The sequence below is a fragment of the Achromobacter sp. JD-1 genome (genome assembly GCF_038594925.1).
Classification (GTDB): Bacteria; Pseudomonadota; Gammaproteobacteria; order Burkholderiales; family Burkholderiaceae_B; genus Achromobacter; species Achromobacter spanius_C.
Window position 1 is genome coordinate 56,020 of record NZ_JBCGCS010000014.1, and the last position, 56,139, is coordinate 112,158.

At 64.9% G+C, this 56,139-nt stretch carries 52 protein-coding genes (2 of these 52 cut by a window edge); 21 read left to right on the forward strand and 31 right to left on the reverse strand.

Annotated features, from left to right (window positions below; genetic code table 11):
- The 3 genes from WBR68_RS20645 to WBR68_RS20655 all read right to left on the reverse strand — a co-directional run.
- A protein-coding gene (locus WBR68_RS20645) for a DUF445 domain-containing protein (protein ID WP_050446739.1) crosses the window boundary here: on the reverse strand, positions 1-537 show its 5' portion. It extends 708 nt beyond the left edge of the window; 537 of the gene's 1,245 nt are visible here — the first part of the coding sequence; its start codon is at positions 535-537; its stop codon lies off the left edge, out of view.
- Between the two features lie 190 nt (positions 538-727).
- The gene (locus WBR68_RS20650) at positions 728-1,972 is read right to left on the reverse strand and encodes an AI-2E family transporter (RefSeq protein ID WP_230695119.1); all 1,245 of its coding nucleotides are present in this window, start codon (positions 1,970-1,972) and stop codon (positions 728-730) included.
- Between the two features lie 85 nt (positions 1,973-2,057).
- Entirely contained in the window at positions 2,058-2,987 is a 930-nt protein-coding gene (locus WBR68_RS20655; RefSeq protein WP_050446665.1) for a LysR family transcriptional regulator, read from the reverse strand.
- 182 nt (positions 2,988-3,169) lie between these two features.
- On the opposite strand from WBR68_RS20655, the gene WBR68_RS20660 reads away from it, so the two are divergent.
- From WBR68_RS20660 to WBR68_RS20690, 7 genes are all read left to right on the forward strand, one after another.
- On the forward strand, positions 3,170-5,293 hold the full coding sequence (locus WBR68_RS20660; RefSeq protein WP_230695120.1) for a 3-hydroxyacyl-CoA dehydrogenase NAD-binding domain-containing protein: 2,124 nt from the start codon (positions 3,170-3,172) through the stop codon (positions 5,291-5,293).
- A gap of 75 nt (positions 5,294-5,368) precedes the next feature.
- Positions 5,369-6,553: an acetyl-CoA C-acyltransferase gene (locus WBR68_RS20665; protein WP_230695121.1), complete on the forward strand. Its 1,185-nt coding sequence runs from the start codon at positions 5,369-5,371 to the stop codon at positions 6,551-6,553.
- An 18-nt stretch (positions 6,554-6,571) separates the two neighbouring features.
- On the forward strand, positions 6,572-7,768 hold the full coding sequence (locus tag WBR68_RS20670; protein ID WP_230695122.1) for an acyl-CoA dehydrogenase family protein: 1,197 nt from the start codon (positions 6,572-6,574) through the stop codon (positions 7,766-7,768).
- 9 nt (positions 7,769-7,777) lie between these two features.
- Entirely contained in the window at positions 7,778-8,911 is a 1,134-nt protein-coding gene (locus WBR68_RS20675) for an acyl-CoA dehydrogenase family protein (RefSeq protein WP_050446669.1), read from the forward strand.
- A gap of 17 nt (positions 8,912-8,928) precedes the next feature.
- The gene (locus WBR68_RS20680) at positions 8,929-10,863 is read left to right on the forward strand and encodes an acyl-CoA synthetase (protein WP_050446670.1); all 1,935 of its coding nucleotides are present in this window, start codon (positions 8,929-8,931) and stop codon (positions 10,861-10,863) included.
- A 75-nt stretch (positions 10,864-10,938) separates the two neighbouring features.
- Positions 10,939-11,925 (forward strand): tripartite tricarboxylate transporter substrate binding protein, encoded by a 987-nt coding sequence (locus tag WBR68_RS20685; protein ID WP_050446671.1) that lies wholly within the window; start codon positions 10,939-10,941, stop codon positions 11,923-11,925.
- Positions 11,926-12,093: 168 nt separating this feature from the next.
- Positions 12,094-12,780, forward strand: a complete 687-nt coding sequence (locus WBR68_RS20690) for a GntR family transcriptional regulator (RefSeq protein ID WP_050446672.1) — start codon at positions 12,094-12,096, stop codon at positions 12,778-12,780.
- A gap of 13 nt (positions 12,781-12,793) precedes the next feature.
- On the opposite strand, the gene WBR68_RS20695 is transcribed toward WBR68_RS20690, so the two are convergent.
- The gene (locus WBR68_RS20695) at positions 12,794-13,675 is read right to left on the reverse strand and encodes a LysR family transcriptional regulator (protein WP_127184789.1); all 882 of its coding nucleotides are present in this window, start codon (positions 13,673-13,675) and stop codon (positions 12,794-12,796) included.
- A gap of 138 nt (positions 13,676-13,813) precedes the next feature.
- Here WBR68_RS20695 and WBR68_RS20700 point away from each other — a divergent pair, with 138 nt between their 5' ends.
- Positions 13,814-15,334: an MFS transporter gene (locus tag WBR68_RS20700; RefSeq protein ID WP_230695123.1), complete on the forward strand. Its 1,521-nt coding sequence runs from the start codon at positions 13,814-13,816 to the stop codon at positions 15,332-15,334.
- A 14-nt stretch (positions 15,335-15,348) separates the two neighbouring features.
- Here the strand turns inward: WBR68_RS20700 and WBR68_RS20705 are convergent, their stop codons facing one another.
- The 10 genes from WBR68_RS20705 to WBR68_RS20750 form a co-directional block, all read right to left on the reverse strand.
- Entirely contained in the window at positions 15,349-16,632 is a 1,284-nt protein-coding gene (locus tag WBR68_RS20705; RefSeq protein ID WP_230695124.1) for a cystathionine gamma-synthase family protein, read from the reverse strand.
- 68 nt (positions 16,633-16,700) lie between these two features.
- Positions 16,701-17,726, reverse strand: coding sequence for a response regulator (locus WBR68_RS20710; protein WP_230695125.1), 1,026 nt, complete (start codon positions 17,724-17,726; stop codon positions 16,701-16,703).
- Positions 17,727-17,759: 33 nt separating this feature from the next.
- On the reverse strand, positions 17,760-18,770 hold the full coding sequence (gene cheB / locus WBR68_RS20715; RefSeq protein WP_050446677.1) for a chemotaxis response regulator protein-glutamate methylesterase: 1,011 nt from the start codon (positions 18,768-18,770) through the stop codon (positions 17,760-17,762).
- Positions 18,767-21,085 carry a hybrid sensor histidine kinase/response regulator gene (locus tag WBR68_RS20720; RefSeq protein ID WP_230695126.1) on the reverse strand — a complete coding sequence of 773 codons (2,319 nt, stop codon included), beginning with the start codon at positions 21,083-21,085 and terminating at the stop codon, positions 18,767-18,769. Before WBR68_RS20720 ends, cheB begins: the two co-directional genes overlap by 4 nt.
- Positions 21,082-21,747 carry a chemotaxis protein CheW gene (locus WBR68_RS20725; protein WP_230695127.1) on the reverse strand — a complete coding sequence of 222 codons (666 nt, stop codon included), beginning with the start codon at positions 21,745-21,747 and terminating at the stop codon, positions 21,082-21,084. The genes WBR68_RS20720 and WBR68_RS20725 overlap by 4 nt, the downstream gene beginning before the upstream one ends.
- On the reverse strand, positions 21,740-23,080 hold the full coding sequence (locus WBR68_RS20730) for a CheR family methyltransferase (RefSeq protein WP_083447350.1): 1,341 nt from the start codon (positions 23,078-23,080) through the stop codon (positions 21,740-21,742). The genes WBR68_RS20725 and WBR68_RS20730 overlap by 8 nt, the downstream gene beginning before the upstream one ends.
- Entirely contained in the window at positions 23,077-23,607 is a 531-nt protein-coding gene (locus WBR68_RS20735) for a chemotaxis protein CheW (protein WP_230695128.1), read from the reverse strand. The genes WBR68_RS20730 and WBR68_RS20735 overlap by 4 nt, the downstream gene beginning before the upstream one ends.
- A gap of 7 nt (positions 23,608-23,614) precedes the next feature.
- Positions 23,615-25,234, reverse strand: coding sequence for a methyl-accepting chemotaxis protein (locus tag WBR68_RS20740; protein WP_050446681.1), 1,620 nt, complete (start codon positions 25,232-25,234; stop codon positions 23,615-23,617).
- A gap of 222 nt (positions 25,235-25,456) precedes the next feature.
- Positions 25,457-26,947 (reverse strand): amidase, encoded by a 1,491-nt coding sequence (locus tag WBR68_RS20745; protein ID WP_230695129.1) that lies wholly within the window; start codon positions 26,945-26,947, stop codon positions 25,457-25,459.
- Positions 26,948-27,082: 135 nt separating this feature from the next.
- A complete protein-coding gene (locus tag WBR68_RS20750) occupies positions 27,083-27,967 on the reverse strand; it encodes a LysR family transcriptional regulator (protein WP_083447351.1) in 885 nt (294 codons plus the stop codon).
- A 115-nt stretch (positions 27,968-28,082) separates the two neighbouring features.
- On the opposite strand from WBR68_RS20750, the gene WBR68_RS20755 reads away from it, so the two are divergent.
- Complete coding sequence (locus tag WBR68_RS20755) at positions 28,083-29,651, forward strand: MFS transporter (protein ID WP_230695130.1); 1,569 nt, start codon at positions 28,083-28,085, stop codon at positions 29,649-29,651.
- On the opposite strand, the gene WBR68_RS20760 is transcribed toward WBR68_RS20755, so the two are convergent.
- From WBR68_RS20760 to WBR68_RS20785, 6 genes are all read right to left on the reverse strand, one after another.
- On the reverse strand, positions 29,629-31,899 hold the full coding sequence (locus tag WBR68_RS20760) for an ATP-dependent DNA helicase (RefSeq protein ID WP_230695131.1): 2,271 nt from the start codon (positions 31,897-31,899) through the stop codon (positions 29,629-29,631). The two genes, WBR68_RS20755 and WBR68_RS20760, sit on opposite strands and share 23 nt — an antisense overlap.
- Positions 31,896-33,539 (reverse strand): VRR-NUC domain-containing protein, encoded by a 1,644-nt coding sequence (locus WBR68_RS20765; RefSeq protein WP_230695132.1) that lies wholly within the window; start codon positions 33,537-33,539, stop codon positions 31,896-31,898. Before WBR68_RS20765 ends, WBR68_RS20760 begins: the two co-directional genes overlap by 4 nt.
- An 83-nt stretch (positions 33,540-33,622) precedes the next feature.
- A complete protein-coding gene (locus tag WBR68_RS20770; protein ID WP_230695133.1) occupies positions 33,623-34,126 on the reverse strand; it encodes an AAA family ATPase in 504 nt (167 codons plus the stop codon).
- A 205-nt stretch (positions 34,127-34,331) separates the two neighbouring features.
- The gene (locus WBR68_RS20775; RefSeq protein WP_050446687.1) at positions 34,332-35,648 is read right to left on the reverse strand and encodes a c-type cytochrome; all 1,317 of its coding nucleotides are present in this window, start codon (positions 35,646-35,648) and stop codon (positions 34,332-34,334) included.
- 12 nt (positions 35,649-35,660) lie between these two features.
- Complete coding sequence (locus WBR68_RS20780; RefSeq protein WP_230695134.1) at positions 35,661-37,436, reverse strand: GMC family oxidoreductase; 1,776 nt, start codon at positions 37,434-37,436, stop codon at positions 35,661-35,663.
- Between the two features lie 6 nt (positions 37,437-37,442).
- Complete coding sequence (locus WBR68_RS20785; RefSeq protein WP_230695135.1) at positions 37,443-38,156, reverse strand: gluconate 2-dehydrogenase subunit 3 family protein; 714 nt, start codon at positions 38,154-38,156, stop codon at positions 37,443-37,445.
- A gap of 327 nt (positions 38,157-38,483) precedes the next feature.
- Here WBR68_RS20785 and WBR68_RS20790 point away from each other — a divergent pair, with 327 nt between their 5' ends.
- Complete coding sequence (locus WBR68_RS20790) at positions 38,484-39,116, forward strand: hypothetical protein (RefSeq protein WP_230695136.1); 633 nt, start codon at positions 38,484-38,486, stop codon at positions 39,114-39,116.
- Between the two features lie 62 nt (positions 39,117-39,178).
- On the opposite strand, the gene WBR68_RS20795 is transcribed toward WBR68_RS20790, so the two are convergent.
- The 3 genes from WBR68_RS20795 to WBR68_RS20805 form a co-directional block, all read right to left on the reverse strand.
- Positions 39,179-39,574, reverse strand: a complete 396-nt coding sequence (locus tag WBR68_RS20795; RefSeq protein WP_050446691.1) for a PIN domain-containing protein — start codon at positions 39,572-39,574, stop codon at positions 39,179-39,181.
- Entirely contained in the window at positions 39,571-39,816 is a 246-nt protein-coding gene (locus WBR68_RS20800; protein ID WP_050446692.1) for an AbrB/MazE/SpoVT family DNA-binding domain-containing protein, read from the reverse strand. Before WBR68_RS20800 ends, WBR68_RS20795 begins: the two co-directional genes overlap by 4 nt.
- Before the next feature lie 94 nt (positions 39,817-39,910).
- On the reverse strand, positions 39,911-40,528 hold the full coding sequence (locus WBR68_RS20805) for a TetR/AcrR family transcriptional regulator (protein ID WP_230695137.1): 618 nt from the start codon (positions 40,526-40,528) through the stop codon (positions 39,911-39,913).
- Between the two features lie 212 nt (positions 40,529-40,740).
- Between WBR68_RS20805 and WBR68_RS20810 the strand changes: the two genes are divergently transcribed.
- Positions 40,741-41,778, forward strand: a complete 1,038-nt coding sequence (locus WBR68_RS20810; RefSeq protein ID WP_230695138.1) for an MBL fold metallo-hydrolase — start codon at positions 40,741-40,743, stop codon at positions 41,776-41,778.
- A gap of 60 nt (positions 41,779-41,838) precedes the next feature.
- A complete protein-coding gene (locus WBR68_RS20815) occupies positions 41,839-43,452 on the forward strand; it encodes an NAD(P)/FAD-dependent oxidoreductase (protein WP_127184804.1) in 1,614 nt (537 codons plus the stop codon).
- Between the two features lie 148 nt (positions 43,453-43,600).
- Here WBR68_RS20815 and groL read toward each other — a convergent pair whose 3' ends face one another.
- The 5 genes from groL to WBR68_RS20840 form a co-directional block, all read right to left on the reverse strand.
- Positions 43,601-45,223, reverse strand: a complete 1,623-nt coding sequence (groL, locus tag WBR68_RS20820) for a chaperonin GroEL (RefSeq protein ID WP_230695139.1) — start codon at positions 45,221-45,223, stop codon at positions 43,601-43,603.
- A gap of 63 nt (positions 45,224-45,286) precedes the next feature.
- Positions 45,287-45,604 (reverse strand): co-chaperone GroES, encoded by a 318-nt coding sequence (gene groES, locus WBR68_RS20825; protein WP_050446697.1) that lies wholly within the window; start codon positions 45,602-45,604, stop codon positions 45,287-45,289.
- A gap of 113 nt (positions 45,605-45,717) precedes the next feature.
- Positions 45,718-46,353 carry a diguanylate cyclase gene (locus tag WBR68_RS20830; protein ID WP_127184806.1) on the reverse strand — a complete coding sequence of 212 codons (636 nt, stop codon included), beginning with the start codon at positions 46,351-46,353 and terminating at the stop codon, positions 45,718-45,720.
- A gap of 139 nt (positions 46,354-46,492) precedes the next feature.
- Positions 46,493-46,729 (reverse strand): tautomerase family protein, encoded by a 237-nt coding sequence (locus WBR68_RS20835; RefSeq protein WP_050446699.1) that lies wholly within the window; start codon positions 46,727-46,729, stop codon positions 46,493-46,495.
- 61 nt (positions 46,730-46,790) lie between these two features.
- The gene (locus tag WBR68_RS20840) at positions 46,791-46,952 is read right to left on the reverse strand and encodes an SDR family oxidoreductase (protein WP_230695140.1); all 162 of its coding nucleotides are present in this window, start codon (positions 46,950-46,952) and stop codon (positions 46,791-46,793) included.
- A gap of 50 nt (positions 46,953-47,002) precedes the next feature.
- Between WBR68_RS20840 and WBR68_RS20845 the strand changes: the two genes are divergently transcribed.
- The 4 genes from WBR68_RS20845 (at position 47,003) to WBR68_RS20860 (ending at position 48,618) form a co-directional block, all read left to right on the forward strand.
- The gene (locus WBR68_RS20845; RefSeq protein ID WP_255696172.1) at positions 47,003-47,137 is read left to right on the forward strand and encodes a hypothetical protein; all 135 of its coding nucleotides are present in this window, start codon (positions 47,003-47,005) and stop codon (positions 47,135-47,137) included.
- 207 nt (positions 47,138-47,344) lie between these two features.
- Positions 47,345-47,785: an Hsp20/alpha crystallin family protein gene (locus WBR68_RS20850; protein WP_050446701.1), complete on the forward strand. Its 441-nt coding sequence runs from the start codon at positions 47,345-47,347 to the stop codon at positions 47,783-47,785.
- A gap of 29 nt (positions 47,786-47,814) precedes the next feature.
- Positions 47,815-48,219 carry an Hsp20/alpha crystallin family protein gene (locus WBR68_RS20855; RefSeq protein WP_230695141.1) on the forward strand — a complete coding sequence of 135 codons (405 nt, stop codon included), beginning with the start codon at positions 47,815-47,817 and terminating at the stop codon, positions 48,217-48,219.
- A 126-nt stretch (positions 48,220-48,345) separates the two neighbouring features.
- Entirely contained in the window at positions 48,346-48,618 is a 273-nt protein-coding gene (locus WBR68_RS20860; RefSeq protein ID WP_230695142.1) for a hypothetical protein, read from the forward strand.
- A gap of 15 nt (positions 48,619-48,633) precedes the next feature.
- On the opposite strand, the gene WBR68_RS20865 is transcribed toward WBR68_RS20860, so the two are convergent.
- Together WBR68_RS20865 and WBR68_RS20870 are read right to left on the reverse strand one after the other, a co-directional pair.
- The gene (locus tag WBR68_RS20865) at positions 48,634-49,416 is read right to left on the reverse strand and encodes an SDR family NAD(P)-dependent oxidoreductase (protein WP_230695143.1); all 783 of its coding nucleotides are present in this window, start codon (positions 49,414-49,416) and stop codon (positions 48,634-48,636) included.
- Positions 49,417-49,498: 82 nt separating this feature from the next.
- Positions 49,499-50,587, reverse strand: a complete 1,089-nt coding sequence (locus WBR68_RS20870) for an alkene reductase (protein WP_050446742.1) — start codon at positions 50,585-50,587, stop codon at positions 49,499-49,501.
- A 229-nt stretch (positions 50,588-50,816) separates the two neighbouring features.
- On the opposite strand from WBR68_RS20870, the gene WBR68_RS20875 reads away from it, so the two are divergent.
- Complete coding sequence (locus WBR68_RS20875; RefSeq protein WP_050446705.1) at positions 50,817-51,398, forward strand: TetR family transcriptional regulator; 582 nt, start codon at positions 50,817-50,819, stop codon at positions 51,396-51,398.
- Between the two features lie 62 nt (positions 51,399-51,460).
- A complete protein-coding gene (locus WBR68_RS20880) occupies positions 51,461-51,913 on the forward strand; it encodes a MaoC family dehydratase (protein WP_050446743.1) in 453 nt (150 codons plus the stop codon).
- On the opposite strand, the gene WBR68_RS20885 is transcribed toward WBR68_RS20880, so the two are convergent.
- A complete protein-coding gene (locus WBR68_RS20885) occupies positions 51,879-52,892 on the reverse strand; it encodes a PAS domain-containing protein (protein WP_050446706.1) in 1,014 nt (337 codons plus the stop codon). The genes WBR68_RS20880 and WBR68_RS20885 overlap by 35 nt on opposite strands.
- A 193-nt stretch (positions 52,893-53,085) precedes the next feature.
- Here WBR68_RS20885 and WBR68_RS20890 point away from each other — a divergent pair, with 193 nt between their 5' ends.
- The 3 genes in view from WBR68_RS20890 to WBR68_RS20900 are tightly spaced (each overlapping or abutting the next) and all read left to right on the forward strand, a layout consistent with a single transcriptional unit that may run on beyond the window.
- On the forward strand, positions 53,086-54,654 hold the full coding sequence (locus tag WBR68_RS20890) for a BCCT family transporter (RefSeq protein WP_127184811.1): 1,569 nt from the start codon (positions 53,086-53,088) through the stop codon (positions 54,652-54,654).
- Entirely contained in the window at positions 54,651-55,823 is a 1,173-nt protein-coding gene (locus WBR68_RS20895; protein WP_230695144.1) for an aromatic ring-hydroxylating oxygenase subunit alpha, read from the forward strand. Before WBR68_RS20890 ends, WBR68_RS20895 begins: the two co-directional genes overlap by 4 nt.
- Positions 55,820-56,139, forward strand: partial view of a PDR/VanB family oxidoreductase gene (locus WBR68_RS20900; RefSeq protein WP_230695145.1) — the 5' end (the start) only. It continues 643 nt past the right edge of the window; the window shows 320 of its 963 coding nt (coding positions 1-320); its start codon is at positions 55,820-55,822; its stop codon lies off the right edge, out of view. The genes WBR68_RS20895 and WBR68_RS20900 overlap by 4 nt, the downstream gene beginning before the upstream one ends.

A 56,139-nucleotide genomic window follows, 5' to 3' on the forward strand; every position in this document is an offset into this window, starting at 1 on the left:
GGCCGCATCCAGCAATTCCTGGTGGCGCCCGTCGCGCGTCAACAGGCCCAGCACTTCGCCGACGGTGCCCGCCGCGTCCCAGCCGCGCAGGTTCTTCACCACGAATTCCTGGATCACGCCGCGCACGGCGTGGTCGTCCAGCATGTCCAGCGTTTGCAGCGCCACGCGGCGCGCGCCGTCGCTCAAGGCATGCGCCTGCTTGGGCCGTACCAGCCAACGCGACAGCCGCGTGGCGGGATCGAACACGCGCAGCTTTTCCATCAGCGTGTCCGGGTCCAGGAAGTGGTCGCGCACGAACACGGCCAGGTTGTCGCCAATGCGGTCTTTGTTGCTGGGAATGATGGCGGTGTGCGGAATTGGCAGCCCCATCGGACGGCGAAACAGCGCCACCACCGCGAACCAGTCCGCCAGCGCGCCCACCGTGGCCGCTTCGCAAAACGCCCGCACCCAGGCCCATGCCCCCTGCCCGCCCATGACATGGCTGGTGATGAAGCCACAGACCATAGCCACCAACAGCGCCAGCGCGGCGATTTTCATGCGCCGCAACTGCGTGCGGCGCGCGTCGGAGGCCAAGGTGGAATGCGTGGCGAACGCGGCGGAGGCCCGTCCGGGCTGGGGTGGCGAGTCGGGAGTCTTCGGCGTGTCGGCGGGTTCGGGCTTATCAGGCATGGCGGTGTCGGCGTGGCAACTTCGGCGTGGCAAGCGAGGCGTCAGCATACCAACTGCGCTACTCGCCCAGGAACTCCGACACGGCTTCCAGCCCTTCGATGTGATCCGCCACCACCTTGGCGATAAACGCAATGGGCACCGACAGCAGCGTGCCCCAGATGCCCCACAGCCAGGTGAACAAGAGCAGCATCATGAAGACGGCCACCGAGTTCATCCTGGCGATGCGGCCCGACATCCAGGTCGTGACCAGCACGCCGATCAGCAAGGCAATGGCCACCGAGCTGCCCGCCACCTGTAGCGCCGGCCCGATTTCGCCGAATTGAATCAGCGCCGCCACCCCCGTGCCCACCGCCGTCATCAGCGGGCCAAAGTACGGAATGATGTGCAAGGCGCCCGCCACCACCGCCCAGGTGGCGGCGTTTTCCAGGCCCAACAGGCGAAATGCGCCCCACGACAGCACGCCCAGCGCCACGTTCGTGACCAGCATCATCGCCATGTACATGTGAATCGAATTGTTGATCTGGTCCAGCATGTGCACGCTGATCTTCTTCTGCGACAAGGTCGTGCCCGCCACCTTGACGAACTTGCGCTTGAACGCGTTGCCCGACAGCAGCAGGAAGAACACCAGGAACACGCTCATGGTGGCCTGGCCCAGGAAGGTGGCCAGCCCCTTGGAACCCCACAGCAGGAATTCACTGAAGCCCGCGTCGGACTTGGCCACCACCACCTGGCGGCCCGGCTCTACGCCGCCGGTATCCTGCAGCACGCTGGCCGCGCCTTTGATGCGTTCAATGAAGGAACCATCGCCGCTGGAAAAACCGCTTAGCGTGCGCGAGATCTTGCCGGAAATCTCGGGTAGCGCCTCAATGATGGAGCTGACCTGGCTTTGCGTGGCGTACACCAGGCCCGCCAGCCCGAAGGCAATCACGGCCATCAGGATGACAATACCGACCGGGCGCGGCAGGCGCACCCGTTCCATCAGGGTCACGGCAGGGTCCAGCGCATACGCCACGACAATGGACATGACCACGGGCACGATGAATTCCTGCGCCATCTTCAGGGAAAACAGCACGGCCAACACGGTCAGCGTGGTCAGACAGGCGCCGCGCGCCCAGACGTGCGTGACGTTGGGCGCGGGTTCGGGGATGATGCCGGCGTCTTGGACGGTGGCTTTTTCATCCGAAGCGCGGTCGTCCGGCCCGGACTTTTCCGCCGCCCGTTCTTCCGGCGACATGGTTTCCGGCGACGCTTTTTCCAGCGTAGTCTTTCCCGGCGTCACCTTCCCCGGCGTCGCGCTTTCCATCCCGTCCCCTCGCATTTCATTTTGGTGAACGTGGACAGCAAGTATCGTGCCTGGAGATGTTCCGTTTGCTTTTCAGCCCTGCCTTTTACCCCTTCACCGCCAGCAGCCCCGCCTGCCCTTCGTGGTCGCGCTGCGCGCGTTCCAGAATGAATTCGATCAGCATGGAAATCGCGCGCGGATGGTGGCGGTTGGGCATGTACAGCATGTACATGCCGCGCCCAAAGATACTTAGCCGCCACTGCGTCAGCGCCGCCAGCAGCTCGCCGCGCGCAATGTCGTCATGCACCACGTAGTCCGGCACCACGCCCACCCCCAGCCCGGCGCGAATGGCATCCCGTAGAAAGGCGTAGTTGCGCGAAATTACCGTGGGTTCCAGCACCACATGCTGGCGTGGCTGGCCGCCGTAGTAGGCCGACAACCGCAATGGCCGGCCAATGACGGCTGCGCTGATGATGGGCGCCTGGGCCAGATCATCGGGCCGCTGGGGCAGCCCCCGCACGTCGGCATAAGCTTTGGATGCGCAGGCCACGTAGCGCACCAGCCCGAGTTCGCGCGCCACCAGGTTTTGCGGCGGCTCGGACATGATGCGTACCGCGATATCGACCTCGTCGCGCAATAGATCGTCAACGCTGTTCTCGAACAGCACGTCCAGCACGATATCGGGATACGCCTGCTTGAACTCCAGCAGCCAGGGCGTCATCACAAATTGCCCATAGCCGCTGGGCACGCTCAAGCGCACCTTGCCTTGCGGCGTCTTGCCCAGGGTGTCGACCGCCTCGCGCGCGGCGACCAGTTCGTCCTGGATGCTGCGGCCATGTTGATACAGCTTCAGCCCGATCTCGGTGGCTTCCACGTGGCGCGTCGTGCGCCGCACCAGTTGCATGCCCACTGAACGCTCTAGTTGATTCAGGTGGTAGCTGACGTTGGCGCGGGTCATCTTCAGCCGGCGCGCGGCTTCGCTCAAGTTGCCGGCGTCCAGGATATCGACCAGCAAGGTCAGGGATTTGGTGTCCATGGCGTCTCCTTGGGCCGGATTGTCAAATTTTTTTATCCGTCGTGTCAATTCCTGATGGCATTGTCAAGACATCTTTACTGGGAAAGAATAAAGAACTAAGAGACACACGCAAAACAAGACAAGCGGTTTTTCCGGCTTGCCAGGCGCCGCGACAGCGGCCGCCACTAAGGAGACAAGGACCCATGACGGACAGCAGCACTGCCGGCGCCGCCCACGCGCGCCGCGACGAAGACATCCTGGTCATCACCCTGGACCACCCGCCGGTCAACGCGCTTAGCGCGGACGTGCGGCGCGGCCTGGCCGACGCCATCCAGGCCGCGCAGGCCGACCCCGACGTGCGCGCCATTCTGCTGGTGGGCGCGGGCAAGAACTTCATTGCCGGCGCCGACATCCGCGAATTCGGCAAACCGCCCAAGCCACCCGCCCTGCCCGACGTCTGCAACCAGATTGAAGCCAGCACCAAGCCGGTGGTGGCCGCGCTGCATGGCGCGGCGCTGGGCGGCGGACTGGAAGTGGCCTTGGCCGCGCACTATCGCGTGGCGCTTGCCAGCGCCAAGCTGGGCTTGCCCGAAGTAAACCTGGGCCTGCTGCCGGGCGCGGGCGGCACGCAGCGCACGCCCCGCCTGATTGGCGCGGCCGCCGCGCTGGACCTGATGCTGTCGGGCAAGCACCTGTCGGCCGACGCCGCATTGCGCGCCGGGCTGGTGGATGCGCTGGCCGAAGGCAATGACCCACTGACGGCGGGCCTGGCCTACACCCGCCAACTCTTGGCGCAAGACGCGGGCCCCCGCCGCAGCCGCGACGCCACCGCCGCGTTGGCCGACAAGGCCGCCGCCCTGGCCGAAGCCGCCGCGGCCGGCGAGCGCATCGCCAAGACGCTGCGCGGGCTGTATTCGCCCGCCAAAATCGTCGAAGCCGTGCGCGCCGCCATCGAGCAACCCTTTGACGAAGGCCTGCGCACCGAACGCGCGCTATTCCTGCAATGCCTGGACAGCCCGCAGCGCGCCGGCCTGGTGCACGCCTTCTTTGCCGAGCGTGAAACCACCAAGGTCCCCGAACTGAAAGAAGGCAAGCCGCGCGCCCTGAACAAGATCGGCGTGGTGGGCGGCGGTACGATGGGCGCGGGCATCGCGGTGTCGGTGCTGGACGCCGGCTTGCCGGTGGTGATGGTTGAGCAGGACGACGCCGCGCTGGAACGTGGCCGCGCGCGTGTGGCGCAGGTGTACGACCTGCTGCTCAAGAAAGGCCGCATCACGGCAGAAGAACGCGACGCCCGGCTGGCACGCCTGACCGGCGCCACCACCTACGACGCCCTGAGCGATGCCGACCTGATAATCGAGGCCGTGTTCGAGGACATGGACGTGAAGCTGGCCGTGTTTGCCGAACTGGACCGCGTGGCCAAGCCCGGCGCGGTGCTGGCCACCAACACGTCGTACCTGGACGTGAACCGCGTCGCCACCGCCACGCGACATCCGGGCAACGTGCTGGGGCTGCACTTCTTTTCGCCGGCCAACATCATGAAGCTGCTGGAGATCGTGGTGGGCGAGCAGACCGCGCCCGACACGGTGGCCACCGGCTTCGAACTGGCGCGCAAACTGCGCAAGACGCCCGTGCGCGCGGGCGTGTGCGATGGCTTTATCGGTAACCGCATCCTGGCCGTGCACCGGCAGGCGGCGGACATGATGATGGAAGACGGCGCGTCGCCCTACGACATCGACGCCGCCGTGCGCGAGTTTGGCTACCCCATGGGCCCCTACCAGATGGCCGACCTGGCGGGCGGTGACATCGGCTGGGCCACCCGCAAGCGCCGCGCCGCCACCCGCGACCCCGCCTTGCGCTACGTGCAGATTCCCGACCGCCTGTGCGAACGCGGCTGGTTCGGCCAGAAGACGGGCCGTGGCTTTTACCTGTACCCCGATGGCGCGCGCGTGGGCACGCCGGATCCGGACGTGCTGGCCATCATCGACGACGAACGCCGCCGAGCCGGCGTCACCCCGCGCCCGTTCACGCACGAAGACATCCAGCGCCGCTACCTGGCCGCCATGATCAACGAAGCCGCCAACGTGCTGGACCAGGGCATTGCGCTGCGCCCGTCCGACGTGGACGTGGTGTTCCTGTCCGGCTACGGCTTTCCGCGCCACCACGGCGGCCCGATGCACTACGCCGACAGCGTGGGCCTGGACCGCGTGCTGGCCGACATCCGCGCCTATGAGCAGGAAGACCCGGCGTTCTGGAAGCCGTCGCCGCTATTGGTGCGCCTGGCCGAATCCGGCCGCAACTTCGCCAGCCTGAATCAGGCTGCCTGAACGCAGGTTTTTTAGCCGCCGGCCGCCTGAACACCGCCCGCCTGAATACAGAACCCACTTTCGACTGGAACCCTTATGCGCGAAGCCGTCATCGTCTCTACCGCCCGCACCCCCATCACCAAGGCGGGGCGTGGCGAATTCAACCAGATCGCCGGCCCCACGCTGGCGGCGCATGCCGTGCGCGCCGCCGTTGACCGCGCGGGCATCGACCCCGCCCTGATCGAAGACGCCTTCATCGGCTGCGGCTACCCCGAAGGCGCCACGGGCCGCAACATCGGCCGGCAAGCCGTCATCCGGGCCGGCCTGCCGGTCAGCGTGGGCGGCGCCACCATCAACCGCTACTGCGCCTCGGGCCTGCAAGCCATCGCGTCGGCCGCCAGCCGCATCGTGATGGACGGCGCCCCGGCCGTGATCGCGGGCGGCGTGGAACTGGTGTCGCAGATCCGCACGCGCGACGACGGCGTCAGCGGCATGGACCCCTGGATACTGGCGAACAAGCCCGAACTCTATTTGCCCATGATCGAAACCGCCGACATCGTGGCCGCCCGCTACGGCATCAGCCGCGAAGCGCAAGACCGCTTCGCCGCGCAAAGCCAGGCGCGCACCGAAGCCGCGCAAGCCGCCGGCCGCTACCGCGAAGAGATCATCGCCGTTACCACCACCATGTCCGTCACCGACCGCGCCACGGGCGTCGTCAGCGAACGCGAAGTCACGGTGGACAAAGACACCTGCAACCGCCCCGGCACCACCTACGAAGCGCTTGCCGGCCTTGCGCCCGTGCGCGGCGAAGGCCAGTTCGTCACGGCCGGCAATGCCTCGCAACTGTCCGACGGCGCGGCCGCCTGCGTGTTGATGGAAGCCGCCGACGCCCAGCGCGCCGGCATCCGCCCGCTGGGCGCGTTCCGGGGCCTGGCCATTGCCGGCTGCGAGCCCGACGAAATGGGCATCGGGCCCGTCTACGCCGTGCCCAAGTTGCTGGCGCGTCATGGCTTGAAGGTCGATGACATTGACCTGTGGGAATTGAACGAGGCGTTTGCGTCGCAAGCGCTGTATTGCCAGGAAAAGCTGGGCATCCCCATGGACCGCCTGAACGTGGACGGCGGCTCCATCGCGCTGGGCCACCCGTTTGGCGTGACCGGCGCGCGCCTGGCCGGCCATGTGCTGATCGAAGGCCGCCGCCGCGGCGCCCGCTATGCCGTCGTCACGATGTGCATCGGCGGTGGCATGGGCGCGGCGGGCCTGTTTGAAATCTATGCTTGAGATGCATTAAGGACCGACATGGACTTGGAATTCACCCCCGAAGAAAACGCCTTCCGCGACGACGTGCGCGCCTTCCTGGCGGCCAAGCTGCCCCGGCGCCTTTCCGACAAGGTTGGGCTGGGCAAGCTGCTTACCAAAGACGACATGGTTGAATGGCACGCCATCCTGAACCAGCAAGGCTGGCTGGCCAGCCACTGGCCCGTGGAATACGGCGGCACCGGCTGGAGCGCCACGCAAAAATTCATTTTCGATAACGAATGCGCGCTGGCCGCCGCGCCCCGCATCGTGCCCTTCGGCCTGAGCATGCTGGGGCCGGTGCTGATCAAGTACGGCAACGAAGCGCAGCGCCAGTACTGGCTGCCCCGCATCCTGGACGGCAGCGACTGGTGGTGCCAGGGCTATTCCGAACCCGGCGCGGGCTCCGACCTGGCTTCCGTCAAGACCACCGCCGTGCGCGACGGCGACCACTACATCGTCAACGGGCAAAAAACCTGGACCACGCTGGGCCAGTACGCCAACATGATTTTCTGCCTGGTGCGCACCTCGCAGGAAGGCCGGCGCCAGGAGGGCATCAGCTTCCTGCTCATCGACATGAACAGCCCGGGCATCGAAGTGCGCCCCATCATCACGCTGGACGGTGAACACGAAGTCAACGAAGTGTTCTTTTCCGATGTGCGCGTGCCCGTCGAGAACCTGGTGGGCGAAGAAAACCGGGGCTGGACCTGCGCCAAGTACCTGCTGACTTACGAGCGCACCAACATTGCGGGCGTGGGCCAATCCACCGCCGCGCTGGAACGTCTGAAGGCCGTGGCCGCCAAGCAGAAAAAGAACGGCCGCCCCCTGGCCGAAGACCCTGACTTTGCCGCCCGGATGGCGCGCGTGGAAATCGAACTGGCCAATATGCGCACCACCAACCTGCGCGTGGTGGCGGCGGTGGCGGGCGGCGGTGCGCCGGGTGCGGAAAGCTCGATGCTGAAGATACGCGGCACGCAGATCCGCCAGGAAATCACGGCCTTGAACCGCCGCGCCATGGGCCCGTACGCGCGCCCCTTCGTGCCCGAATCGCTGCACGACGGCTACGACGCCGCCCCCATCGGCCCCGAAGGCGCCGACAGCGCGGCGGCGCAGTACTTCAACAACCGCAAGCTGTCGATCTTCGGCGGCTCCAATGAAATTCAGAAAAACATCATCTCGAAGATGATCTTGGGACTGTAAGGGCCGGCCATGAACTTTGAACACACCGAAGACCGGCGCATGCTTTCCGACATGCTGCGCCGCTTTGTCAGCGAGCAGTACGACTTCGCCACCCGCGAACGCCACGCGCAATCGGCCCAGGGCTACAGCGTGGAATTCTGGCGCCGCTATGCGGAACTGGGCGCCATCGGCGCCTTGTTCTCCGAGGCCGATGGCGGCCTGGGCGGCGCGGGCTTTGATATCTCGGTCGTCTTCGAGGCGCTGGGACGCGGCCTGGTCGTGGAACCTTTTTTGGACGCCTTGATGGTGGGCAGCGCCATCGCCGCCGCCGGCACGCCCGCGCAACGCGAAGCCGTGGACGGCCTCATCGCGGGTTCCATCACCGCCGCGCTGGCCCAGGCCGAACCCGATTCCGGCTATGAGCTGGCACGAGTCAGCACGCGCGCCGAACCGTCGGGCGACGGCTGGGTGCTCAACGGCGCCAAGGCCGTGGTCACGGCGGGCGAACACGCGGACCTGTTCCTGGTGTCGGCGCGCACTTCCGGTGCGGAAGATGACGAAGCCGGCATCAGCCTGTTCTTGGTCAGCGCCGGCACGCCCGGGCTGGCGGTGCGCGGCTACGGGCTGATCGACGGTGGACGCGCCGCCGAAGTCACGCTGACCGACGTCAAGCTGGGCCCCGAGGCCTTGCTGGGCGAGGCCGGTGCGGGCTACCCGCTGCTGGAACGCGCCACCGGGCGCGGCATCCTGGCGCTGTGCGCCGAAGCCGTGGGCGCGATGGACTGCGCCCGCGACGCCACCCTGGAATACCTGCGCACGCGCCGCCAGTTCGGCACGCCCATCGGCAGCTTCCAGGCCTTGCAGCACCGCATGGCCGATGTGCTGCTGGAAATTGAACAAGCGCGCTCGGCCGTCATCAACGCCGCCGCCGCGCTGGACAACCCCGACCGCGTCACCCGCGAACGCGCCTTGTCCGCCGCCAAGTTCACCATCGGCCGCATCGGCACACTGGTGGCCGAAGAAAGCATCCAGTTGCATGGCGGCATCGGCATGACCTGGGAATTGCCGTTGGCGCACTACGCCAAGCGCCTGGTCATGATCGACCACCAGTTGGGCGACGAAGACCATCACCTGCGCCGCTACATCGCGCTGGCGCAGGCGTGAACGGAGGCCAGCCCGACATGACGCAGGCCCACGCCGCTCTGCCACCGCTATCACCTCCGTTCTCGGCGCCGTTTCCCGTGCGCAGCGCCGCCGACGTGCAACGGCTGCAAGCCCGCCCGCTGGCGGAAACGTTGACGGTGCAAAGCACCTACGAGATCTTCCGCAACTCGGCCGCGGCCTTTGGCGACAAGACCGCGCTGACCTTCCTGCGCTCGGCGGACCCCGATGACGAGGCCATCCGCTGGAGCTATCGCGAGCTGCTGGCCGGCATCCACCAGACGGCCAACCTGCTGCACGACCTGGGCGTGCGCGCGGGCGACGCCGTGGCCGTCATGCTGCCCGGTTGCCTGGAATACCACCTGGCGCTGTGGGGCGGCGAGGCGGCGGGCATTGTCCAGCCGCTGAACCCGCTGCTGACGGAAGACAAACTGGCGTCTCTGATGACGACGGCGCGCGCCAAGGTGCTGATCGCCTATGGCGCGGACGCCGATTGCGAAATGTGGTCCAAGGCGCTGCGGCTGCGCGAGCGCGTGCCCAGCCTGCAAACCCTGCTGCGCGTGGCGCCGCACACCGAACCGCTGTCGGACCGCCCCGCGCTGCCCGACTACGCGCTGGACTTCAACGCCAATCGCTCGGCGCAACCGGCCGACCGCCTGCTCAGCGAACGGATCATCCGCGCCAGCGACGTGGCCGCTTATTTCCATACGGGGGGCACCACCGGCGCGCCCAAGCTGGCCATCCACACCCACGCCAACCAGGTCTTTACCGCCTGGGCGGCCGTGCAGTTGCAGAACGCGGGGCCGACCGACGTGGTCATCAACGGCTATCCGCTGTTCCACGTGGCGGGTGTGTTGCCGGCCTCGCTGGCGGCCTTGTCGGCCGGCGTGGAAACCGTCATTCCCACCCCTTTGCTGCTGCGCAACCGCGAGGTGCTGCGCAACTACTGGCGGCTGGTCGAAAAGCATCGCGCGACGTCCTTGCAAGGTGTGCCGACCATATTGGCGGCGCTGGCCGACGTGCCGCTGGCGGGCGCCGATATCTCGTCCTTGCGCTATTGCCGCACCGGCGCCGCGCCGCTGCCCGCCGAACTGGCCGCGCGCTTCAAGCGGCTGTTCGGCCTGCAAGTGAATGAAAGCCTGGGCATGACGGAAATGGCCGGCATCTCGTCCATCACGCCGCCGGGCTCGGTATTTCCCGTCAACTGCGTGGGCTACCCGCTGCCCTACGTGCAGGTACGCATCGTCGGCCTGGACATCCCCGCTGGGCAAGCCGCGAAGGACCTGCCCCCCGGCACGCCCGGCATGGTGTTGTTCAAGGCGCCCAACGTGATCCCCGGTTTTCTGGACCCCGCCGACACCGCCCGCGCCTTCACCGAAGACGGCTGGCTGATCAGCGGCGACGTGGGCTTCATGGATGCCGAAGGCCGGCTGCATTTGCAAGGCCGCGCCAAGGACCTGATTATTCGCAGCGGCCACAACATCGACCCCAAGACCATCGAAGACGCGCTGGCCACGCACCCGGCCGTGCACCTGTGCGCCGCCGTCGGCGCGCCGGACGCCTATGCCGGCGAATTGCCGGTGGCCTTCGTCACGCTGATGGAAGGCGCGCAAGCCACCGAAGCTGAACTCGTTGCCTACGCGGCCGCGCACGTGGATGAAGGCCCGGCGCGGCCCAAGCGCGTCATCGTGCTGGACGCCATGCCCATGACCAATGTGGGCAAGATCTACAAACCTGATTTGCGCCACCTGGCCACTGCCGTATCGGTAGAGGCGGTGGTGGCGCGCACCCTGCAAACGGCCGGGCTGGCGGAAGACAGCAATATCTTCCGCGTGCTGGCCGATGCGCAACCGGATGTCGCTGTTGAAGCGGCATCCGGCGTGTCCGCGCCGCTGAAGGAGCAGTTGCGCGAAGCCTTGGCGCGCTTGCCGGTCAAAGTCGTGCTGCGCGACTGAACCCGGAACGCGTCCAAGCACATCTCGACCCATTTCCACACACACAACAAACCACAACACCACTGGAGACAACCCATGCTGAAGATGCCCAAGCGCCGCGCCTGCCTGGCCGCACTGCTGCTTGCCACCACCGGCGCCGCCTTGCCGCTGGCCGCCAACGCGCAAACCGACTTTCCCACCAAGCCCATCACGCTGATCGTGCCCTTCCCGGCCGGCGGCTCCACCGACCGCCACCTGCGCATCGTGGCGCAGGACGCCTCCAAATACCTGGGTCAGCAGGTCATCGTGGAAAACCGGCCCGGCGCGGGCGGCACCCTGGGCCCGGCCACCATGGCGCGCACCGCCAAGCCCGACGGCTACACCATCAGCCTGTACACGCTGGCCATGCTGCGCATGCCGTACATGCAGAAAAGCAGCTGGGATCCCATCAACGACTTCAGCTTCATCATCGGCTTGTCGGGCTACACCTTCGGCTTCACGGTGCGTTCGGACTCGCCGTACAAGACCTTCAACGAATACATCGAGGCCGCTCGCAAGGCGCCGGGCACCATCGACTACGGCTCCACCGGCGTGGGTTCGTCGCCGCACCTGCTGATTGAAGAAATCGCCCTAAATTCCAAGGTCAAGCTGAACCACGTGCCGTTCAAGGGCAACGCCGACATGCAGCAGGCGCTGTTGGGCGGCCACGTCATGGCGCAAAGCGACGCCACCGGCTGGGACCAGTTCGTGGACTCCGGCAAGATGCGCTTGTTGGTCACTTTCGGCGAAAAGCGCACCACGCGCTGGCCCGACGTGCCCACCGCGCAAGAGCTCGGCTACAAGGTGGTGTCGACCTCGCCGTATGGCCTGGCCGGCCCCAAGGGCATGGACCCGGCCGTCGTGAAAACGCTGCATGACGCCTTCAAGAAGGCGCTGTTCGACAAAGCCAGCATGGACGTCATGAAGCAACTGAACCAGGAACCCGCGTACCGCAACAGCGCGGACTACAAGGCCTGGGCGCAAGCCACGTTCGTGAAAGAGAAGGACCTGATCGAATACCTGGGCTTGATGGCGAAGGATTGATCATAGGTCGGCAAGAGCCCTGATACAGGGCCAAAAAAGCCGGACGGGACCGCAGATTTTCTTTGCATGCTACGTTTGTATGCAAAAAATGTCTGCCTTTCCTGTCCGGCTTTTTGATAGACTGGCTGCCCGATTGTTTTACCCTCCGGCCCGCCGCAGCCGCGCCCCATGACCCAGGAAGTTCCGCTAGACCCCAGCGCCGACGATATTGCCCGCGAAGTGGCCGCCGCCATCGTGGCGCACAAGCTTCCGCCGGGTACGCGCTTGCGCGAAGAAGCGCTGGCGCGGGTCTACAAGGTCAGCCGCACCAAGATCCGCGCGGCGTTGCTGATGCTGTCCAAGGACAAGCTGATCAACATCGTTCCCGACAAGGGCGCGTTTGTCAGCAAGCCGGACGCCAACGAAGCGCGCGAAGTCTATGCCGTGCGCCGCATCCTGGAAGCCGCGCTGGCCAAGGAATTCGTGGCGCGCGCCACCGCCGCCGACTACCGCCGTATTGACGCCCACCTGGCCGAGGAACGGCTGGCGGTGCAAGCCGGCGACGTGCAAAAGCGCAACTATCTGCTGGGGCATTTCCACATTCTGCTGGCCGAAGCCGTGGGCAATTCGGTGCTGACGGGCATGCTGCGCGAACTGTCCGCGCGCAGCGCCGTGATCACCGTGCTGTACCAAAGCTCGCATGACGCCAGTTGCTCGTCGCAAGAGCACCACGCTTTCATCGAGGCCGCGCGCGCGGGCGACACCGAACGCGCTTGCGCGCTGATGGACGAACACCTGGAACACGTACAGACCGCGCTGAATTTCACCGAAGACGGCACGGGTGGCGGAGACTTGGTCACGGCGCTGCTTAGCTGAGGCCGTACTCCTTTCACCCCGCAGTCGTCCCACCCAGCATCTGCCCCATGCGCTGCTGTAGCCAAAGCTCGGTCGTGCTTAACGACGCGCCTTGCAGCCACAAGGTACGCACCGACAACATCGGCAAGGACAAGCCTGTGCACGGCACCCGCGTCAGCGTTCTGCGAAAGCTTTCGTATTCGGCGATGTTCAACGGCAGGATCGCCCAGCCCAGTTCGTCGGCCACCATGCCGGCAATGCTGTAGAAGCTGTCCGTGCGCCAAACGGTGGGGCTCAGCACCACCTCTTCCACGCCTTCCATCTGCATGACCAGTTGCCGGTAACGCGCCAGGTCGCTGCGCGTGACCTCGGCCAGGGCCGCCAGCGGATGGCCCGACGCCACGAACACCGCCTGCGCCACATGGCCCAGATAACGGTGCGCGAAGGCGCTGCCGGGGTCGCCCCGGTCGAAGTGGAACGCAATGCTGGCGCGACCCTGCTGCACGTAGTCGGCCACCTCGGTCGCGGTGCCGTTCAACTGCGTGAGTTCCAGGGCGGGAAAGCGCTCAGCCACTTCCACCATCAGCGCGCCCAGCACCTGGTACGGCAGCGCTTCGTCCAGCGCGATCGACAGTCGCGCGTCCTGCCCCGCCGCGAAAGACAAGGCCCGCTGATCCAGCCCGCCCGCCTGCCGCAGCAGTTCACGCGCCTCTTGCAGCATCACTTCGCCAGCGGGCGTCAGCGTAGCGTTGCGCCGCGAGCGGTCGAACAATTCCACGCCCAGGTCGGCCTCCAACAGGCCCACCGAGGTACTGACGGCGGACTGCGCGCGGCCCAGCGCACGCGCCGCGGCAGAAAAGGAACCGGCATCCGCCGCTGCCACGAAATGCCGAAGTTGATCCAAGGTCCATTGCATGTCGCCCTCCGTAATTCATCTATTTTATAGATGGAATCAAACTTTTTACGGCAAATAAACAGATAGATAATGCCGGCCTTGCACTCGTAGCGCCGCCGAAACCGCGCGGCCGGGTGTGGTTTAACCAGGAGTAGAACTATGCAGCGGACTCATTCGAACGCTGTCGCCACGGCCGACCCGCGCCGTTGGCTGGTGCTGGGCATTGTGTCCATTGCCTTGTTGTTGATCGTGGTGGACATGACGGTGCTGTACACCGCCCTGCCCCGGCTCACGCACGAGCTGGGCGTGACCGCGTCTGAAAAATTGTGGATCGTGAACGTGTACGGCTTGGTCGTATCCGGCCTGCTGCTGGGCATGGGCACGCTGGGTGACCGGCTGGGCCACAAGCGCCTGTTCATGATGGGCTTGGTCGTCTTCGGCGTGGCCTCGCTGGCCGCCGCCTATTCGCCGGGCGCGGCGTCCTTGATTGCGGCGCGCGTGCTGCTGGCGGTGGGCGCGGCCATGATGATGCCGGCCACCTTGTCCATCATCCGCCTGACGTTCGCCCAGGAACGCGAGCGCGCCGTGGCCATCGGCATCTGGGCGTCGGTGGCCTCCGGCGGCGCGGCGCTGGGGCCGGTGGTGGGCGGCGTGCTGCTGGAGCATTTCTGGTGGGGCTCGGTGTTCCTGATCAACGTGCCCATCGTGCTGCTTGCGCTGCCGCTGGCCTGGCGGTGCATCCCGGCCAGCCGCCCCGCCGCCGCCCGCCCCTGGGACCTGATGGGCTCCTTGCAAGTCATGGCGGGCTTGATCCTGTGTGCCTATGCGTTGAAAGAACTGGGCCGCGCCAGCACCTCGTGGCTGCATGCCGGCCTGGCTTGCGCGGCCGGGGTCACAATCTTGACCTTGTTCGTGCGCCGCCAGCGTCGCCGCCCGTATCCGCTGATCGACTTCGCCATCTTCCGCAACGCCACCTTCAGTTCGGGCGTAGCCGCCGCCCTGTTCGCGGGCGCCGCGCTGCTGGGGCTGGAACTGGTCTTCAGCCAGCGCCTGCAACTGGTGCTGGGCATGTCTCCGATTCAGGCCGCGCTCTTCATCCTACCGCTGCCGCTTGCCGCCTTCGTGGCGGGGCCGCTGGCGGGCTGGCTCTTGGCCTATATGCGTGGCCCGCGCCTGATGTTCCTGGCGCTGGCCGTGTCGGCCACGGGCATGGGCGCGTATCTGCTGTGCTATGACGGCGCCATCTTGCCGCAGATGCTTAGCCTGAGCGTGCTGGGCCTGGGCATCGGCGCGACCATGACGGCGGCGTCCAGCTCCATCATGCAAAGCGCCACGCCGGAACGCGCCGGCATGGCGGCGTCGATTGAAGAGGTGTCCTACGAATTGGGCGGCGCGCTGGGCGTGACCTTGATGGGGTCCATCCTGTCGGGCGTGTATGCCAACACGCTGGACGTGCCCCCCGCTCTGGCGACGGCGCCCGCGCTGCGTGACAGCTTGGACGAAGCGCTGATCGTGGCGGAAGGCCTGCCGACGGACTTGGCGGCCACGCTGACGCACTTGGCCAAGACCGCGTTCGACACCGGCTATGCCGCCGTGATCGCCACGGCCACCGTCATGCTGCTGGCCACCGCCGCGTTCGTGCTGCTGAACCGCACGCGCCGGCAGGCGGCCCGGGGCTGAGCGAGGCACTCCCGTCACCGAATCCGAAAAGCGTGGTCCATGTCGGCGATCAAATCTTCTTCGTGCTCCAGCCCGATCGAAATCCGGATCAGCCCTTCCGACACGCCCGCCGCCGCGCGTTCCTCGGCCGGCACGCCGGAATGCGTGGTGGATGCCGGGTGGCACACCAGCGATTCCGTGCCGCCCAGGCTGACCGCCGACTTGAACAGATGCAGCGCGTTGATGAAGCGGAACGCCCGTTCGCGGCCACCCTCAAGCACGAAGGCGAAGGTGGAGCCGGGGCCGGTGCACTGGCGCTTATAGACCTCTTGGTAGGCGCGGTCAGAGATCATCTCCGGATGAAAAATGGCGACCTTCTCGTAAGGATTCCCGGCCAGCCATTGCGCCACCTTGGTCGCCGTGCGCGCCGCCTGCTTCATGCGCAGCACCACCGTTTCCATCGACCGCGTGATCATCCAGCACGAATGCGGGTCCAGTTGCGAGCCGAACGCGCTGCGAATGGCGCGCACCTTCTTGATCAGGTCCTTGCTGCCCGTGACGGCGCCCGCCACCAGGTCGCTGTGGCCGCCCACGTACTTCGTCAGCGAATACACGCACAGGTCCACGCCATGGTCGGCCGGCTTTTGAAAAATAGGCCCCAGCAGCGTGTTGTCGCACACTGATACGGGGCGATAGCCGTGGCGCGTTTCAAAGGCATCCAGCTCGTTCTTCATGCCTTCGAAATCGATCAGCGCGTTGGTGGGGTTGGCCGGCGTTTCCACGTAAAGCACGCGCACCGGCCCCTTGGCCGCCGCCTCCTCCAGCGCCGCGCGCATGGCCTGGGGCGACAGGCCGTCGCGGATGGCGTGCGAGCCGATGCCCCATTCCGGAAACACCTTGGCAATCAGCGTCTCGGTGCCGCCATACAGGGGCAGTGACTGCACCAACTGATCGCCGGGGCGCAAGAACGCCATCAGCACGGCGCTGATGGCGGCCATGCCGCTGGCCGTGACCGCCGCCGCCTCGGACCCATCCAGCAAGGCCAGCCGGTCTTCCACGATTTCCAGATTGGGATGATTGAAGCGGCTGTAGACCAGCCCGGCGGATTCGCCCTGCGGCAAGGGCTTGCGGCCCGACACCACATCAAAGAAGGCCGCGCCGTCCTCGGCGGACCGGAACGCGAAGGTGGACGTCAAGAAAACAGGCGGCTTGACCGCGCCTTCGGACAGAAAGGGGTCGTAGCCATAGGACATCATCTGCGTTTCCGCATGCAGCGGGCGTCCAAAAATATCCTTCTTGTGATAAGTCGAATACGTCATGGTGTGCCTCTTACTCTGGGATTCCCGCCGACCGGGCAGGCGCGTCTCGCATGTTGCGACGATAACGCCTATTCGTCCGCCTGCAACTGGCCGGGCACGACGCGGTTGCGGCCGTGGTGCTTGGCTTGGTAGAGGCCGCGGTCGGCCGCCCGGATCAAGTCGGTGCAGGGCTGGTCGTCAGTAGGAATGGCCGTGGCCGTGCCGATGCTGACGGTCAGCCAGGGTCCCGAGCCCAGATCCTTTTGCGGAATCTGCATGGCCTCGACCGCGCGGCGCAGCTTTTCGGCCGCCAAACGCGCGCTGCCACCCGGCGTGCCGGGCAGCACCAGCGCGAACTCTTCGCCACCAAAGCGGGCCGCCAGGTCGGTGGAACGGTCGCAACTGGCGAAGATGGTGTTGGCCACGCGCTTGAGCGCTTCGTCGCCGGCGATGTGGCCGTAGGTGTCGTTGTAGGCCTTGAAGTGGTCCACGTCGATCATCAACATGCTGATCTCGCGGCTGTCGCGGCGCGCACGCTGCCATTCGGCATTGAGGTATTCATCGAAGTAGCGGCGGTTGCCCAGGCCCGTCAAGCCATCGGAATTGGTTAGCCGCCGCAGTTCCATATTGCTTTCCAGCAGTTGCTGCTGGCTTTGGCGCAGCGCCTGGTAGGCCTCGTCGCGCTGCACCAGCGCCAGGTACGAGCGCGAGTGGTAACGGATGCGCGCCACCAGTTCGATGGAATCGGGCAGCTTCACCAGATAATCGTTGGCGCCCGACGAAAACGCCGCGCTCTTGATGGCGGCGTCTTCCTTGGTGGACAGCACGATGATGGGAATGTCGCGCGTGACCGGATGAGTGCGGTATTCCTTTACCAGGCTCAAGCCGTCCACGCCGGGCAGCACCAGGTCTTGCAGGATGACGGTGGGCCGCGTCTGAATGGCCACGGTCAGCGCTTTGTGAGGGTCCGAGCAATAGTGGAAATCGATATTGCCCTCCACCACCAGCGCGCGCCGGATCGCTTCGGCCACCATGACCTGATCGTCAACCAGCAGCACCATGGCCGCGTGGGCGTTCAAATCCGCCGAGCCGGCGCTATCTATGGGAGGGTGCATCGCTATTCCTTGATGTCTTGCAATGTTGGGCGCTCAGGCCAAGGCCTGGATCACGCGCGGCGCGATCTGGTCCAACGGTTTGATTTCCACCGCCGCCTGCAGGGCGGCCGCCGCCTTGGGCATGCCGTATACGGCACTGGTGGCCTGGTCTTGCGCAATGGTGAGACAGCCGCGTTCGCGCATGGCCTTCAGGCCGCGCGCGCCGTCCTGGCCCATGCCGGTCAGCAGCACGCCCACGGCGGTGCCGCGCCAGTGCTGCGCCACGCTATGAAAGAACACGTCGATGGACGGCCGGTACAGGCTTTCCTTGGGATCCGGGGTGTAACGCAGGGTGCCGTCGGCCAGCAGATGCAGGTGGTCGTCGGTGCCCGCCAGCAGGACCTGGCCCGGCAAGGGGCGTTCGCCTTCGCGCACCAAGCGCACGGGCAATAGCACCTGGTCGTTCAACCAGTCGGCCATGCCCGCGGCAAACGACGCATCCACATGCTGCACCAGCACAATGCCGGCGGGAAAATCCAGCGGCACGTCGCGCAGCAACTGGGCCAGCGTGGCCGGGCCGCCCGCCGACGCGCCGATCACCAGCAGCCGTTGCGCATCCGCGCGCGGGGCAGCCTTGGGCACCGGGGTCAAGTTGGGCCGGCTGCCGTAGCGACCGATCAGCCAGCCTATGTTGCGTATCTTGCGCAGCAAGGGCGCGGCGGCGGTGCGTAGATCGCCCCCGCCCACCACGGGCGTATCGACCGCGTCCAGCGCGCCGTGGCCCATGGCGTCGAACACCCGCGCGGTGTGGCGGGCCACGTCCACGGTGACCACCACGATGGCGCACGGCGACTCGGCCATGATGCGGCGCGTGGCTTCCACCCCATCCATGACGGGCATGATCAGGTCCATCAGCACCACATCGGGCCGGTCGCGCGCGCACTGGGCCACGGCCTCTTCACCGTTGGACGCCACCCACGCCACTTCCAGCCCGGGTTCCAGCGCGATGGCGCGCCGCAGGGTTTCAACCGCTATTTGCAGATCGTTGACGATGCCGATTCTCACGTCAGTGCCTTCCCGATCAGGTCTTCGACGGCGTCCAGCAACGCGTCGTCATGGAAACTTCCCTTGGCCAAATAGTAGTCAGCGCCGGCGTCCAGCCCGCGCCGCCGGTCTTCCTCGCGATCTTTGTACGACACCACCATCACCGGCACGCCTTGCAGCTTGGCGTCGGCCTTGATGCGCGACACCAGTTCGATGCCGTCCATGCGCGGCATGTCCACATCAGTCACGACCAAATCAAAATCCTCGCTGCGCAGCATGTTCCAGCCATCCATGCCGTCGACCGCCACGGCCACCTCAAAGCCCCGGTTCACCAGCAGCTTGCGTTCCAGTTCGCGCACGGTCAGCGAATCGTCCACCACCAGCACGCGCTTGCGGCGGCGCGTCTGGGCAACCTGGCCCGCGCCGTCCACCCGCGTCAGGCGGCCGGCTTCGATCAGCTTCTGCACCGACAGCAGCATGTCTTCCACGTCCAGAATCAACAGCGGCGTGCCGTCGTCCATCAAGGCGCCCGCCATCACGTCCTGCACCTTGCCCAGCCGGGGGTCCAGCGGCTGCACCACCAACGTGCGCTCGCCCACATAGCGGTCCACGGCAATGCCGTAGCGCTTGTCGTGATCGCCCACCACCACCACCGCCACGGATTCCGTCGCGGGCGCGGGTTCGCCGCCCCGCAAGATCTGCCGCGCCGACACCAGCCCCACCTGCCGGTCCATGAACCGAAAATGCTGATGGCCTTCCAACTGTTCAATGTCTTCCCTGCGCACCTGCAAGGCATGGCTGACGTAGGCCAGCGGGAACGCATAGATGGCGCCCTGCACCTCAACCAACAAGCTGCGCACCACCGACAGCGACAAAGGCATTTCCAGCACGAAGCGCGTGCCCTGCCCGCTGGTCTGATGAATGCGCACCGCGCCGCGCAACTGGCGCACCATGGTCTGCACCACGTCCAGGCCCACCCCGCGCCCGGATATCTCGGTCACTTCGCCGCGCGTGCTGAAGCCGGACAGGAACAGGAATTCCAGCAGCTCGGCTTCGCTCAGGCGCGCTGCCGTGTCAGCCGTGGTCAGCTTGCGCTGCACGACTTCCCCGCGCAACCGGTCCAAGGAAATGCCCGCGCCGTCGTCGCTCAGTTCCACCACCAGCATGCCGGCGGAATGCCGCGCCGACAGCTTGATCAGGCCTTCTGGGGGCTTGCCGGCGTCTAGCCGATCCATCGGCATTTCAATGCCGTGGTCCACCGCGTTGCGCAGCAGATGCATCAGCGGCGCGTCCAGCTTTTCCAGAATGTCGCGGTCCACTTGCGTGGTGTCGCCCTCGATTTCCAGCCGCACCTGCTTGCCCAGCGATCGGCCCAGGTCGCGCACCATGCGCGGCATGCCGCCCACGCCGTCGGCAAACGGCCGCATGCGGCAAGCCAGCGCGGTGTCGTACAGGCGTTGGGCCAGATGGCTCATGCGCCAGCCAAACTCATCCACTTCATTGGTGCGCTGGGTCAGTTCCTGCTGGCATTGCTCGACGATGCGCTGGGCGTCGTCCAGCGCTGCCTGCACGCGCGCGTCCACATACTGGCCCGCCAGCGCGCCGCGCACGCCATCCAGTGCCTGCGCCGCGCCCGCTTGCAAGCGTCGCAGGCGCAGCATGGACGCGCCGAAGGGGCCAACCCAGTGCGACTCCACCAGCGTCTCGCTGGACAGGCCCAGCAATTTGTTCAGCGTGTCGGCGGTGACGCGCAACACGCGCTCGCCTTCGAAGATGCCTTGATCGGAACTACGGCGTGCGGTCGGCGGAGCGGGAGATGTCGGGGTGGGCGCCGAGGTCGGCGTCGGCGTATCCTCGATGCGCACGATGGGCGGCAGGAAGTCCGACGGCCTGGGCGGTCGCGCCAGCGCAAAGGCTGATGCGGACACGGCGGGCGTGGCGGGTACCTTGGGTGCCGCGCACGCATTGCTCAGGCGCACCACCAGGTCATCGATCTCGCCGCCCAGTTCCGCGCCGGGCGTCGCTACCCGCTGCAGCAGGTCGGTACCCAGCAGCAAGGCGTCGATATCGTCCGCCTGCAAGCGCAGCCGCCCTTCCTGCGCGGCCACCAGGCAGTCTTCCATGGCGTGCGCAATACGCACGGCGGGGTGCAGATCCACAATACGGGCCGCCCCCTTGAGCGAATGCGCCGCGCGCATGCAGGCTTCAAGCTGGGCCGCCGAGGTGGGGTCGTGCTCCAGCGCCAGCAGGCCGTTGTTCAGCACCTGCACCTGCGTGCGAGTTTCAAGCTGGAACAGCTCTAGCAAAGAGGCGTCGCGCATCTCGTCGGGGTTCACGCCAGGCTCCGTTCCAAAGCTTGCATCAGCAGGGTTTCGTCCAGCACGCCCACGCTGCGGCCGCCGCACTGCGCCACGCCGCGCGAATACTTCAGGCTGGCGCCCTCTACGGTGGACGGCAGCGGTTCCAGTTGGTCCAGGTTGATGGCATGGATGCCTTCAACCTCGTCCACGGGCAGCACCACGGCCCGGCCCGCGCCACCGAATATCAGCATGCGCGCCGCGCCGGGGCGGTCGCGCGTGTCGTCCGACGCGCCGTGCAAGCCCAGCAGACGCGCCACCGACACACATACGGTCAAGGTGCCGCGCACATTGGTCACGCCCAGCACCGCCGGGTCGCGGCGATGCGGCAGCGCCAGAATCTGGCGGCTGGCGGCCACTTCGTCCAACGCCCGTGTCGGCAGCGCCAGCCATTCGCCGCCGACGCGAAACACCAGCAGCGAAGACAAGCGAACATCTTGCCGGATCTGGGCAATATCGCTGTCAGACGAATCCAGCTGTGGCGGCAGCCGGTCCAGAATGCGTTTGGCGGCGGCCGCATAGACCGGGCAGTTGCGGCAATGCACGTGCGCGGGCAATTGCTCGCAGCTTTTGTCGCCGCGGATACCGATGCGGTTCCAGCAGTCGTCAACGTCGGACAAGCGCGCGGGGGACTCAATCACGTCGTGCCTCCTGTCGCGCGGCACGCGCCTGCAGGCGGCGCGCGCCTTCGATGTCACCGGAGGACGCAATCAAGGCGGCCAGATGCAGCAGCGCCTCGCGGTGGGTGGGGTCCAGATACAGCGCCTTGCGGTACGACGCTTGCGCCTGGCTTGCGTCGCCCGCCGCGTCTTGCAGCAGGCCCAGCAGATGCAGCGCATCGGCGCTGACGCCGTGCAGGTCTATGTGCGCGCGGCATTGCGCCAGCGCATCCTGCACGCGCCCGCGATCCGCCATCTGCGCAATCTGGCGCAGAGATGCCGTGGCGCTGGTGCTGCCCGTGGGCATGGCGCAATCGCCCCTTGCCGCGCTGTGGTCGCCATGGCCAGACGCCGGGGCAATGGCCGCATGCGCCAAGGGCAGGCGCGCTGCCGGCGCCTGCGCCACGGGCCGCCGGGGCGGCGACCAGGCATGCACGATGGGGGCAGCCCCATTGGCCCCCATCGACCCGGCTGTGCCCCAGGCCCGCATGGGGGGTTCGGGCGGCGGTGGCAAGGGCTGCGCGCGAAATGCAAATGCCCGCGCGATTGGCAGCGCGGGCAGACGGCGCTGCGTCAACAAGCTGGTTTCCGCCGGCCCCACAAAGACCAGGCCGTCGTCACGCGCAAAGCGACGCAGCACCTGCACGGCACGTTCCTGGGTCGGCCCGTCAAAGTAGATCAGCAAGTTGCGGCAGAACACAAAGTCATAGGGTGCTGCGCCCGCCAGCAGGTCGCCGTCGAACAGATTGCCGTGTTGAAAACGGACCCGTTCGCGGACCTGCGGGTTCAGTTGATGGCCCTCGGCCGTTTCAACAAAGTGGCGGTCGCGATAGGCCAGGTCGCCGCCACGAAAGGCGTTGCGGCCATACACGGCACGCTGCGCGAACTGCACCATGCGCTCGCTGATGTCCACGGCGTCCACCTGAAAACGCGCGGCCGGCACGCCCGCATCCAGCAAGGCCATGGCGATGGAGTACGGCTCTTCGCCGCTGGCGCACGGCACGCTCAATATCCGCAGCACCCGGCTGTCCGGCACCCCGGGCGCGAACAAGCGTTCACGCGCCAGGCCGGCCATGGCCGTTTGCGATTCCGGATACCGAAAGAACCAGGTCTCGGGCACGATCACGGCTTCGATCAGCTGCTGCATCTCGTCGGCCGCCATGTGCAGCCGACGCAGAAAGTCGTGTTCGTCCGCCACGCCCACGGCGTTCATGCGGTGGCGCACGGCGCGTTCAACGGCGGCCTTGCCGATGGAGCCGCTGTCCAGCCCCATCTTGCGCTTGAGCAAGGCGCTGAACTCATCGATCAGCATCATGGCCGGACCTCGCGCGCGTGGCTCGCCGGGTACAGCATCGCCCGCACGGGCGGCCCCAGCAGGTCGTTCACACCCACGGCCTGCACCATGCCGTGGGCGTCGTTCAGCACCGGCCCCAGGTAGCGCGCATCCGGGTTGTCCAGGCCAGCGGGCTGGAAGGCGGTCGGGTCGTAATGCACGGTTTCCGTCGCCTGTTCCAGAATAAGCCCCAGCACCTGCTCGGCAGCGTCGGCCCGGTAATGCACCAGCGCCAAACGGGTGCTGGTGACCCGGGCGGCGGCATCCTGGCCCGCCAGCGCGCTCATGTCGATCACGGGCACGGGCCTACCGCGCCAATGCAGCATGCCCGCCACCCAAGACGGCGCGCCGGGCACCTGCTTCAGCACGCGCAAGCCCAGCACCTCGATCACCTCGCCCGCGTCCAGCGCATAGCGGTCGCCGCCGATGCGAAACAGCAGGTACAAGCGCCGCGCGGCGGCTGCCGCATTCAGGCCGCCGGGCTGGAGGGATGGGGCAAGTTGCGCCATGAGAAGCTCAGATCTTGAAGCGGGACACGCCGCTGCGCAGGTCGTTGGCCACCACCGTCAGCTCTTCAATCGCCAGGCTGGACTGGCGCAGGGATTCCACCGTTTGCTGGGCGGCGTCGCTCAACTGCTGCAAAGCCTGGTTGATCTGCTCGGCGCCGGTCGCTTGCGCCTGCATGCCTTCGTTGACCATCTGCACGCGTGGCGCCAGCGTCTGCACCTGCTGGATGATCTGCGACAACTGGTCGCCCACCTGCTGCATGTCGGCCATGCCCCGGCGCACTTCCTCCGAAAACTTGTCCATGCCCATCACGCCGGCCGACACCGACGACTGGATCTCGCGCACCATCTGTTCGATGTCATAGGTGGCCACGGCGGTCTGATCCGCAAGCCGGCGAATTTCGGTCGCCACCACCACGAAGCCGCGGCCGTACTCGCCGGCCTTTTCCGCTTCGATGGCGGCGTTGAGCGACAAGAGGTTGGTCTGGTCCGCCACCTTGGTGATCGTAGTAACCACCTGGGTGATATTGCCGGCCTTCTCGTTCAGGATGGCCAGCTTGGCGTTCACCGAGCCCGCCGCGCCCACCACGTTGCGCATCGTGTCTTCCATGCGCGCCAGCCCCACCTGCCCGCTTCCGGCCAGCGACGCGGTCTGCTCGGCGGCACTGGACACTTCGGTCATGGTGCGCACCAGCTCGCGCGAGGTGGCGGAAATTTCACGCGAGGTGGCGCCGATTTCGGTGGTGGTGGCCGCCACTTCGGACGCGGTGGCTTGCTGCTGCTTGGACGTGGCCGCAATCTCGGTCACCGACGTGGCCACCTGCACCGCCGACCGCTGGGTCTTGCCAACCAGCCCGGTCAGTTCGTCCACCATGCCGTTGAAGCCGGTTTCAATGGCGTTGAATTCGTCTTTGCGCGCCAGGGACAAACGGCGGGTCAGGTCGCCGCTGCCGGTGGATTCCAGGGTATTGACGATCTGACGCATGGGGTTGCCGATGGCGCGCATCAGCAAAATGCCGCACACGATCGCCGCCGCGATCGCCAGGCCCAGCGACACCAGCATGTCGTATTCGGCCGCATCCACGGCCTGCTTGATGCTGACGGCGGCTTCGTCGGCCTGCTTCTTGTTTTCAAGCACCATCTTCGCCAGGATGTCGCGGCCCAGGTAGAAGGCGGGCCGCAATTCGTTCTTGACACGGCTTTTCGCCACGACCGGGTCACCCGCCATGGCGGTGCCCAGAATGTCGGCACGAATGCGCTTGTAGTCCTGCAAGGCCTTCTCAAAATCGGCGAACATCGTCCGGTCTTCCGCGCGCGCAATCGTGCGGCGGTAGAACTCGATGTTTTCCTCCAATTGCTGATCGCTATCGGGCAGCCCTTCCAGTACCGTGCGGCGCTCTGCGTCGGAATCGCTGTTGAAGGCGTCCTGCACCACCACGAAGCCGGCAAGCCACGACGCACGTATCGACGTGCTGTAGTAGATGCCCGGCACGGCATCCGTGTTGATCAACACCACTTCGTCTTCTATGTGCAGCAGGCGCCGGTAATCGACCACCACCATCAAGGTCATGATGGCCAGAATGACCATGAAGCTGGCCAGGATGCGTTGGCGGAGAGTCAGATTCTTCATTCAGGGAGACCTTTGTGCAGGTGCAACACGACCACGCCCACGCCATCCATGACGGGATGTGGGGAAATGCACTGATTATTACAAAGGCGGGTTCGGTCAGCCACGAAAAACTAGGGAAACCCCGTAAAAATAGAGGCTTCCGTCAGAAACACGCAAAGGCCGTTTACCAAAACTTGTGTTTTTCCGTGACTGTGCGTACCGCAAGCCCGCGCGGCTAGGTGGCTAGGCGGCCTGCCACAGCGACGCGGGCGGATGGGCGGCCACCCAATCGCAAGCCTGGTCGTAGGCTTGCGCCAAGCGCAACACGTCCAGGTCGGCGTTCGGCGGGCCAATCAACTGCATGCCCATCGGCAGCCCCTGCGGGCTGAAGCCCACCGGCACGCTGATCACCGGGCAGCCCGCCAGCGTCCAGGGCGTCACGGTTTCCATCCAACGGTGATAGGTGTCCATGGCGCGGCCGGCAATGTCTTTGGGCCAGTCCAGCGTGGCGTCAAACGGGAACACCTGCGCCGACGGCACCGCCAGGAAATCGACCTCTTCAAACATGGCGAGCACCGTCTGGTACCAGGCGCTACGTTCCTGCGTGGCGTGATAAACGTCGTGCGCGGTCATGCCTTCCAGGCCTTGCACTTCCCAGATCAGCGCGGGCTTGACCAGCTTGCGCGTTTGCGGGTCTTGGACCAGCGCATGGAACTGGCCGCCCACCATCAGGTGGCGGTGCGTCAGCCACATGCGCCACAGCCGGTCGCCCGCAAACGGCACCTTGTAATCGACGACGTCGCAGCCCACCGTATCCAACGTGGCCAAGCCTTGGGCGCACACGTCCAGAATGCCCGGTTCCAAGGGCAGGTAGCCGCCCCAGTCGCCCAGCCAGCCAACGCGCTTGCCGCGCGGGTCCGCGTCTGAGGGGGCATCCAAGGCCGTGGCGAACTGCGCGGGGTCGTCGCGCAGCGACAAGGGCGAACGCTTGTCATGCCCCGCCATCACCGACAGCAGCAGCGCCACGTCGCGCGGCGTGCGGCCCATCGGCCCTTCATAGGACAGTTGCTTCAGGAACACCTCGGGCGACGGTCCGAACGGCACGCGCCCCGCCGACGGCCGCATGCCGTACACATTGCAGAACGCCGCCGGGTTGCGCAAGGAACCGCCAAAGTCACTGCCGTCGGCCACGGGCAGCATGCGCGCGGCCAGCGCCGCCGCCGCGCCGCCGCTGCTGCCGCCCGCCGTCTTGGACGGGTCGTAGGGGTTGCCCGTCGTGCCGTAGACCTGGTTATAGGTATGCGAGCCCAAGCCGAATTCCGGCACATTGGTGCGGCCAATGAAGATGGCGCCCGACGCCCGCATGCGCTCGACGATGATCGAATCATGCTGCGTGACCTGGTCCTTGTAGACCAGCGAGCCCATCGACGTGACCATGCCGCGCACGGCCGTCAGGTCCTTGGGCGCCTGCGGCATGCCATGCATCCAGCCCAGCCATTGGCCGGCGTCCAATTGCGCATCGCGCTCGGCGGCTTCGCGCTGCAGCGCGTCGGTATCGCGGCGGGCGACGATGGCGTTGATCTTGGGGTTGACGCTGTCGATATGCGCCAGGTAGGCGCGCATGACCTCGACACAGGACAACTCGCGGCGCCGGATCGCGTCCGACAAGGCATGCGCCGGCATGGCGACAATGGGGTTCAGGCTGGCGGCGTCGGTCGGCGTGGCGAGGGGCATGCGAAGGTCTCCGGGTTCTCTTGGTCGTTGTCAGGCAGGCGCGTGGGCCCGTGCACCCAGCCGACATACTACGCAACCTGGCCGGGGCCGGCACGGCCTTTACGGCCTTTACGGACGTTATGGCCGTTACGGCCGTTATGGAAACAAATGCTGCGCCAGGTGGTCGATGAACGCGCGCAGCTTGGGCGACGCATGGCGGCTGGCCGGCCAAAGCGCCCACATCGTGCCGCCGCCCCGTGTGCGGTCTTCCATGACGATCTGCAATTGCCCCGCTGCCAGTTCCCGGCGGATCGTGAAGTCCGGCAGGCAGACAATGCCCTGCCCGCCCACCGCCAGCGCAATCCGCGTTTCCACGCTGTTGCATACCAGCGTCAAAGGCAGCTCGGGCGCTCGAGCGTCCGGCCCCAGCTTGAACGGCCATTTTTCCAGACGGCCCGTGGCCGGATAGCGGTAATGCAGGCAGGCATGGCCCAGCAGGTCGGCTGCGCGCTTGGGCGTGCCGTGCTGGCGCAGATAGTCGGGCGATGCGGCCAGCACCCGACGAAACGCGCCCAGGCGGCGTCGTTTCAAGCCAGAGTCATCCATTTCGCCCGTGCGGACCACGGCGTCATAGCCTTCGCCAATAACGTCCACCATCCGGTCCGTGAAATCCAGGTCCAGTTCCACCTTGGGGTATTGCCGCATGAAGCTGGCGATGCTGGCGTCGTACAAGCCGCTATAGCGCGGCAGGCTCACCCGCAGCTTGCCCTGCGGCGCGTCGGACGCGGCCGACAATTCCAGTTCGGCCGCTTCGACCTCGCACAAGATGCGGCGGCAGCGATCCAGGAATTTTTCGCCTTCCGGCGTCAGCGCAAGCTGGCGAGTGCTGCGATGAAACAGCCGTGCCTTCAAGCGTGCTTCCATCCGCGCAATGCTCTTGCCCACCGCCGACGGCGACACTCCCAGCACACGCCCCGCCTCGGCGAAGCTGCCTGCCTGCGCCACCAATACAAACACCCCAATGCCGCTCAGGCTATCCATCCACCACGCTCCCATGCGGACAAAAATGTCCGGAATGACAGGAATCCTAGCCTATTTTTCTTTCATTCCGGGGGCCATAAGCTGGCCATCCCTTTCGTATTCCCTGATGTGCGCCATGCCTACCCCTGACCTTTCCACCCCCTTTCCGGCGCCCCGCCACCGTTGGCTGCAGCTGCTATCCGCATGCCTTACCGCGCTGCTGATACCCCTGTGCTTCACCGGCCCCGCCGTGGTGCTGCCATCCATCAGCCACGACCTGGGCGGCACACCCGTGCAACTGAATTGGATTTTGAACGGCTACATCCTGGCCTACGGCAGCGTGATCATGGTGGCCGGCAGCCTGACCGACCTGGTCGGGCCGCGCCGGGTATGGCTGCTGGGCTTGGCAGTCTTTTGCATCACGACCTTCGCCATTGCCTTCGTGCCCACCACCGCCTGGATCAACTTCCTGCGCCTGATGCAAGGCGTGGGCGGCGCGGCCGCGTTTGCCGCCGCCATGTCGTCGCTGGCGCCGCTATTCCATGGCGTGGCGCGTACCCGTGCATTCAGCCTGTTGGGCACCACGTTCGGCATCGGCTTGTCGTTCGGGCCGCTGGCTTCCGGCTGGATGGTGCAGGCGGCCGGCTGGCAGTGGGTGTTTCTGTCCACGGGCGTGGTGGGCCTGCTGGGCGCCGTCATGGTGGCCATCAGCGTGCGCCCCACGGCAGGCGTGGCGCAAGGCCGGCTGGACTGGCCGGGCGCCATCAGCTTTACCGGCGCGCTGGGGCTGTTCACCTACGGCATCCTGCTGGCGCCCGAGGCGGGCTGGACGGACGCGCATGTGCTCGGCGCGCTGCTGGCATCCGTGCTGCTGGCCGTGGCCTTCGTGCGGATTGAACGCCGCGTCGCCCGCCCCATGCTGGACCTGAGCCTGTTTCGCAACCCGCGCTTTGTGGGTGTGCAGGTGTTGGCCGCGTCGCCAGCGTTTCTGTTCATTGCGCTGATTGCGCTGCTGCCCGGTCGCTTCATCGGCATCGACGGCTATAGCGCGCTTGAGGCCGGGCAACTGATGATCGGCCTGGCCGCGCCCTTGCTGGTGGTGCCGTTCCTGGCCGCGCTGCTGACGCGCTGGTTCCGCCCTGGCCTGCTGTCGGCCATCGGACTGATCGCGGTGGCGGCGGGCTTGATCTGGCTGGCCGATGTGATGGCCGCGGGCGCGGCAGGCCTGTGGATGCCCATGTTGTTGATCGGCTGCGGCATCGGCCTGCCCTGGGGCTTGATGGACGCCATGGCCGTTAGCGTGGTCGATGCGCGCAATGTCGGCATGGCGACCGGCATCTTCAACACGGTGCGCGTGTCGGCCGACGGCGTCGCCATCGCGGTGCTGAGCGCGCTGCTGGCGCTACTGATCCAGACGCAGTTGTCAGCCACCCTGCCCGACGCGCAGTCCAGCCTCCTGAACGCGCAAGCGCTGGTAATGGCCGCCAACCGCGCGGCGCTGGGCCAGTTGGACCAAGCCGCGGCGCAACTACCGCACGCTGCGGCCCAGGCCATGCCGCTATTGCATGACGCCTATGACACCGCCTTTCGTCACGTGCTGCATGCCCTGGCTGGCATTGCCGTGCTGACGGCGCTGTGCATCACCCTGCTGCTGGGCCGTCGCGAAACGGTTGCGGTGCGGCTCAGTCCACCCGCCACCAGCTAGGCAGCAGCCCGCGTACCTTGGCGCGCCGATAGCGGTCGTCAATCAGGTACACCGTGCCCACATCGCTTTCGGTGCGGATCACGCGGCCCGCCGCCTGCACCACCTTTTGCATGCCGGGGTACAGATAGGTGTAGTCGTAGCCGTTTTCTTCGCCGTAGCGCAGGTCCATCGCGCGCTTCATGTTTTCGTTCACGGCATTCACCTGCGGCAGGCCCAGCGTGGCAATGAAGGCGCCGATCAGGCGCTTTCCCGGCAGGTCCACCCCTTCCGAGAACGCGCCGCCCAATACCGCGAAGCCCACGCCCTGGCCGGACTCGGTAAAGCGCGCCAGAAATGCCGCGCGGCCCGCTTCGTCCATGCCCGGCGTTTGCAGCCAGATGGGCACGGCAGGATGGCGTGCGCGCATCAGGTCCGACACCTGCCGCAGGTAGTCGAAGCTGCTGAGAAAGCCCAGGTAATTGCCCGGGCGTTCCGCGTACTGCGTGGCGATCAGGTCAACAATGGGCGCCAGCGAACGCTCGCGGTCGCGATAGCGGGTGGACACATTGCCCACCACCCGCACCGCCAGTTGCTCGGCCTGAAACGGCGCGGCAACGTCGATCCACGGGGTTTCGTTGGGCAGCCCCAAGGTGTCGCGATAGAACTGCTGCGGGCTTAATGTGCCCGAGAACAGCACCGTGGCGTGCGCCGCCGCATAGCGCGCCGCCAGGTAAGACGCGGGTATCACATTGCGCACGCACAAGGTGGACGGCCGCGTCTTGGCGCTGGCCACGCCCACGTCCGACAGCGTCACATCAAACAAGGCATGCGAGCCGAACTGTTCAGCCAGGCGCATGAATTGCAGCGCCTGAAAGTAGAACGTCAGCACCGGGTCGTCTTGCGGCAAGGGCGATTCGGCCATGTATTCCATGATGGCGCCCACCGCTTTCTGCACGGCCGCCAACACACCCGGCGCCACCGCGTCATACGCCTGATAGCGTTCTGCCTGCTTCTTGTTCAGCGCATTCCAGGACCGCTGCAAGCCATCCAGCGGCTTCTTCAAGGCCTTGGGCGCGGCATAGCGCGCCGCCGACAACGAGGCCTGATCCAATTCCCCCGTGTACATGCGGCGCGCGCGGTCAACCAGGTTGTGCGCCTCGTCCACCAGCACCGCCACCTTCCATTGGTAGGCCTGCGTCATGGCGTACAGCATGGCCGACGAATCGTAGTAATAGTTGTAGTCGCCCACCACCACGTCGCTCCAGCGGATCAGCTCTTGCGACAGGTAGTACGGGCAGATGCGGTGTTCACGGGCCACGGCGCGCACCGTGGGCGCGTCCAGCCGCGCGTGCTGCACCGCCGCTTGGCGCGCTTGGGGCAGGCGGTCGTAAAAGCCCTGCGCCAAGGGGCAGGAATCCCCGTGGCAGGCCAGGTCCGGATGCTCGCAGGTTTTGTCGCGCGCCTGCAAGTCCAGCACGCGCAAACCGGGCGCGGCGGGCTGCGCGTTGACCGTGTCCAGCGCTTGAACCGCCAACGCCCTGCCCGAGCCCTTGGCCGCCAGGAAGAAGATCTTGTCCAGGCCCGTGCCGGGGCTGGCCTTAAGCATGGGGAAGATGGTGCCCAGCGTCTTGCCGATACCGGTGGGCGCCTGCGCCATCAGGCAGCGGCCATCGCGCGCCGTGCGGTACACGGCCACGGCCAGATCGCGCTGCCCGGCGCGGAATTCGCCATGCGGAAACGCCAGCTTTTCCAGCGCCGCGTCGCGTGTCTGGCGGTGCGCCAGTTCGGTCTTGGCCCAGGCCAGGAAGCGATCGCACTGTTCCTGAAAGAACGTTTGCAGCGCGGCGGCGGCGTGCGTTTCCGTAAGCACCGTTTCTTCCTCGGTGACCACGTTGAAATACACCAGCGCCACGCGCACCTGTTCCAATCCGCGCGCCTGGCAAAGCAGATGGCCGTAGACCCGCGCCTGCGCCCAGTGCACCACGCGATGATTCTCGCGCACGCTGTCCAACTGGCCTCGGTACGTCTTTATCTCTTCAAGCTGATTGGCCACGGGGTCATAGCCATCGGCGCGCCCCCGCACCAGCAGGCCTTCATGCTGGCCGGAGAGCGACACCTCGGTCTCATACGCCGGGCCGCGCCGTCCGGTCACGACCGCGTGCCCCGCCATGCCCTCCACCCCGCTGGGCGCGGGCGTGAAGCGCAAGTCCAGGTCACCGGCCCGCGCCGTGAATTCGCACAGCGCACGTACCGCCACGGCATAGCTCATGCCGCGCCCTCCTGCCACGTAACGTGGCAAACACGCACCGGCATGCCGTGGGCCACGCAGTACTGCAACCAGCGGATCTGGTTGTCTTGCAGCTTGTCGCCGGGGCCTTTGACTTCAATGAGCTCATAGCGGCGCTCGGCCGGCCAGAAGCGGATCAGGTCCGGCAGGCCCGAACGATTGGTCTTCACGTCGCGCAGCAGGCGGGTAAAGAGCAGCTTCAGGTGCGTAGCGGGCAGGCAATCCAGCGCCTGGGTCAGCAGCGTTTCGGACAAGGCCCCCCAGAACACAAACGGCGACTGCACGCCCGCTTTGTCAGCGTAGCGTTGCAGGATCAGGTCGCGATAAGTGGGCGTGTCCAACTGCGCCAGGCAATCGGCGAACAGCGCCTGGCGGCGTTCGTGGAAGTCCGGCGCGTCCAGGTCGGCCGGGCCACGCTGGAACGGGTGAAAGAACGCGCCCGGCAAGGGCGCGAACACGGCCGGCCAGCACAGCAGGCCGAACAGGGAATTCAGCAGCGCGTTCTCCACGTAGTGCACGGGCGCATCGTCGTGATGCAGATGGTCGCGCGTGACGAATTCCACCGACGCTGGCGTGGCCGGCCGTTGCAGCGTGAGCTCGGTGCGCGGCACGGCGTGGACGGGCGCGCGGGCGGGTCGGCCCTGCCCCACCGCGCGATACAAGCGCGGCAACATGCGCGCCACGCGCTGGCTTTCCTCTTCGCTTTCGGGCGCGTCGCGCGCTTGCAGCGCCAGAGTTAAAGCCTCGTCATACCGCGCCATGCGTTCATGGACGCGAATGCGACGATGGCGCGCGCCGGGGTAGGCGCAGTGTTCATAGGCCGCTTGCGCCGCCGCCCAATCATGCGCGCGTTCACAGGCCTGGCCGATCCGCAGCAGCACCTTGGCGCGGCGCTTTTCCAGCCAGGCGTTCTGGCTGACGCAGCCTTGCACCGTGGCCAGCAAGGCGGCAATGTCCGCGCCATCATCCAGCGCCGTGCGGCAGGCATGCAGCACCAGGTAGGCGTCCACGTCCGCGCGCGTCTGGAACGCGCGCGACGACGCATCAAACGGCACGGTTTCGTACTGGAATACGCCCAGGTCGGCCAACACGAATTCCGACCAGTCCTGGTGCAGGTTGCCAAAGAACATCAAGCGGAAGCGTTCGCAGAGGTCGCCCACCATCACGCGCCAGACGGGTTCTTTCGCGCCAGGAAACCATTCGGCGTATGGGCGGGGGGAGCCGTGGGCGGCGCGCAGGGCGTCCAGCAGATCGGCTTTGCGGGAGGAGGATTTAAGGGGCTGGCCAGAAAACAACCGGCAGATTTCCGGCTTGGTATGCAGGCCGAACAATTCGTCCAGCGACATCGGCGCCCGCACGTCCAGCCAACCCAGCGCCGCAAGCGGCACGGCGGCATCCCCTGTGCTGCCGATTTCTTCATAGACCAACCGGCTGGCCCGAAACCAGGGCCCACGGCGCATCAGCATGCGCACCATCAGGGCCTGCGAGGCTTGCGGCAAGGCCTGGAAGTCAGCCAGGAAGCGGTGCTCGTCAGCGTCCAGCAGGTCGGCATAGCGGTCGCCGACCCACGCCAAGGCGCGCTGGAAATTGTGCAGGTAGTAGTAGCGGTGCGGGGGAAACATCGGCCGGGCCGGATAGCTGGTTTTTTATCCAGTAATCATAGCAGGCGGCCCGGCGTCGCACCGGGCCATTTTTGCCACTATTTTCAGCCTTGCCTATGCGGCACGATGGTCAGCCCTTCCTGCGGATCGGGTTCGACAAAGTGGGCGGTGATGGCGTCGTACTGCTCGTCCGAGGTGGAAAACGCATGGGTGCCTGCGGCATTGCGGGCCCGCAACCGCGCCTTGCACAGCACGTCGGACGCCTGCAAATAATGCAGTTGATGTGGGCAACCCGCTTGCCGCGCCACCTCAAGCAACCATTGCCGGGCCGACAGCGTGTTGGCCGGAAAGTCCAGCACCACCGAAACCCCCGCCCCCACCAGGGCCGCCACGTGGGCGCCCATGGCGTCGCGCAGCCGCGCGGCGCAACGCGCGTAGTCCGCAATGCCCTGGGTCTCGCCCGGATACAACGCCGCCAACCAATGGTCTTCGCTGATCAGCAGCGTGCCGGGTTGCGCGGCAAGCTTCGTGGCCAATGTGGACTTTCCCGCGGCGATCTTGCCGCAAAGAAAGTGCAAGGTGGCGGGCGATGAGGATAAAGACGTCATGCAAGGCTCTCCTTGAGCGTGTGCCAGGCGGGCCAACAAAAAACCCGCCGGTTGGCGGGTTGTGTAGCGATGTGCCGATGCGCGCTAACCCACCTTGGTACCAAGGTGGCTAATAATCACGGCGAAGGCGGTCAGGGGGCGGCGCATGGGCAAGAGATTGCGCTTGGCGCGAATTCTTGTCAATGGCCGCCCACCCAAAACCACCTTATCGCGCCGGCTGCGCTGCCGCGCCCACGTCCTTGCGGACCTTGGCCACATCAGACGCGCTGACCGCCGAGCCCTTATTGCCCCAGCTTGAGCGCACAAAGGTCACCACATCGGCCACTTCCTTGTCGGTCATGCGCCAGTCAAAGCCCGGCATGGCGTAGGCGGTGGGTGCCGCCGTCGTGCCCGGCATCTGGGCGCCCTTGAGCACGATGTGAATCAGCGACGTCGGGTCCGCCGAATTCACCGTCGAGCTCAGCGCCAACTGCGGGAACGTTTCCGTGTAGCCCTTGCCCGTGCTGCGATGGCAGGCCGCGCAGTTGTTCAGGAAGGCCATGGCGCCGTCGCCCTTGTCCTTGCCGGTACGCAGCGCCTGCGCCACCGTCTCGTCATAAGCCAGGGGCTTGTTGGCGGCGTCCTTGTTGACCGGCGGCAAGCTCTTCAGATACACGGCGATGGCGTTCAGGTCGTCATCGGTCAAGTGCTGCGTGCTGTCTTGCACCACCTGCGCCATGCCGCCAAACGCCGCCGAATGCCCGTTGCGGCCCGACTTCAGGAACACGGCAATGTCTTCCTTGGTCCAGCTACCCAGGCCGTCCACGACGTCGCCGCGCAGGTTCTTGGCCAGCCAGCCTTCCACCACGCCGCCCGACAGGAAGGCCGAGCCGTCCGCATCGCTCAAGGCCTTTTCCTGCAAGGCAAAGCCGCGCGGGGTGTGGCAGGTGCTGCAATGCCCCAGCCCTTCAACCAGGTACTGGCCACGCAGCAGCGCCGCGCGGTCCGCGCCCTTCAAGTCGCTGGCGGCCGGGCCGTTGACGACGTCGGGTGCGAACATCCAGCGCCACACGGTCAGCGGCCAGCGCATCGACATGGGCCACGAAATATCCGTGTCCTTGTTTTCCTGCTTGACCGGTTCAACCCCGTGCATGAAGTACGCGTACAGCGCCTTCACGTCTTCGGGCGTGACCTTGGCGTAGGCGGTGTAAGGCATGGCCGGATACAGCGAATGCCCATCACGGGCCTTGCCATGGCGCACAGCCTGGTCGAAGTCCTCTAACGTGTAGTTGCCGATGCCGGTTTCTTTATCGGGCGTGATGTTGGTCGAATAGATCGTGCCCAAGGGCGATTCAATGCCCAATCCGCCAGCAAAGGGTTTGCCACCCCCTGCCGTGTGGCAGGCAATGCAGTCGCCGGCGCGCGACAGGTATTCACCCTGCTTGATCATCTGCGCATCGTTCGTGGCGGGCGTGCCGTCCGCCGCGAAGGCAGTGCTGGCGACCAGGGCCGAGAAGGCCGCAACAATGGTTTGCTTCAACATTGTTCCGTCTCCTTAAGCCTGGACCAGCGGGCCGGGGTTCTTCAGGTACTGCTCGCGGATCGCCTGCGCGGCCCAATAAGCCAAGGCGCCCACCAGCCCGGTCGGGTTATAGCCCATGTTCTGCGGGAACACGCAGGCGCCCATCACGAACACGTTCGGCACATCCCAGCTTTGCAGGTACTTGTTGACCACGCTTTCCTTGGGGTTCGACCCCATGATCGCGCCGCCCGTGTTGTGCGTGCTTTGGTAGATGCGCGTGTCGTAGTGCGCGCCCTTCTTGCGCACCCCCACGAAATACTTTTCGGGGTTCATGGCCTTGGCCACGGTCTCCATGCGCTTGCCCATGTAGCCCAGCATGTCGAACTCGTTGTCGTGCCAGTCGAACGTCATGCGCAACAGCGGCTGGCCAAAGGCATCCTTGTAGGTCGGATCCAGCGACAGATAGGCGTCGCGGTACGACATCACCGAACCGGAAATGCCGATGGTCATGTAGCGCTGATAAGCATCCTGCACGCCAGCCTTCCAGCCCGTGCCCCACGTCGGCGTACCCGGCGGGGTCGGCGTCTGCTTGATGGGCCGGCCACCGGTACGCACATGACGGATGCTGGCGCCCCCCACGAAACCCAAGGGGCCGTGGTCGAACTGGTCGCCGTTCAAATCATCCATGCCCACGCCGCCCGCGCCCGTGCCCATAAAGGGGTTCAGTTGCGTGCCCTTGGGCAACAGCACATTGATGCCGCCGTTCATCTGATAGGCGTAGTTCTTGCCGACCACGCCTTCGTTGGTCTTCGGGTCATACGGCTTGCCGATGCCCGACAGCAGCAACAGGCGCACGTTGTGCATCTGGTAGGCCGACAGGATCACCAGGTCAGCCGGCTGGTCGATCTCCTGGCCCTGGGCGTCGATGTACGTCACGCCAATGGCCTTCTTGCCGGTCGAATCCAGGTTGACCTTGATCACTTGCGAATGCGTGCGCAGTTCGAAGTTGGGCTTCTTCAGCAGCACCGGCAGAATCGTCGTCTGCGGCGAAGCCTTGGAATACATGTAGCAGCCGTAGTTTTCGCAGAAGCCGCAAAAATTACAGGGGCCCAGGCGCACGCCATAGGGGTTGGTGTACGGGGCGGATGCGTTGGCCGCCGGCGTCGGATACGGGTTGAAGCCCACTTCGCGCGCGGCCTTCTCGAACAGCTGCGCGCCATAGGTGGTGGCAAGCGGCGCCAGCGGATATTCCTGGCTGCGCTTGCCTTCCAGCGGGTTGCCGCCTTCGACGATCTTGCCGTTCAGGTTGCCGGCCTTGCCCGACGTGCCGCACACGTATTCGAACTTGGAGAAGTACGGTTCCAGTTCGTCGTAGGTGACGCCGAAGTCCTGGATGGTCATGCCTTCGGGAATGAAGTCCTTGCCGTAGCGCGTTTCGTAGCGCGTGCGCAGTTCCAGTTCTTCGGGCAGCACGCGGTAGTGCATGCCGTTCCAGTGAAAGCCCGCGCCGCCCACGCCCGTGCCCAGCAGAAACGAGCCGTTCTGCCGATACGGCACGGCCACGTCATCCACGCCATGGCGGATGGTCACGGTTTCTTTCGACAGGTCCTGGAACAGCTTGCCGCGCACCGAATACGCCAACTCGTCGATCACCTTCGGGTACTCGGCGTCCTTGGGCGTGTCCTGCATGCCGCCGCGTTCCAGCGCCAGCACATGCAAGCCGGCTTCGGTCAGTTCTTGCCCCAGGATTGCGCCGGTCCAGCCGAACCCGACCAGTACCGCATCCACTTTGTCTTTCTTGATAGCCATGATTGATTAACCCTTTTCCCCAGAGATCGACACGGGGCCATAGGGATACTTGACGTTGGGCTGATCCGCCCAGTCCATGTAGTCGGCGCGCGCGCCGGGAAAGCCCACCATCTTCCAACCCACCATGTTCTTGTTGCCGCCGTACATCGGGTCGGCAAAGAAGCCTTCTTTGGTGTTGGCCAGCAGAAAGCTGAAGAAGGTCGACGCGGGAACGGTTTCCAGCTTGATCTTGTTGCCTTGCAGGTCTTTCAGGATCTGTTCCTGCAAGGGCTTGTCTAGTTCGGCGTAGACCTTGCCGTGCGTTTTCACGCACCAGGCGTTGCAGGCTTCGATGCCGTGGCGATAGACTTCGCGCGGGTTCTGGTTAAGCTGATAGCCCAGTTCCGGCGCCTGGTCGGTGTGGAACGGGCCTTCCATGTACCAGAGCTTGCCGTGGCCGAATGGCGTTTCCATCTGACGGTCGATGAACTCGTGCACACCGGCTTCAATCGCGCCCGGACCATATTGGTCGGCAGGGATCAGGTGATCCACCGCGGCAACGATGAAGTCCCATTCGGGCTTGGTGAAATAGGTGGGTTCGTAGGGCTTGGCGGCCGCCGCGGTCTTGTCGTCCGCGGCGTTGGTACAGCCGGTGGTCAGTGCACCAACTGCCAGTGTCGACGCCGGCACAATCGCCATCGCCTGAAGAAACCGACGACGCGGCTTTGCATCATCTGTCATAGACATCTCCGTGAATATTCCAAGTTGTCCTAGCGCGCTACCGAACATGAACCCTGGAAACACGAACTGCCGAGCTAGTGACAACACGCTCTGTACTTCAGAAAGAATCGAACCTGCTCTTCAATGGGGACGTAAGAGAAGGTGCTGGCATTATGCGCTTATTGATGCATCTGATCCGCTTGCAGGACCGAATCAGATTGAATTTATTGACATGGAAAAGTGTTTTGCATTAAGGACAAAGTAAGAAGCCCGCAAAAGCGGGCTTTTCTGACAACTGGGTGAACGAATTCTGTATATTTCGCGCTTGGAACACCAAGGACGGCAGGCATGAACGACAAGACGAAGATCTGGAAAAGTTCGACGACAACACGCAGTTGGAGTTCCACCACGAACTTGACGCCCGAACAACGGGTGAACATTGAAGATCTGCTGGACGGCAAGCTGGGCAGCGTCAGCATTCAAGAAAAATGGAGCTACGCCGGCACTGACAACGGCGAAGTGTTCAAGGTCGATATCGATAACGGCGCGGTCACCGTCAACGGCCAGCACTACGACAGCCTGGACGACGTGCCGCGCGCAGAACGCGAACGCATCGAGGCGCTGCGCGACGGCGAAGGCATGAAGGGCCTGTGGGACATGCTGAAAAACGCCGGGGTGTCGATTGAAGATGTGCCTGGCGATCATGCTGCACGCGCAGGTAAGCCTGCGTTCACGATTGAGACGGACGGTGATGGCGCGGGTGCGATAGCGGCAACGTCAGCGCCGGTGGTTGACGTGCCGGACGCTGCTGAAACCGGCAGGACCCCAAGCACTGCCGCCGCGCAGGGCGCGCGCATCAATATGGACCCGGCCGCGTCCCCCGGCGCCGTGCCCAAAAGCGGCGGCCTGCGCCGCGCGCTTTTAATCGGCATAGCCGTGGGCTTGGCGCTGTGGGTGGCGCGGGCGTTGAATGTGTTTTAGGGCTATTCCCGTCGCGCCACACGACACGGGTGCTTTACGTCCGCCAATGCAGCATGCACGAACTATTTGATCAGCCGCATACCGGTGGCTTTTGCAGCCTTCACGTCAAACGTCGCCGTGTATTCACACAGCGCCTCGTGTCCGGTGCGCTCGATCAGACAATCGGCAAAATCCGCTGTGGAGGCTGCGTACAAACGCACTGCCTTCCATACCGTCTCGCCCGCCTCGACATGAATTTCCTTCGTGCGAAGCAGGGTTTCGATAACCTCCGCAATGGAAGAGCGCGGCGCATCGTAGGCCCGACCAAGCACCCATACCGTTTCGACCAGAGCCACCAAGGCGACGAAACCGGGTTGCTCAGCAGTCAAAGATTCGATCAAGGCATTTGCTTTCCGCGTCTGCACCGGATCATCCTGCGCGAAGTAGCGCACCAGCACATTGGTATCCAGGCCGATCATCGCGCTGATTTGCCCTGCTCGGCGATCGCGTCGTTCATCTCTTCAATCGTGACGGGTTTGCGTGGTTTCGCGATGATGCCTTTAAGCGCCGTAACCGAGTAGGTTGCCGGCACCATTTCGTAACGGCCGCTTGCCTCATTCAGAACAAACTCGATTCTGTCGCCAGTCGACAAGCCCAGACGATTCCGCACATCGACCGGAATGGTGATCTGGCCTTTGGAAGTCACGGTGGCGGAAGTCATTGGCTAGCTCCTTGGAAGTGTGCCTTACCATAATGTAAGGAATGCGCTTGCGCAAGGCCGCGCCATCGGATTGCAGCAACCCTACTGCGCCCCGTCACCCCCGCCGCGCGTAGCACCCCAGGAACATCTCCACCGCCGAATCCGCCACGCGCTTGCGCTCGGCGGCGCTCAAGGGCGGCTGCCCCAGCGTGACTTGCGGCCAAAAAGCAAAGCTCTTGACCAGCCCCTGCAACTGGTGGCCGGCGAACTCGGGGTCCACATCCATTAGCCGCCCGTCCTGGATCGCCGCGCGTATCCAGGCCGTTTCACCGCCCTCTTTTTCACCCATGCGGCACACAATGGCCTGGGCGCGTTCGGGGGAATGGATGATTTCGGCCATGGCCACGCGCGCCAGGTCGATGAAGTTCGGGTCCGCCAGCAGGTCCAACTTTTGCATCAGCAACTGCCGCAACTGCTGGTCCAGCGCCACGTCGGCGCGATACGACAGCGCAACGCTGGCCGCGCTGCTGGCCCATAGCTCTTCAAGAATCAACGAGAACAGCGTTTCCTTGCTGGGGAAATGGTTGTAGACCGTGCGCTTGGAAACGCCCGCCACGGCGGCAATGCGGTCCATGCTGGTGGCATCAAATCCGGCCGACCGGAATTCTTCCACCGCCGCGCGCACGATGGCCTGGCGTTTGCGGTCGGTCAGGCGGGTCGGGGGGGTGGGCATGAAGGGGGCTCGTTGTCAGGTGGGTGGCGCACGCGGGCGAGGTGCGCACGTCGCAACAGGCAGGTGCCGATACACGGATTTCGGGGATGAGAAATTTTACACCGCTCAGTGTACTTTTCAGAAAATCAAAACTACACTGCGCAGTGTAATTTTTGCGGCCCGTGAAGCATCAGTCGCAACGCCCTTGCCCCTTCCCGCTTGGAACCCTAGCCGTGACCGCCCTCACCTCTTGCCCGTCCGCCCAACCCAGCTACCCGCAGTCGCCCCAACACCATGAAGGCCGTTTCCGCAACCCGCTGCCGCGCCCCTCGCTGGGCTTCTGGCAAGGCGTGAAGCTTATGTGGACCTTCTTCTTCGCCAAGCCCAGTGGCACGGTCCCCGAGCAAACGATTCCCGTGCGCCCCCTCACCTTGGCCGACCTGCAAGCCGCGCCCGAGCGCAGCCTGTACCGCCTGGGCCATTCGACCATCCTGATGAAACTGCGCGGCCGCTACTGGCTGACCGACCCGGTTTTCTCCAAGCGCGCCTCGCCCGTGCAATGGGCCGGCCCGGCGCGCTTTCACGCGCCCCCTATTTCCATCGAAGACCTGCCGCCCATCGCCGGCGTGATCCTGTCGCACAACCACTACGACCACCTGGACCGCGCCGCCATCGACAAGCTGGCCGCCAAGACCGCCCGCTTCATCACCCCCTTGGGCGTGGGCGACCAGCTCATCGCCTGGGGCGTCGACCCCACCCGCGTCGAACAACTGGACTGGTGGCAATCCACCGACGTCGACGGCCTGCGCCTGACCGCCACGCCGGCCCAACACTTTTCAGGACGCGGCTTGACCGACACGGACCGCAGCCTATGGGCCTCGTGGGTCATCCAGGACGCCGACCTGCGCGTCTTCTTCAGCGGCGACAGCGGTTACTTCGACGGCTTCAAGGCCATCGGTAACGCCTACGGCCCCTTCGACCTGACGCTGATGGAAACCGGCGCCTACGACAAGCGCTGGGCCTTCGTGCACATGCAGCCCGAAGAAACCCTGCAAGCCCATCTGGACCTGCGCGGCCGCTGGCTGCTGCCGATCCACAACGGCACCTTCGATCTGGCGCTGCATGCGTGGGAAGACCCGTTTGAACGGATCGCGGCGCTGGCATCGTCCAAAGGGGTGGCACTGACGACGCCCGTGATGGGGGAACGGGTGGCGATGGAAGCCCCCGGGGCCGGCACCCCGTGGTGGCGAATTGGGGAGGCCGCCTCTTGATCGCTCCAGTACAATCCCGCGTTTGGCGACGTTGTGATCGCCCACCTTCTGGACCGAAGCATGTTGCGACTGACCGAAATCAAGCTGCCGTTGAACCACACGCCCGAAGAATTGCCCGCCGCGATTCTTAAGAAACTGGGCATTCCGGCTAGCGACCTGCACGGCTTCACCATCTTTCTGCGCAGCTACGATGCGCGCAAAAAGCACAATATCCTGCTGACCTACACGCTGGATATCGACGTGGAAAACGAAGCGGCGCTGCTTGCCCGCTTTCATGACGACCGTCATGTGAAGCCCACGCCCGACACCGAATACAAATTCGTCGCCCAAGCGCCCGCCACGTTGGCCAAGCGCCCCATCGTCATCGGCACCGGCCCCTGTGGCCTGTTCGCCGGCCTGGTGCTGGCGCAGATGGGCTTCAAGCCCATCATCCTGGAACGCGGCAAGGCCGTGCGGGAACGCACCAAGGACACCTGGGGCCTGTGGCGCAAGCGCATCCTGAACCCCGAGTCGAACGTGCAGTTTGGCGAAGGCGGCGCGGGCACGTTCTCGGACGGCAAGCTCTATAGCCAGATCAAAGACCCCAAGCACTACGGCGAAAAGGTCCTGAAGGAATTCGTGCTGGCCGGGGCACCCGAAGAAATTCTGTACGTCAGCAAGCCGCACATCGGCACGTTCCGCCTGGTGGGCATGGTGGAAGTCATGCGCGACACCATCACCAAGCTGGGCGGCGAAGTGCGCTTTTCCAGCAAGGTGGAAACGCTGCAACGCGAAAACGGCCAGGTCACCGGCGTTACGCTAGCCAGCGGTGAACACATTGAGGCCGATCACGTGGTGCTGGCCATCGGCCACAGCGCGCGCGATACCTTCCAGATGTTGCATGACCAGGGCGTGTACATGGAAGCCAAGCCGTTTTCGATCGGCTTCCGTATCGAACACCCGCAATCCCTGATCGACAAGGCACGCTTCGGCCCCAGCGCCGGCCACCCCATCCTGGGCGCGGCCGACTACAAGCTCGTGCATCACGCCAGCAATGGGCGTTCGGTGTACAGCTTCTGCATGTGCCCGGGCGGCACCGTCGTGGCCGCCACGTCGGAACCCAACCGCGTCGTCACCAACGGCATGAGCCAGTATTCGCGCAACGAACGCAATGCCAACGCGGGCATCGTGGTGGGGATTTCACCCGAGCAAGACTACCCGGAACACGTGCTGGCCGGCGTGGACTTCCAGCGCAAATGGGAATCGCAGGCCTTCGTGCTGGGCGGTGAAACGTACAGCGCGCCCGGCCAGTTGGTGGGCGACTTCATCGCGGGCAAGGCGTCCACCGAATTCGGTTCCGTGCTGCCGTCCTACACGCCGGGCGTGCACCTGACCGACCTGGCGACCGCGCTGCCCGACTTCGCCATCACGGCCATTCGCGAAGCGCTGCCCGCCTTCGACAAGACCATCAAGGGCTTCGGCATGCACGACGCCGTGCTGACTGGCGTGGAAACGCGCACGTCGTCGCCCGTGCGGATCAAGCGCGACAACGACACGCTGCAAAGCCTGAATACCAAGGGCCTGTTCCCGGCCGGCGAAGGTGCCGGTTATGCGGGCGGGATTCTGTCGGCGGGCGTGGACGGCATCAAGATTGCCGAGGCCGTGGCGTTGAGCATCATGGGCCGCCAAGGCTGACGTCGAATAGATAACAGCCCCCCTGATATAGCCCCCCCCGAACGACAAAAGCCCCGCACGACAAAGGGCGCCAGACGGCAAGCATTACCTTGCCGCCTGGCGCCCTTTTTTCACCCTGAACCGGGGCGAGCAGCCCCAGCGCCCCCCCTTAGAACGACATTTCAGGCGAGGGCGCGGCGGGCGCCTTGGACTCCTCCGGCAGTTGCGCCACGGTGGCGTCCGTGGTGAGGATCAGGCCGGCGATGGACGCCGCGTTCTGCAACGCGGTGCGCGTCACCTTGGTGGGGTCGATCACGCCCAGTTCCACCAGGTCGCCGTAGTTGCCGGTGGCCGCGTCGTAGCCATGGTTGCCCTTGCCTTCCAGCACCTTCGCCACAATCACCGAGGGCTCGTCGCCCGCGTTGGTGACGATGGCGCGCAACGGCGCCTCCAGCGCGCGCAACACGATGCGGATGCCTGCGTCCTGATCGGCGTTGGCGCCTTTCAGGCCGTGGATGGCCGTGCGCGCCCGCAACAACGCCACGCCGCCCCCGGGCACAATGCCCTCTTCCACGGCGGCACGCGTGGCGTGCAGCGCGTCGTCCACGCGGTCCTTCTTCTCTTTCATCTCGACCTCGGTGGCGGCGCCCACCTTGATCACGGCAACCCCGCCGGCCAGCTTCGCCACGCGTTCCTGCAGCTTTTCGCGGTCGTAGTCGCTGGTGGCTTCGTCCACCTGCTTGCGCAGCACCGCCACGCGCGCTTCGATATCCGCCTGCTTGCCCGCGCCGCCGATAATGACGGACGCTTCCTTGCGCACTTCCACGCGCTGCGCGCCGCCCAGCTGTTCCAGCGTGGTCTTTTCCAACTGCATGCCGGTCTCGTCCGAGATCACGGTCGCGCCCGTCAGGATGGCGATATCTTCCAGCATCGCGCGGCGGCGGTCGCCAAAGCCGGGGGCCTTTACCGCCACCACTTTGAGCACGCCGCGAATCGAGTTCACGACCAAGGTGGCCAGCGCTTCGCCGTCCACATCCTCGGCCACGATCATCAAGGGCTTGCCCGCCTTGGCGGCAATTTCCAGCACCGGCAACAGATCGCGGATGTTCGAGATCTTCTTGTCATGCAGCAGCACCAGCGGCTCGTCCAGTTGCGCCACCTGCTTCTCGGGGTCGGTCACGAAATACGGGCTAAGGTAGCCGCGGTCAAACTGCATGCCTTCGACCACATCCAGCTCGTTGTCCAAGGACTTGCCGTCTTCCACCGTGATGACGCCTTCGCGGCCGACCTTGTCCATGGCCTGGGCAATGATCTGGCCGATGGTCTCGTCGGAATTGGCCGACAAAGACGCCACCTGCGCAATTTCCTTGCTGGTCGAGATGGGCTTGGAAAGCGCTTTCAGATTTTCCACCACGGCCTGCACGGCCTGATCCACGCCGCGCTTCAGGTCCATGGGGTTCATGCCCGAGGCCACGTACTTCATGCCCTCTTGCACGATGGCCTGCGCCAGCACGGTGGCGGTGGTGGTGCCATCGCCCGCCACGTCGGCCGTCTTCGACGCTACCTGCTTGACGATCTGGGCGCCCATGTTTTCGAACTTGTCCTTCAGTTCGATTTCCTTGGCGACCGACACGCCGTCCTTCGTGATCGTCGGCGCGCCGAAGCTGCGTTCCAGCAGCACATTACGGCCCTTGGGTCCCAGCGTGACCTTGACGGCGTCGGCCAGAATGTTGACGCCCTTCACCACGCGGGCGCGCGCGTTGTCGTGAAATTGAATGTCCTTGGCACTCATTTCTAAGGCTCCTGATATGTCTATGTCTTTGGAAGACTCCTGATACCGGCTCGGGCAGCGGCGTCAAGCCGCTTTCTTCAACGTGTCGCGGGCGGGTTCCAGCACCGCCAGCACATCGTCTTCCCGCATCACCAACAGCTCCTGGCCGTCGACTTTCACGGTTTGCCCGGCGTACTTGCCGAAGAGGACGTGGTCACCCACCTTCAGTTGCAGCGGCTGCACGGCGCCGTCGCGACCGACCTTGCCGCTACCGACCGCCACGACTTCGCCCTGCTCGGGCTTTTCCGCCGCGGAATCGGGAATCACGATGCCGGATGCGGTCTTGCGTTCCTGTTCGATGCGCTTGACGATTACCCGGTCATAGAGGGGACGGATCTTCATGACTCAATCTCCTGAACAATACAGATCACCAAACACTGCGCCTCGCGGGCGCGCATCAGGATTTATGGGCAGACCCGCGCGGCTTCAAGACCCGCAAATTGCATCAAATTGCATCAACGAAGTGGCTCACCAGAGACCCAGATGCCGACCGCCTTTCCCAGCCGAAAAGTCACGCGCTTTTGCAGCTTGGCGGTGGGCGAGGCATGCACGGGACGGGGCTGCGAACGCCCTCCTTCAGCATCCACGGTGGCATCATCCGCGTCCGTCTGATTCCAGATGCCGTTCTTGCGCGGCCGGAACATCCACCGCAGATACCCCTTCCGGGCAGCCAGTTCCATCAGCGCCGAGTGATCGGGCGCTTCCAGCGCGACGCGTTCCTGCCCGCCGGGCAGATCGGAATAGTCGGCAAAGGCCCGCCGGCAGGCCACGGCTTCTTCCAGCGGCGCATTCAGGCGGCACCAACCGGGATGCGCCACGCGCTCCACGTCCCAAGCGCCCAAGCGCCATCCGGCTTCCAACACGGCTTCGTCGATTTCAGCCACGTCATTCCAGCGCTGGTTCAGTTGCAAGGCCGACGCCGCCACCGACCGCAGTGGCTGCGCAATCGCCGTCCTGTCGGGCTTGAAGCCGTGCCAGTGCAGCGTCAACAAAATAGGCGTGTCGGACTTTTGCACCGCGCTGGCGCTGACCGCGTATAGCGGCAGGCCCAGCGCGGCGATATGCGTGCGGATAGTCGTGAAGATGTCCATGAGATCTCCGTTATCGAAAAGCGGATTTCGCGTGGGGGCATGCCCATCGAACAAACATGCCTGACGAATTTATCGCTTCTTGAAATGGTGCTCAAGCGTAGAGAAAATGCCGGGACATCCAGACGACTATCGCGGCAAGCTACGTGTCGGCCTTGGCTTGTTGCGCTCGATACTCAGGCACGGCGAGGCCGCCGACGCCCCAGTTTTCCATATCCACTTCGTCTATCACCACGAAGGTCGACGCTCGCGGCTTGCCCAACACGTCAAACAGCAGATCACTGACGCCTTTGATCAGCGCTCGCTTCTGTTCGGGCGTTGTGGCCGTCGCGCCGGGCGCGGTGCCCTCACGAGTAACTTTGATATTTACGTAGGGCATGTTGTTCTCCTTTGAACTTGGCCTTGCCACGGAATCAGTGCTTTGGCGGCGATGTTGACGGTCAAGCGCCCGCCACCTGGCCACCATCGACATGCAGGATTTCGCCAGTCACAAAGCCGGCGTCCCCCCGATACATTACCGCCTGCGCGATATCGGCGATGTCGCCCAAACGCTTCATGGGATGCAATCCCACCCACGCCTGATGCGTTTTGGGCGCATGCATGGGCGTCTTGATGACGCCGGGCGACACCGCCGTTGACGCGGATATTCCGGGTGGAAGCCCCGCCGCCCCCGCGTGAAATCGTGCTGCTTACACGCCGACAGGACCGCAAGGACGCGCCCATCCAGACGGTAGTGGACTACCTGCCCGAGATGTTTGGCGATAACAAGGCGTTGTTTGAAACCTGACGTTGAAACCTGCATTGAAGCCTGCGTTGCAGCCTAAAAAAATCCGCAATTTTTCCCGCCGGCCTGATTGAAGAAATCAATCAAACCCGTCTCTTGAAACCTGCAAACCCGATGCCACATTTGCGCTATGGCGGGGCCGCGCGGCTTATATAAGCCATGCCGTTGAGCCCTACGCCCGTCTGAACCAGACCTTATCGGGAGACGATCATGGCAACGTATCCATTTTTCGATAGCGGCATCAGTTCCGCCCTGGACACCCTGCAACAGCTGGACAAAATCCTGCGGTCCTCGACCGCGCCTTCCAATCTGCGATCCACCGCGCGCGGCGACTTTCCGCCCGTGAACGTGGGCGCCTGCGCCGATTCCATTGAAGTTGTGGCCTTCGTGCCCGGCGTGGACCCTGAAGCGCTTGAGGTCACCATGGAAAAAGGCCTGCTGAGCATTTCCGGCGAACGGCGCGAAGAGGAACCTGCCGGGCAAACCACCCTGTACGCCCGCGAACGCGCGCGTGGCCGCTTCAGCCGCGTGGTGGAACTGCCCAGCGACGCGGATCCCGAGAACATCCAGGCGCGCTACACCGACGGCTGCCTTTGCATCTCGATCGGCAAGCGCGAATCCGCCAAGCCGCGCCTGATTTCCGTCCAATGAACGCACGCTGACGACACAGGAGGACCATCATGGAAGAACGCAACCAACTGGCCGCCACGCGCGGCTCGGAATCCTTGGCCAAGGTCTCGAACGACAGCAACCGCCCCGCCACCCTGCCCGCCGTGGACATCTACGAGAACGCCACCGGCATCACGCTCTTGGCCGACCTGCCGGGCGTGTCCAAGGACAGGCTGTCGATCAAGGTGCAGTCGAACGAACTGCTGATCGAAGGCGAAGCGGCCGTGCAGGTGCCGGCCGAGGTGCGGCTGGTGCACAACGAGCTGCGCGAACCGCTGTTCCGCCGCAGCTTCACGCTGGGCCATGACCTGGACAAGGACAACATCACCGCCAACTTGAAGCACGGCGTGCTGACCTTGCAGATTCCGCGCCTGCGTGAAGCACAGCCTCGCAAAATCTCGGTCACCGTATCGTGATTTGCGAGCGTGCAACCCTGCGCCCGGCACCCGCCGGGCGCATTGACGTTTCAGCGGTCACGAAAGTCTTGTGGTAATCGCGTCCGGTCTTGTGAACATCAAGTGAAGGTCTTGTGGGGAGGCCTTATGGAGCATTCCGTCATTACGCAGTATCGCGGCTACATCCTTAGCGTGCGCGCCGTTCCGTTGCGCGCGCTGGACAAGCCTGGGTCGCTGCCGGCCGGCTTCATTTCGCTGGTGCAGGTGGTGCGATGCACCGACATTCTGGTCGACTGGTGCATGCCTTGCCCGCACACGCCCTGGGAAACCCCCGCCGAGGCGCTGCGCGAAGGCACGCAGTATCTGCAGCGGCTGATCAACACGGGTGCGATCGGGGTCGCGGCGCCCCTGCTTCAGTAGGCGGCAGTTCGCCCATCAAGCGATGCGATAGCGTGCCGCCGCGCTGGCCATCCTGATGTCGCCCAGCAGTGCCTGCCGCGCGCCGTCCAAGGCCTCCCAGCGCGACGCCTCATGCAGCGGCGGGATCGTCACTGCCTCGCGCCGGTCAAAGCCGACCAGCGCGGCGTCCACCAATTCGCCCACGTCCATCACTTCCGGCAGCGCATTGATATCGATGCCCGCGCGTTCCCAGATTTCGGTGCGCGTGGCGGCTGGCAACACGGCCTGCACATAGATGCCGGCGGGCGACAGCTCTTCATGCAAGGCCTGCGACAGGAACAACATATAAGCCTTGGTGGCGCCATAGACCGCCATGCCGAACTGTGGCATGAAGCCCACCACCGACCCCACGTTGACGATAGCGCCCGTGCCGGCTTGCACCAGACGCGGCGCGATGGCGCTGGCCAGCCGCGTTGGGGCCGTCGTGTTCAACGCCACCAGTTGGCCAGCCGCCTGGGGCGTTTGCGCCACAAAGTTGCCCGTCTGCGCGGCGCCCGCGTTGTTGATCAGGATCTGGATACGGGCGTCATCGCGCAGCCTGGCCTCGACGGCTTCGATGTGGTCGTCGCGCGTCAGGTCTGCCACCAGCACGTCGACCGCAACGCCATGGTCTTGCCGTAAGCGCGCGGCCAGCGTGTCAAGCCGGGTTTGGTCGCGCGCGACCAGCACCAGATCATGGCCACGCCGCGCAAAGCGTTCGGCATAGGTTGCGCCAATGCCGGAGGACGCGCCGGTAATCAACACTGTGGAGGGATTCATCTTGCAGCTCTCTTTGTAAGTGGGAACGGACCCCGCCGCGATGCGCAGCGGGTCAAGGGGAGTCAATGCGGCTCAGCGCGGGTCAGCGCACGTCAGCCAAGGCCGGATAGTCGATGTAGCCTTCCGCGCCGCCGCCATAAAGCGTGGCCGGGTCCAACTGCGCCAGCGGCGCGTCCGTCTTCAGGCGCTGGACCAGGTCCGGGTTGGCGATGAACGGACGCCCGAACGCGAACAGGTCGGCATGGCCCTGGGCAAGCTGGGTAGCGGCCAGATCCAGGCCGTAGCCGTTGTTCGCGATATAGGTGTTCTTGAAGCGCCGGCGCAACGAACCATAATCAAACGGCGCCACGTCGCGCGGGCCGCCCGTGGCGCCTTCCACCACATGCAGATAGACCACGCCCAGCGCATTGAGTTGGTCGGCAATGTAGTCGTACTGCGCCTGCGGGTCGCTGCACGAGATGCCATTGGCGGGCGATACCGGCGAGATCCGCACGCCTGTGCGGTCAGCGCCAACCTCTGCGGCCACCGCCTGGACGACTTCAAGCAACAGCCGGGCACGGTTCTGCACCGAGCCGCCGTAAGCATCGTCGCGGTGGTTGGCGCCGTCCTTGGCGAACTGTTCAAGCAGATAGCCGTTGGCGCCGTGGACTTCCACGCCGTCAAAGCCCGCCGCGATGGCGTTGGCGGCCGCCTGCCGAAAATCGTTGACGATGCCGGGCAGCTCGTCCAACGCCAAGGCACGCGGCGTCGACACCGGTACAAAGCCATTGTTCACAAACGTCTTGGTCTCGGCGCGGATGGCGGATGGCGCCACGGGCGCGGCCCCGTTCTCTTGCAAGTCCACGTGCGACACGCGGCCCACATGCCACAACTGCAGAAAGATCTTGCCACCCTTGGCGTGCACGGCTTGCGTCACCTGGCGCCATCCCTCGACCTGCGCGGGCGTGTAGATCCCCGGCGTGTCTTGATAGCCCTGCCCCTGCCGCGAAATCTGCGTTGCCTCGGCAATCAACAAGCCCGCGGAGGCGCGCTGGCTGTAGTACGTGGCGGCAAACCGGCTGGGTACGAAGCCCGCCTCGGCACGGTTGCGCGTCAGCGGCGCCATCACGATGCGGTTGGAAAGCGTCAGGGATCCCAGTTGGTAGGGCTGAAACAAAGCGTTGTCGGTCATGATCGGGTCCATCGAAAAGGGTTGAGCGCCAAGGCCGAAAGTGCGTGCTTGGCCTGTTGCGCTGGCGCTGGATGCGCTAACGGCGTTAATGATGATGATCAACATCTAAATCGTCAAGCACTTTGATGATGATCGACATCAATGTATATTCACGTCCTGGGCACTGCATTGATCAACGAGGCACGCGATGTGGGCCGCGAAGTGAGAAACAACGAATGAGGGACAGCAAATGAGAGTCACCAAGGCGCAGGCGCAGGCCAACCGGGCGCATATCGTCGAGACCGCATCGGCCCTGTTCCGAGAGCACGGCTACGACGGCGTGGGTGTGGCCGAATTGATGGCGGCCGCCGGTTTCACCCACGGCGGCTTCTACAAACACTTTCGGTCCAAGGCCGACCTGATGGCGGAGACCGCCGCGTCGGGGCTGTCGCAATCCCTGGCCATGACGGGCGACATGGACCTGGCCAAGTTCATCAGCGTGTATGTGTCGCGCGCCCACCGCGACGGGCGCAGCGCCGGTTGCACCATGGCCGCCCTGTGCGGCGATGCCGCGCGCCAATCAGACGACGTCAAGGCCACCTTTGCGGCGGGCATCGAAGACATGCTGGCCGTGCTGGGCCGGGACGACGTCGCGCCGCAAGACGCTGACCCGACGCGTGCCCGCGCCAAACGCATCGACTTGCTTGCCCGTGTGGTTGGAGCCGTCGCCTTGTCGCGCGCCTGCCCTGATGATTCCCCGCTGGCCGACGAAATACTGGAGGCCTGTCGCAATGAACTGCTTGCGTCCCTGGCGCCAGAAGCCGCCGCTTAACGTTTCCGTTGTTCTGTGTTCAGTGCCTTGAATTCACCGCCCATCTGATGGAGCCAATGCCCATGCCCCTGCACTACCTGGAAGACCTGAGCCCCGGACAACGCTTCATCGGCACCGCCCGCGTGCGCGTTACCCGCGAACGCATCAAGGCCTTTGCGTCCGAATTCGACCCGCAGCCGTTTCACCTGGACGAAGACGCCGCCAGCAGCACCCTGTTCAAGGGCCTGGCCGCCAGCGGCTGGCACACCGCCGCGCTGACGATGCAGTTGCTGGTCGCCAGCGAATTCAAGCCGGCGGGCGGCATCATTGGCGCCGGCGTGGATGAAATTCGTTGGCCGCAGCCGGTGCGCCCGGACGACGAATTGCGGATAGAAAGCGAAGTGCTGGAAGTGCGGCCATCAAAGACACGGCCCCAGCAAGGCATGGTGAAAGCGCGCACGACCACGCTGAATCAAAACGATGAAGTGGTGCAGATCTTCGTCAGCAATCTGGTGGTGCAGCGTCGCGGGGCGTAAGCGCCAGCGCAAAGTACGCCGCCGCACCGTCATCCTTGGCACGAGTCAGCACGGCACGCAGCGTTACGTTCAGCCAGCTTCCATCCTTGCCACGCAGCTTTGCACTAAACGCCGCGGTGGGCCTGCCATGCAACATTTTCTTCAACCGCGCGCCCCCGTCGGCAAGCACGCTGGCCAGTCCATCGCCCAGTAGTTCTTCTTGTCGGTAGCCCAGCATGCGCGCCAGCGCCGCGTTGGCGGATTCGCAGCGCAGGTCAGCGTCCAACAGCGCCATGCCTTGCGACGTCAGCTCAAACACCGCCTTGAAACGCGCCTGCTGGTCCCGCAGCGATTGCTCGGCCAGCTTGCGCGCGGTGTTATCCATGCTGATGCCCACGACCTTCACGACGCGCCCGTCCAAGTCACGCACGGGCGTGGCGCGCGATGAAATCCAGCGCAGGCCGCCGTCTGGCTGGAACAGCCGAAAGTCGAACTCATGCGCGTTTCCCGTCCGTAGCGATTCTTCGTAGACGGCGTTCATCATGGGCACGTCGTCGGCGTGCACGTGCTTCCAGAAGCTCTCGTTACTGACAATGCGCCAGCCATAAACGGCCTGGACGTTGGACGAGTAACTGACGTCGTCCGTGACCAGGTTCCATTCCCACGTGACGATGCGCGCGCCCTCTTGCGCCAGCTTCATGCGCGCTTCGCTTTCCATGATCTCGGCCATGTAGCGGCGCCGCGTATCGGTCATGGGCATGGCCACCGCGCTTGATGAACCCGCGGCTTCCAGGCCCTGTTCGCCGTAGCGCAGCCAGATCCAGTTGACGTCCAGGAACGCCGCCAGCTTGCGCAGCTTTTCATAGTCAATTTCGCCGCCCTTCGTCCATTTATGAACGGCGGGGCGCGAGACGCTGAGCGCCGTGGCTACGGTCTGCAGCGATAGTTGCTTGTGTTCAAGCAGCTCTTTCAGGCGGAACGCAAAGCTGTCTTCCGTCATGACGCTGTCCTCCTGCGCGCGCAGGGGTAAAAACTGCGCGCCGTTACAAACGCGCCGCGTTCAGATTGATGCTTGTACATAGGCTGGGCTGTACCTACAGTCGCGTTAGTCAATTGTTAGCTAATGGTTAATGTAAACCGTTGGTTAACTCCCAACAAGACACCGTGCGCAACGACGCATCGGAGGAGACAACGTGAAAACATCCGCGCCACGCCGCGACCAGTTCCTGACCCTATGCACGCTTACCGCCGTGCTGCTTACCGTCATCGCCATGGTTCTCTGGCCCACTGAAGCGGCCGCCACGGCCACCGTACTGTTCGACTGGACCACGCGCTCGTTCGGATCAGTGATCCAGGTGTTCGTTTTTGGCTGTGTCATCGCCTGCATCGGGCTGGCATTCAGCAAGTACGGCAACGTACGGCTTGGCGAAGACAAGCCGGAATACTCAACGCTGTCTTGGGTCTTCATGTTCATCTGCGCCGGCATGGGGTCGTCAACCCTGTATTGGGGCGTAATGGAATGGGCCTACTACTACCAGTCGCCGGGGCTTAACGTCGCCGCCGGCTCGCGCGAGGCACTGGAATACAGCATCAGCTATTCCTTCTTCCATTGGGGCCTTAGCGCCTGGGCGGTGTACGCCCTGCCCTCGCTGGCCATGGCGTATCACTTCCATGTACGCAAGAACACGGGCTTGAACCTGGCGTCCATCATCCAGGCCATCACGGGGTTTCGGGCCACGGGTCCGGTCGGCCGCGCAGTGGACCTGATCTTTCTGCTGACCATGTTCGGCGCACTGACGGTGTCCATTGCGCTGACCGCATCGACCTTCACGCGCGGCCTGTCCAGCCTGCTTGGCACGCCCGACACCTTCAGCATGCAAGTCATCGTGATCGTGGGCGTGTCGGCCCTGTTCTCGGCCAGCGCCTATATCGGCATCGCCAGCGGCATGAAGCGGCTTAGCCATATGGTCTGCTGGGGCGCGCTGCTGCTGGCCGCCGCGGTGTTGCTGGTGGGGCCAACCCAGTTTTCCGGCAACAACATCGTCAACGGCCTGGGCCTGATGCTGCAGAACTACATCCGCATGAGCCTCTTCACCGACCCCGCTGGCGACGGCGCCTTCAACCGTGGCTGGACGGTGTTCTATTGGCTGTGGTGGGTGTCGTATTCGCCGGGTGTGGCGATGTTCGTGGCGCGCGTATCCAAGGGCCGCAAGATCAAGGAAGTGATCTACGCGCTGCTGCTGGGCGGCAGCGTCGGCTGCTGGTTCTTCTTCGGCGCGCTGGAAAGCTATTCCATGCACCAGTTCATGTCGGGCGCCATCGACGTGCCCCGCATCCTGAAGGAACACGGTGGCGAAACGGCAGTGGAAATGTTGTTGAACGCGCTGCCCGTCGGCTGGCTATTCCTGGCGCTGTACCTGGCCATCATGATCGTCTTCCTGGCGGCCCACGTGGATGCCGTGGCCTACGCCGTGGCCGCCACCACCACCCGCAACCTGTCCGAAGGCGAAGACCCCAGCCCCACCAGCCGCGTCTTCTGGTGCATTGCGCTGACGCTGGTGCCGCTTGCAATGCTGTTCACCAAGGCATCGCTGGAAACCATGAAAACCGCCGTGGTGCTGACGGCCATCCCCTTCCTGTTCATCCTTGCCATCAAGCTGTTCGGCCTGTTCCGCTGGCTGATACAGGACTACGGCGACACCCCCGCGCACCAGATCGAATCGCCCACCCAACCTGCTTTTGTTACCCGGAGATCATCATGAACCTCATCGCCAAACTACCCGCCAACTTCTGCGCCGACGAAGAAAATGCCTGGACCCTGCCCGCCGCGTACTACACGAAGGACGCCGTGTTCGACTACGAAAAAGAAAAAGTATTCGCCAACGCCTGGATCTGCGTGGCGCACCGCAGCGAACTGGCCGCGCCCAACGACTATGTCACGCGCGAGATCATTGGAGAAAGCATCATTGTGCTGCGCGATCGCGAAGGCGCCTTGCGAGCGTTCTACAACGTTTGCCCGCACCGGGGCCACCAACTGATGCAAGGCAGCGGCCGCGCCAAGAACGTCATCACCTGTCCGTACCACGCCTGGACCTTCAAGCTGGATGGCGAGCTGGCCCTGGCCCGCAACTGCGACAACGTGCCCAATTTCAACCCCGACAAGGCAAGCCTGGTTTCCGTTCGGGTTGAGGAAACCGCCGGCTTCATCTTCATCAACCTGAACCCGGACGCCGGCACCGTTGAAGATCAACTCCCCGGCCTTGCAGCCCGCCTGCGCGCCGCCTGCCCGGTAGTGGATGACCTGCACCTGGCCGCGCGCTTCGTCACGGAAACACCCGCCAACTGGAAGTCCATCGTCGACAACTACCTGGAGTGCTACCACTGCGGCCCCGTACACCCCAGCTTCGCGGACTCCGTCCAGGTGGATAAATACCAGCACACGATGCACGGCAACTGGACACTGCAATTCGGCTTGGCCAAGTCGTCGGAAAAATCTTTCAAGGTGGATCCCTCGGTAAAGGACCCCAGCTTTGCCGGCTTCTGGGCTTGGCCATGCACCATGTTCAACGTACCGCCGGGCGCCGACTTCATGACCGTCATATACGAATTCCCCGCCAGCGCTGGCGTCACGCTGCAGCACTACGAGATCTACTTTCTGAACAAGGAACTCACCGACGAGCAACAGACGCTGGTGGAGTGGTACCGCGACGTGTTCCGGCCCGAAGACCTGCGTCTGGTGGAAAGCGTGCACAAAGGCCTGCAGTCCCGGGGCTATCGTGGCCAGGGCCGCATCATGGTCGACCGCCAGCGCAGCGGCATCAGCGAACACGGTATCGTGCATTTTCATCGCAAGCTGGCAACGGAATACGCAGCGGCGGCGGCTTCTGATATGCCTCGGTCGACGCCGCAACAGGCCCCCGCCTCGGCATGAGCACACAACAGACCTTGCAAGTGCGGGTCGCGCGCATTGAGCGCGTGACCCCGCTGATCAAGCGCTACACGCTGGAAGCCCTGGACGGCGGCGCGTTGCCGCCGTTCACGGGCGGCAGTCACATCATCGTGCAAATGCGCAACGGTGGCCGTCAGGTCAACAACGCCTATTCGCTAATGAGCCCGCCTGGCGCATTAGGCAACTACCAGATCGGCGTGCGGCGCGAAGCGGCATCCCAGGGCGGGTCGGCGTTTTTGCATGACAGCGTGGCCGTGGGCGACACGCTTGCCATCACCCCCCCCCGCAACCTGTTCGC

What these genes read in the sequence shown, in the direction of transcription:
- WBR68_RS20855 (WP_230695141.1), top strand. Translation starts at nt 47,815, where the DNA reads ATGGAAGAACGCAACCAACTGGCCGCCACGCGCGGCTCGGAATCCTTG.
- WBR68_RS20895 (WP_230695144.1), top strand. Translation starts at nt 54,651, where the DNA reads ATGAACCTCATCGCCAAACTACCCGCCAACTTCTGCGCCGACGAAGAA.
- WBR68_RS20775 (WP_050446687.1), bottom strand. Translation starts at nt 35,648, where the DNA reads ATGTTGAAGCAAACCATTGTTGCGGCCTTCTCGGCCCTGGTCGCCAGC.
- WBR68_RS20830 (WP_127184806.1), bottom strand. Translation starts at nt 46,353, where the DNA reads ATGGACATCTTCACGACTATCCGCACGCATATCGCCGCGCTGGGCCTG.
- WBR68_RS20700 (WP_230695123.1), top strand. Translation starts at nt 13,814, where the DNA reads ATGCAGCGGACTCATTCGAACGCTGTCGCCACGGCCGACCCGCGCCGT.
- WBR68_RS20670 (WP_230695122.1), top strand. Translation starts at nt 6,572, where the DNA reads ATGGACTTGGAATTCACCCCCGAAGAAAACGCCTTCCGCGACGACGTG.
- WBR68_RS20780 (WP_230695134.1), bottom strand. Translation starts at nt 37,436, where the DNA reads ATGGCTATCAAGAAAGACAAAGTGGATGCGGTACTGGTCGGGTTCGGC.
- WBR68_RS20785 (WP_230695135.1), bottom strand. Translation starts at nt 38,156, where the DNA reads ATGACAGATGATGCAAAGCCGCGTCGTCGGTTTCTTCAGGCGATGGCG.
- WBR68_RS20675 (WP_050446669.1), top strand. Translation starts at nt 7,778, where the DNA reads ATGAACTTTGAACACACCGAAGACCGGCGCATGCTTTCCGACATGCTG.
- WBR68_RS20755 (WP_230695130.1), top strand. Translation starts at nt 28,083, where the DNA reads ATGCCTACCCCTGACCTTTCCACCCCCTTTCCGGCGCCCCGCCACCGT.
- WBR68_RS20815 (WP_127184804.1), top strand. Translation starts at nt 41,839, where the DNA reads ATGTTGCGACTGACCGAAATCAAGCTGCCGTTGAACCACACGCCCGAA.
- WBR68_RS20655 (WP_050446665.1), bottom strand. Translation starts at nt 2,987, where the DNA reads ATGGACACCAAATCCCTGACCTTGCTGGTCGATATCCTGGACGCCGGC.
- WBR68_RS20875 (WP_050446705.1), top strand. Translation starts at nt 50,817, where the DNA reads ATGAGAGTCACCAAGGCGCAGGCGCAGGCCAACCGGGCGCATATCGTC.
- WBR68_RS20835 (WP_050446699.1), bottom strand. Translation starts at nt 46,729, where the DNA reads ATGCCCTACGTAAATATCAAAGTTACTCGTGAGGGCACCGCGCCCGGC.
- WBR68_RS20750 (WP_083447351.1), bottom strand. Translation starts at nt 27,967, where the DNA reads ATGGATAGCCTGAGCGGCATTGGGGTGTTTGTATTGGTGGCGCAGGCA.
- WBR68_RS20800 (WP_050446692.1), bottom strand. Translation starts at nt 39,816, where the DNA reads ATGACTTCCGCCACCGTGACTTCCAAAGGCCAGATCACCATTCCGGTC.
- WBR68_RS20795 (WP_050446691.1), bottom strand. Translation starts at nt 39,574, where the DNA reads ATGATCGGCCTGGATACCAATGTGCTGGTGCGCTACTTCGCGCAGGAT.
- WBR68_RS20805 (WP_230695137.1), bottom strand. Translation starts at nt 40,528, where the DNA reads ATGCCCACCCCCCCGACCCGCCTGACCGACCGCAAACGCCAGGCCATC.
- WBR68_RS20850 (WP_050446701.1), top strand. Translation starts at nt 47,345, where the DNA reads ATGGCAACGTATCCATTTTTCGATAGCGGCATCAGTTCCGCCCTGGAC.
- WBR68_RS20765 (WP_230695132.1), bottom strand. Translation starts at nt 33,539, where the DNA reads ATGTTTCCCCCGCACCGCTACTACTACCTGCACAATTTCCAGCGCGCC.
- WBR68_RS20865 (WP_230695143.1), bottom strand. Translation starts at nt 49,416, where the DNA reads ATGAATCCCTCCACAGTGTTGATTACCGGCGCGTCCTCCGGCATTGGC.
- groES (WP_050446697.1), bottom strand. Translation starts at nt 45,604, where the DNA reads ATGAAGATCCGTCCCCTCTATGACCGGGTAATCGTCAAGCGCATCGAA.
- WBR68_RS20665 (WP_230695121.1), top strand. Translation starts at nt 5,369, where the DNA reads ATGCGCGAAGCCGTCATCGTCTCTACCGCCCGCACCCCCATCACCAAG.
- WBR68_RS20705 (WP_230695124.1), bottom strand. Translation starts at nt 16,632, where the DNA reads ATGACGTATTCGACTTATCACAAGAAGGATATTTTTGGACGCCCGCTG.
- WBR68_RS20790 (WP_230695136.1), top strand. Translation starts at nt 38,484, where the DNA reads ATGAACGACAAGACGAAGATCTGGAAAAGTTCGACGACAACACGCAGT.
- WBR68_RS20760 (WP_230695131.1), bottom strand. Translation starts at nt 31,899, where the DNA reads ATGAGCTATGCCGTGGCGGTACGTGCGCTGTGCGAATTCACGGCGCGG.
- WBR68_RS20885 (WP_050446706.1), bottom strand. Translation starts at nt 52,892, where the DNA reads ATGACGGAAGACAGCTTTGCGTTCCGCCTGAAAGAGCTGCTTGAACAC.
- WBR68_RS20730 (WP_083447350.1), bottom strand. Translation starts at nt 23,080, where the DNA reads ATGATGCTGATCGATGAGTTCAGCGCCTTGCTCAAGCGCAAGATGGGG.
- WBR68_RS20660 (WP_230695120.1), top strand. Translation starts at nt 3,170, where the DNA reads ATGACGGACAGCAGCACTGCCGGCGCCGCCCACGCGCGCCGCGACGAA.
- WBR68_RS20710 (WP_230695125.1), bottom strand. Translation starts at nt 17,726, where the DNA reads ATGCACCCTCCCATAGATAGCGCCGGCTCGGCGGATTTGAACGCCCAC.
- WBR68_RS20650 (WP_230695119.1), bottom strand. Translation starts at nt 1,972, where the DNA reads ATGGAAAGCGCGACGCCGGGGAAGGTGACGCCGGGAAAGACTACGCTG.
- WBR68_RS20680 (WP_050446670.1), top strand. Translation starts at nt 8,929, where the DNA reads ATGACGCAGGCCCACGCCGCTCTGCCACCGCTATCACCTCCGTTCTCG.
- WBR68_RS20860 (WP_230695142.1), top strand. Translation starts at nt 48,346, where the DNA reads ATGGAGCATTCCGTCATTACGCAGTATCGCGGCTACATCCTTAGCGTG.
- WBR68_RS20880 (WP_050446743.1), top strand. Translation starts at nt 51,461, where the DNA reads ATGCCCCTGCACTACCTGGAAGACCTGAGCCCCGGACAACGCTTCATC.
- WBR68_RS20735 (WP_230695128.1), bottom strand. Translation starts at nt 23,607, where the DNA reads ATGGCGCAACTTGCCCCATCCCTCCAGCCCGGCGGCCTGAATGCGGCA.
- WBR68_RS20745 (WP_230695129.1), bottom strand. Translation starts at nt 26,947, where the DNA reads ATGCCCCTCGCCACGCCGACCGACGCCGCCAGCCTGAACCCCATTGTC.
- WBR68_RS20770 (WP_230695133.1), bottom strand. Translation starts at nt 34,126, where the DNA reads ATGACGTCTTTATCCTCATCGCCCGCCACCTTGCACTTTCTTTGCGGC.
- WBR68_RS20740 (WP_050446681.1), bottom strand. Translation starts at nt 25,234, where the DNA reads ATGAAGAATCTGACTCTCCGCCAACGCATCCTGGCCAGCTTCATGGTC.
- groL (WP_230695139.1), bottom strand. Translation starts at nt 45,223, where the DNA reads ATGAGTGCCAAGGACATTCAATTTCACGACAACGCGCGCGCCCGCGTG.
- WBR68_RS20685 (WP_050446671.1), top strand. Translation starts at nt 10,939, where the DNA reads ATGCTGAAGATGCCCAAGCGCCGCGCCTGCCTGGCCGCACTGCTGCTT.
- WBR68_RS20690 (WP_050446672.1), top strand. Translation starts at nt 12,094, where the DNA reads ATGACCCAGGAAGTTCCGCTAGACCCCAGCGCCGACGATATTGCCCGC.
- WBR68_RS20840 (WP_230695140.1), bottom strand. Translation starts at nt 46,952, where the DNA reads ATGCATGCGCCCAAAACGCATCAGGCGTGGGTGGGATTGCATCCCATG.
- WBR68_RS20870 (WP_050446742.1), bottom strand. Translation starts at nt 50,587, where the DNA reads ATGACCGACAACGCTTTGTTTCAGCCCTACCAACTGGGATCCCTGACG.
- WBR68_RS20695 (WP_127184789.1), bottom strand. Translation starts at nt 13,675, where the DNA reads ATGCAATGGACCTTGGATCAACTTCGGCATTTCGTGGCAGCGGCGGAT.